Origin of the sequence: Sphingomonas hankyongi (assembly GCF_023516575.1) — a bacterium.
GTDB lineage: Bacteria > Pseudomonadota > Alphaproteobacteria > Sphingomonadales > Sphingomonadaceae > Sphingomicrobium > Sphingomicrobium hankyongi.
The window spans coordinates 506,582-563,029 of the sequence record NZ_JAMGBE010000003.1; the positions used below are offsets into that span (position 1 = coordinate 506,582).

A 56,448-nucleotide genomic window follows, 5' to 3' on the forward strand; every position below is an offset into this window, starting at 1 on the left:
AGCCGAGACAGAGGCGAACGCCGCGCGCATCCTCGCGCAGCTGAAGAACGGCGCGTCCTTCGCCGGCTATGCCCGGCAATATTCAGAGGCGTCGACTGCGGCAGTGGGCGGCGATCTCGGATGGGTCCGCCCCGAACAATTGCCCGCTCCGTTGGCCGCCGCGCTGCGACAGATGGGCCCTGGCACGATCAGCGAACCGATCCAGGTCCCGGGTGGCGTCTCGATCATCGCCGTTCAGGACACTCGCAAGATCCTTACTGCCGACCCGCGCGACGCCGTGCTCAGCCTGAAGCAGGTTTCAATCAGCTTTCCGAAAGGCACGGCAAGAGAGTCCGCCGAGCCGATTGTGGCCCGATTTGCAGAAGCGGCGCGCAACGTTGGCGGCTGCGGCGGCGCTGAGCGCATTGCAGCGGACTTCAAGGCCGAAGTGGTCCAAAGCGATCAGGTGAAGATGCGCGATCTTCCGCCGACCCTTCAGCAGATCATGCTGCCGATGCAGGTCGGTCAGGCGACCCAGCCGTTCGGCTCGATCGAGGAAGGTGTTAGAGTCCTGGTGATCTGCGGCCGCGACGAGGTCGACCCAACCGAACCGACCTTCGATCAGGTGTACAACCAGCTGAACGAAGAACGGATAAACATGCGGTCGCGGCGGTACCTGCGCGACCTGCGCCGCGATGCGATCATCGAATTCCGGTAATCTGGCAATTCCGATAAGGGCAGTTGGTGGCTAGCCCTCTCACGACACCCTTGGCCGTATCCCTGGGGGACCCGGCGGGCATAGGCCCGGAGGTCATCGCCAAATGCTGGGACAACCGATCGGCATTCAATCTTCCCGTGTTCGCTGCGATCGGCGACCCGCGGTCTGTCGCGGCAGTATGGGACGGACCGATCGAGCTCATTTCGGATCCACGCGAGGCCGATTCCGCCTTCGACCTGGGGCTGCCGCTGATCCAGCTCGCGTCCGCTGAAGCAGACACCCCGGGGCATCCCAGCGTTGCCGGCGCTCATTGCTCGCTTGACGCGCTCGAGCTTGCCGTCGGCCTCGCCCGCTCAAGTTCGGCCGCGGCGGTCGTCACTGGCCCGGTCGCCAAGGAGCAACTTTATGCGATCGGCTTCCAGCATCCCGGACAGACAGAGTTCGTAGCCGAACGCTGCGGGATATCTCCCGGTAATGTCGCGATGATGCTGGCCGGACCTACGCTTCGCACCGTTCCGGTAACGACCCATCTCAAGCTCACCGACATTTCGCAAAAGCTGACTAGCGCACTCATAGAATCGCGCGGCCGGGCCGCATTGCGCGGTCTGCAACGCAATTTCGGTATCCCCGAACCTCGACTGGCAGTCTCCGGGCTCAATCCACATGCCGGCGAGGGTGGAATGTTGGGCGCGGAAGAGCAGGAGATCATCGCTCCCGCGATTGCCGCGCTCGCCGCTGAAGGCTGGCGGGTAAGCGGACCGCATCCGGCCGACACGATGTTCCACGCGCGCGCTAGAGCCGCATATGACGCAGCGCTCTGCATGTACCACGATCAGGCGCTGATACCGGTCAAGGCGCTGCACTTCGAAGATTCCGTCAACGTGACTCTAGGATTGCCGATCGTCCGCACGGCGCCCGATCATGGCACCGCCTTCGATATAGCGGGCCAGGATCGTGCCGATCCGCGCCCAATGGCTGCCGCGATACGGATGGCAGCCGAAAACGCGGCCTATCGCGCGGATTCCGCTTGAGCGGGGCAGCCGAGCCGCTTCGGGAGGTCATTGCCCGGCACGGTCTCAGCGCAAGCAAAGCGCTCGGACAGAATTTTATTCTCGACCGACAGCTGCTCGCCCGGATTGCGGCCATTCCCGGGCCGCTGCAAAACCAGCGAGTCTATGAGGTTGGTCCGGGTCCAGGCGGACTGACGCGCGCGTTGCTCGACGCAGGCGCTTCCGTCGTGGCCGTGGAGCGCGACCGCCGCTGCATTCCTGCCCTGGCTGAGCTGATGGACGCCTTTCCGGAGCGCCTGGCGCTGGTTGAGGACGACGCTCTCGAGATCGACGAGCGAGCGCTCGCGGGCGAAGGCGCCCATGTCGTTGCCAACCTGCCCTACAATGTCGGCACGGCCTTGCTGCTGAGATGGCTCGGAGCTGATTGGCCGCCGTGGTGGCGTTCGCTGACCCTCATGTTCCAGAAGGAAGTCGCCGAAAGGATCGTCGCTGGCGCGGGGTCGCCCGCCTACGGACGGCTTTCCGTCGCGGCGCAATGGCGCTCAACGCCTCGAATCGCGCTGACGGTCAATCGCTCGGCTTTCGTACCGCCGCCGAAAGTAACCTCGGCAGTGGTGCACATCGTCCCGCGCGAACAGCCCGAGGGCGTCCACCCCGATGTCATGGAGCGGCTTACGCAGGCGGCCTTCGGGCAAAGGAGGAAGATGCTTCGCTCGACGCTAAAAGCGCTCCCCGGAGCGCTCGACGCACTCGAATATCTCAACCTTGACCCGCAGCGGCGCGCCGAGACCCTATCGGTCCACGATTTCGTCCGCCTCGCGCGATTGCTGAGTTAGTTGGTCTTCGGCGTTTCGGGTGTCTTCGCGGACGCGACAGTCGGTCCACGCGTAATGGCCGCGGAAAGTTGCGCCACTTGCGGGCAGCCCTGCCTGCAGATCGTCTGCAGCTTCTGCAGGTTCTGCTGAGCCCGTGCGACCGCGCCGAGCTCGACCATGGCTTCACCCTGGATCGCGATCGCGTCCGCATCGTTCGGCTCGAGCTGCAGCGCCTTGTTTGTCATCCGGATAGCCTTGCCGAACAGGTGCTGCTTTTCCGCAACACGGGCGAGGTCCACGAAAGCGCCACGATTGCGCGGGTCGACCGCGAGAGCAGTCTCGAAGAGGTCTTCCGCCTCCGTGAGCTTGCCGGCCGAATATAGCGCCCGCCCCTGCTTCTGCAGCTCGGCGGATTTCGGCAAGATCTGATCGTCGGAACGCTGTCCGGACACGGGCGCCGCAAGCGCCAGGCTGGCGAGGCCGATCAACAGGAAACGAGACGTAGCGCGCATCAAACTCTCCATTTCAACGCTCGACTAGCACGGTCGTGCCAGACGCGCGACGAAAAAGCCGTCGGTCCGATCGTGAGCTGGAGTGAGCAACCGCCCTGCTCCGTCCGTTCGACCGCCACCGATACCTGCGTCCTGTATCTGCCATGATGAACGGCTGCTGAGGAAGTCGGCAATTCGGCCTGACCCTTCGCGGGACAGGAGAGAGCAGACCGCATAGATCAGGCGACCGCCGGGCCGCACCAATTCGGCGCCAATGTCGAGAAGGCGCTCCTGTACCGCTGCCAGCCGGTCCAGCCGTTCCGGCGTCAGTCGCCAGCGCCCTTCTGGATTGCGACGCCAGGTGCCGCTGCCGGAGCAAGGCGCGTCGACCAGCACCACGTCGGCCACGCCACGCCAATCCTCGAGCTCCTCGATCTCCCGAGGAGGATTCAACAGTCGGGTTTCGATCTTCGCGCGCGCGCGATCCGCTCTTGGCCGGAGTTTCGACAATCTTGCGCGGTTAGAATCCGTGGCGAGGATAATGGCTTCCGACGCCGCGGCAGCAAGGGCGAGAGACTTCCCGCCGGCACCCGCGCAAAGATCGAGCAGCTTCTCGCCGTTTCGCGGCTCGCAAGCGAGGGCGATGAGCTGGCTCCCCTCGTCCTGGACTTCGATCAGCCCCTCCGCGAAGGCAGGATGATCGTCGATGCGGCTGTCCGGCGGCAGGCGCAGCCCCCAAGGACTGAGCTCCGTCGCCTCTGCACCAGGAAACTGATCTAAAACCACCTCTCGTGACGTGCGTGCTGCGTTGACACGAATGTCGACCAGCGCGCGCTCCAGTAATGCCGGCCATTCATCACGGGTGACCAAGGGCGACAGCTCGGCCATGAGCCATTCGGGAACAAGCGAAGCGGGCGCTCGCTGCTCGGAATCCCTGAGCAGCTCTGGACCACGAACTTCCCCGAACAATTCGAGCAAGGAAGGATCGTCGGCGGCAAGGCCGACAATAGCAGACCGCCCGCTTGCGGGTCGTTCCGCGCTGCGCCGTATCGCGCTGAAGACGAGCTCCCGCACGGCCCGCCGGTCTTTCGATCCGGCATAACGCCGCCGCTTGAAGTAGCGCGACACGATGACGTCAGCCGGCGGACCGTCCTGAACCGCGGCTTCGATAACCTCGTCGAGTATCTCGCTCGCTGCCTGCAGGCGCGCGGCGGGCGTCATTGCTCAGCGCGTCGGATAGTTGGGCGCCTCGCGGGTGATCGAGACATCGTGAACATGGCTTTCTGAAAGCCCCGCATTTGTGATGCGCACGAATTTCGCCCGCTTCTGCAAATCGTCGATCGTAGTGGAACCGGTGTAACCCATCGCCGCCTTAACGCCGCCCACAAGCTGGTGGATGATGTCGCGGACCGGGCCCTTGTACGGGACCTGGCCTTCGATGCCTTCCGGCACCAGCTTCAGGTGGTCGCGGATGTCCTGCTGGAAATAGCGGTCAGCGGACCCGCGGGCCATTGCCCCGACGGAGCCCATGCCCCGGTACGATTTGTAAGAGCGCCCCTGATAGAGGAAGATCTCCCCTGGAGCTTCCTCGGTGCCCGCGAGCAAGGACCCGACCATGACGGTTGACGCTCCGGCGGCCAGCGCCTTGGCGATATCGCCGCTAGTCCGGATTCCGCCGTCGGCGATCACCGGCACTCCGTTGGCAGCGCCTGCCGCTTCCATGATCGCAGTCAGCTGCGGGACTCCGACGCCCGCGACGATGCGCGTAGTGCAGATCGATCCCGGGCCGATGCCCACCTTGATCGCGTCTGCTCCGGCATCGACTAGCGCTTTCGCAGCGCTCGCCGTCGCAACGTTGCCGGCAACGACCTGGACAGAGTTGGACACGGTCTTCACGCGTTCGACGGCCCGCGCGACCTCCGTGTTGTGGCCATGGGCAGTGTCGATCACGATGCAATCGCACCCTGCTTCGATCAGTGCTTCCGAGCGCGCGAAGCCGGCATCGCCGACCGTAGTCGCCGCCGCGGCGCGCAGACGTCCCTCGGTGTCCTTCGTGGCCAGCGGCGCGGCCACTGCCTTCTCGATGTCCTTCACCGTGATCAGGCCGACGAGATGGTCGCGATTGTCGACGACGAGCAGCTTCTCGATGCGTCGCTGGTGAAGGATGCGGCGGGCGACATCCTCGCTTGTTCCAAGGCCGACGACCGCGAGATTTTCCCTCGTCATCAATTCGCTGACGGATTGGTTCGGATTTTCCGCGAAACGGACGTCGCGGTTGGTCAGGATGCCACATAGCTTGCCGGATTTCTCGACAATCGGGATGCCGCCGATCCTGTGCGTGCGCATCAGCTCAAGCGCCTCGGATAGCTTCTGATCCGGCGTCATCGTGATCGGATTCACCACCATACCGCTTTCGAAGCGCTTCACCGCGCGGACTGCCGCCGCCTGCTCTTCGACTCCCATGTTGCGGTGAAGGACGCCGATGCCGCCCAATTGCGCGAGCGCGATCGCCATGTCGGCTTCAGTCACCGTGTCCATCGCCGAGGACAGGATCGGAATATTGAGCGGGATTTCGCGGGTCAGCCGCGTCTTGGTGTCGGCCTGGCTGGGAAGGACGCTCGATTCCAGCGGCTGGAGAAGGACGTCGTCAAACGTCAGACCAAGGGGGATTTCGGCAGTTTTATTCGGTTGAGCCATATCGGCCCATGACAGGTGAAGCGCGATTCGCCAAGTGCGCCTAGGACTTGGCTCGCTCCAACACGCGTCTTGCAGCCTCGACGTGCATGCGCTCGATCATCTCGTCTTCAAATCGTTCGGCGCCCCCGTCGAAGGCGCCAATCAGTTTTCGCGCGCGCTCGATCTCGGTCTCCGATGGACCGAAGATGCGGTTGCAGGGGTCGATCTGGCTGGGATGGATGAGACTCTTTCCGTCGAAGCCTAGATTGCGTCCATCCTGGCATTCCGCTTCGAAGCCTTCCGCATCGCTCAGTCCATTGAAGACCCCGTCGAACACCGGGACGCCGGCTGCGCGGGCCGCAAGGACGATCATCTGTAGCGAAGCGCTGATAGGCTCGCGCGTCGCGGCAAGCGGTAGTCTGAGATCAGCGCGGAGATCGTTGGTTCCTGCGATCAGCCCAGCCGTCTCGGGCGCGATGCCGGCCGCAGCGAGCACGCCGGCGGCGGTCTCGATCATCGCCAAAGCGGGCTTGCCTGCGGCCTCCCGCGCTTCCCTGACAAGATGCGCCGAGCTGGCGCGGGGAATCACGAAGGCGCTCGCCGCCGATCCCGCGACGGCATCGAGGTCGAGGGAATGCCACTCGGTTCCCGCCCCGTTTACCCGAATGGCGACCGGCTGCCGCCATTCGGATGCGACAGCCTCGACAGCCGCGCTTCTCGCGGCGGACTTATCAGCCGGCTTAACCGCATCCTCCAGATCGAGCACCACCAGGTCGGCATCGAGCCCTCGCGCCTTCTCGATGGCCCGTGGATTGGACGCCGGCAGAAACAGCAGAGACCGTACGGCGAAAAGGTCGATGTCGCTTTTTCCTTCCGCTCCGCTCATCGCCGTCGCATCATGCCTCGAAAGCGCAATTTCGAGGAAGAGGCATGCTCACGACGTTCATGACCGCCATCGCGGTCCTCGTACTTCTGGTAGTGATGATGAGCGTCAAGATCGTCCACCAGGGATATCGCTACACGATCGAGCATTTCGGACGGTTCGTACGGGTCGCGCAGCCGGGTTTCAATTTCGTTCCTCCGTTTTTCTACCGCGTCGGCCGGAAGATCAACATGATGGAACAGGTGCTCGACATCCCGGGTCAGGAGATCATCACCAAGGACAATGCGATGGTGGCGGTCGATGGCGTCGTTTTCTTCCAGGTGCTCGACGCGGCCAAGGCGGCATATGAAGTCAGCGACCTCTACACAGCCATCATGGCCCTCTCGACCACCAACCTGCGCACGGTGATGGGCTCAATGGATCTCGACGAGACCCTTTCCAAGCGCGACGAGATCAACGCTCGCCTTCTCGCCGTGGTCGATCACGCCACCGAAGCCTGGGGCGTCAAGATTACACGGGTCGAGCTCAAGGATATTCGGCCGCCGTCGGACATCGTCAACGCCATGACCCGGCAGATGAAGGCCGAACGCGAGAAGCGCGCCGCAATCCTCGAATCCGAAGGTATGCGCGCTTCCGAGATCCTCCGCGCGGAAGGCGAGAAGCAAGCGAAGATCCTGCAAGCGGAAGGCCTGAAGGAAGCCGCGTTCCGCGAGGCCGAGGCGCGTGAACGCGCTGCCCAGGCCGAAGCCACCGCGACCAAATCGGTCAGCGACGCGATCGAAGGCGGAAGCACCCAGGCGATCAACTATTTCATCGCGCAAAAGTACGTTGAGGCGCTCGGTAAGTTCGCAACTTCGCCGAACGCGAAGACGATACTCTTCCCGGTAGAAGCCACCCAGCTGATCGGCACCCTTGGCGGCATCGGCGAGCTGGCGAAGGACGTCATGGCCGACAAAAACGTTCCGCAGATCAGGGGCAAGGCCGTGCCGAGCGTCCCCGACACGAAATGATCGAAGGCATAGATCCCGGATGGTTGTGGCTGATTGGCGGTGTCATTCTACTGATCGCCGAGGTCATCGCGCCCGGCTTCTTCCTCGTGTTCATCGGCGCCGCTGCAGTGGCGACCGGCCTGTTCACGATGCTGTTCGATCTCGGGACGGTCCCGCAACTCGCGCTGTTCGCGCTATATGCTTTGCTCGCCGTGCTGATTGGACGGCGGTTCTACGCCAACCGCAACGCCGACAGCAGTGACCCGTTATTGAACGATCGGGCGGGTCGGCTGATCGGCAAGGTTGTAACGGTCGTCGAGGCAGTGGACGAACATGGCGGCCGAGTGCGTGTCGGCGACAGCGAATGGAGCGCGCGCGGCGGTCCCGCCACGACTGGACAGCGAGTGCGCATCGTTAGCGTTGACGGGAACTGCCTGAACGTGGAAGTCGAGCGTACACTTCCTTCTGCGTAGCGGAGCTCCACGACTTGAACGCTTTTCAGCTTACCAGGCGGCAGGCGCTCGCCAGCCTCGGCGCGGCAACTGCCCTCCCTCTTATCCAGTCTCCGGCTTTCGGCCAGCCCGCGCCGGCATCTGAAGCCGAGGCGAATGCGCTCCTCGACTCCATCGCCGAGAATTTGCTTCGCTTGTCACCCGAGAGCGCGACGTCGCTCGGAATCGACAAAGGCGAGCGCGCCTATCTCCGCTCCCAACTCAGCGACCGTTCCGGGATTGGGACGCAGCGGGTCGCGCAGACCCTGCGTTCGGACCTTGCTCGCGCCAACGCCGTAGACGTCAGCAACCTATCGCATGCGACCCGCACGAGCATTGAGGTCGTGCGCAGCGCCTACGCAACTTCCCTCGAAGGGTTCATGCTGCCCTACGGCGATGTCGCCGTCGGCGGCTGGCGCAACACGCCTTATGTCGTGATCCAGAATGTCGGCGCCTACCTCGACGTGCCGCGCTTCCTCGATTCCGACCATCCGATCGACAATGCGGCCGACGCGGAAGCCTATCTCGCCCGGCTCGCTTCGTACCCGCAGCAGCTGGACAATGAGCTGGGGCGCGTCATCGCCTATCGTTACAAGGGTCTCATCCCGCCAGCCTTCCTGCTCGACAAGGCGCTCAACCAGCTAAAGCAATCGGCGAAGGGCGCGCGCGAGGGCGGAGGGCTCGTCGAATCGATCGAACGCCGGACGCGCGAGGAGAAGATTCCTGGCAATTGGGCCGACCGCGCCCGCGCCATCGCCCAGAAGGAAGTCGCGCCCGCGCTTGAGCGCCAGATCGCGGAGCTCACGCTCCAGCGCGGCATGGCCACCGGCGATGCCGGCATGTGGTCGAGGCCGAACGGCGATGAATATTACAGCTGGGCGCTAAAGGCCTCGACCACGACCATGATGACGCCGGACGAGGTCCACGCGATGGGCCTGTCCGAGCTCGAAGCCCTTCATGCGCGCATGGACGTGATCCTGCGCAAGCTCGGCTACACCCAGGGATCCGTCGGAGCGCGGATGACGGCGCTATCGGACGATCCCCGCTACAAATTCTCGGACGGCGACAAGGGCCGCGCGGAAATCATGGCCTTCATCCAGGAGAGGCTGAAGATCGTTCGGTCGAAGCTGCCGCATATGTTCAACACGCTGGTCCGCGGCAACCTGGAAGTGCGGCGACTTCCACCGGAAGAAGAGCCCGGAGCGCCTGGCGCTTATGGCGGAGCCGGCTCCATCGATGGCTCCATCCCAGGCAAGTTCTGGATCAACCTCCGCACCACCGATCTTCACAGGAGGTACGACCTGCCGGATCTCGCTCACCATGAAGCGATCCCCGGTCACGTGTGGCAGGGCGAATATGCGAACAAGATGCCGCTCATCCGCACCATGCTCGCCTTCAATGCTTATTCGGAAGGCTGGGCGCTCTATGCCGAGCAGCTCGCGGACGAATTCGGCGTCTACGACGATTTCGAGGTCGGCAAGCTCGGCTACCTCCAGTCGCTCGCATTCCGCGCCTGCCGCCTCGTCGTCGACACGGGGCTTCACGCAAAGCGCTGGAGCCGCGAACAGGGTGTTCGCTTCTTCGTCGAACGCAACGGCTCCAAGCCCGAAGAAGTCGCAAGCGAAGTCGACCGTTATTGCAGCTGGCCCGGCCAGGCATGCGGCTACAAGGTCGGCCACACCACCATCAACCGTGAGCGCGACAAGGCCAAAGCAGCGCTTGGGCCGCGGTTCGACATCAAGGCATTCGATGATGCGGTGGTGCTCGGCGGCAACGTCCCAATGGACGTGCTCGCCAAGAATGTGGACGACTACATCGCTCGCGCACGGAACGGTTGAGGCCTTCAGCCGTATTGCTGTGTTGGATTCGAGCGGCGTGGCAGCTCGCCTCAAGGAGAATGAATGGCTGATATCGATGAGGAGCGCGAGCTCCTGACCGAGGCCGGGCCTGTAAGTTCAGGCCTTCCGACCCTCGACTACATCCTTCGCGGCGGTTTCGCGGCAAACCGCATTCATCTGGTCGAAGGCGAACCAGGCGCCGGCAAGACGACACTCGGCCTGCAATTCCTTCTCGAAGGAAAGCGGAAGAAAGAGCGGTGCCTGTACATCACACTCACCGAAGGCCGCGACGAACTGATCAACGTCGCCCAGACTCACGGCTGGGATCTCAACGGGATCGACATCTTCGAGCTAGTCCCCCCCGAGCTGAGCCTCGATCCGGAACGAGAGCAATCGATCCTCTACGCTTCGGACCTCGAGCTCGGTGAAACGGTGAAGCTCGTGATGGCGGAAGTCGAACGGGTCGCGCCCGCGCGCATCGTCTTCGACAGCCTTTCGGAGATCCGCCTCCTGGCCCAGGGACCCCTGCGCTTCAGGCGCCAGGTTCTCGCGCTCAAGCACTTCTTCGCAGCGCGCAACTGCACCGTCCTGTTCCTCGACGACCTCACGCAGGGTCCGGACGACCTTAGCCTGCACAGCCTGGCTCACGGCGTGGTGAGGCTTGAGCAGATCGCCCTCACCTACGGTGCCGAGCGCCGCCGCCTGCGCGTCTACAAGATGCGCGGCCGGGCCTTCCATGGGGGCTTTCACGATTTCCTGATCCGGACGGGCGGGCTAGAGATCTTCCCGCGCCTCGTGGCCGGTTCACATCCGCAGCTCGAAGTCCCGCAAAATCAGGCGCGCAGCGGCATAGCCCAGCTCGACGAGCTGGTCGGGGGCGGGCTGGACTATGGAACCTCCACCTTGGTGGTTGGCCCTTCTGGCTCCGGCAAGTCGACCATCGCGATGCAATATGTCCGCTCGGCGCTCCAGCGCGGCGAGAAAACGTTGTTCGTCAGTTTCGACGAGACGGAGCGAATATTCGTTCAGCGCGCGCGGGGCCTCGGTTGGGACCCTGAGGTCGAAGCCAATCAAGGTCAGTTCCTTTTCCGCCAGGTGGATCCGGCGGAGCTCTCGCCTGGCGAACTTGCCGGAGCGGTCTCGAAAGCCGTCGACGATGGGGCCACGGTGGTCGTGCTAGACTCCCTGACCGGTTACCAGCACGCGATGCCGGAAGAGCAATTCATGCTCCTGCAGATGCACGAAATGCTGACTTACCTGAACCAGCAGGGCGTGCTCACTTTCGTCATCCTCACGCAGAGCGGGATGGTGGGTCAGATGCAGACACCCGTGGATATGACCTACCTCTCCGATGCAGTGCTGCTGCTGCGCTTCTTCGAAGCCGAAGGCGAAATCCGCCGCGCTATATCGGTGGTGAAGAAGCGGACCGGCCCTCACGAAAGCTCGATCCGCGAGATGCGCATCGACCAGGGCGGCGTCCAGGTCGGCGGCAAGCTGGACGGTTTTCGGGGCGTGCTGACCGGAACGCCGATTTACGAGGGACGGGAGAGGCTTCTCGAGGATCGGGGTGGATAAGCCGACTGATCCTAATTCCTTGCTGATCCTCGCGCCTGACGGCCGCGATGGGTCGGTACTATCGGCCTTGTTGGCGGATGCCGGGATAGGCGCGCAGATCGACGCCACCGGCGACGCACTCGTCTGCGCCCTTGAGAGCGGCGCTGCGGCCGGCGCCATCATTACCGACGAGGGCCTGACGCGAATTGGCGTCAACGAGCTGCGAAAAGCGACAGAGAGGCAGCCGACCTGGTCCGACTTCCCCTTCATCGTGCTTACGCGGCGGAGCGACCGCGGGCGCAGCAACCTGCTGGGGATCGAACAGACGCTCAACGCCACTTTGCTCGAAAGGCCGCTGCACCCTGCGTCGCTGGTCAGCGCGGCACGATCGGCGATCAGGAGTCGCGACCGTCAGCGCCTGGCGGCGCGCCATCTTGAACAGCTTGAAAGCGCTCGGGCAGAGCTGCGCGCCCTCGCCCAGTCGCTCGAGAGCAAGGTGCGTGAGCGTACGAGAGAGCTGGCAAGTGCCAACGACCGCCTGACCGCGGAAATCGCCGAGCGCGAAAGGGCCGAAGAACGCCTGGTGCAGGCACAGAAGATGGAGGCCCTGGGCCAGCTGACAGGCGGTATCGCCCACGATTTCAACAACCTGCTGACCGCAGTGATCGGATCGCTTGATCTGCTGATCAAGCGCTCGGATGACGAGCGCACATTGCGTCTGGCTCGGAATGCGCTCCATGCAGCCGAGCGAGGCGGCACCCTAACGGCGCAGTTGCTGGCCTTCTCGCGGAGGCAGCGCCTCTCGCCGGTAGCGATCGACGTCAATTACATCATCTCCAGCATGGGCGACCTGCTCGCTCGATCGCTGGGTCCGCGAATCCGGCTGGAGACCGTCCTCGACCCGGCATTGTGGCCGGCTCTCGCCGACCGAACGCAACTCGAGATGATGATCCTCAATCTCGCCATCAATGCTCGCGACGCGATGCCCTCGGGAGGTACGCTGCGGATTTCGACGAGCAACGCTTCCGCCGTGCCGGACGACTTGAGCAGCGAATTGAAGCCCGGCGAATATGTGTCGATTGCAGTAAGCGACTCCGGCGTCGGCATGAACCAATCGGTTCTGGCGAAAGCCTTCGAGCCCTTTTTTACGACCAAGGAAGCAGGCAAGGGCACGGGTCTTGGCCTGTCGCAGCTCTATGGCTTTGCTCAGCAGTCCGGCGGCACTGCCAAGATCGACAGCCAGGAAAACCAGGGCACTACCGTCCGGATCTACTTGCCCCGGACGATCGCAATGCCGCATCGAGCCGGAGAAACGTCGACTGCGCCGGACCAGATCCATCGGGCACGGATCTTGCTGGTGGACGACGATGACGACGTTCGCGGCGCTGCCGAAGCAATGATCGAGGAGCTGGGTTACCCAGTCTCGTCATTCGGCAGCGGCCAAGATGCCATCCGGGCCCTGGAACGGGGGCGTTTCGACCTGTTGATCACCGACATCATGATGCCTGGCATGAACGGGGCCGAAGTTGCGAGACTCGCGCGGAAAGGCGGATTGGACAAGGTGCTGTTCGCGAGTGGCTACGCCGACATCGAGGAGTTCGGCGAGGAGCTCGACAATGCACTGCTCGTCAGGAAACCGTTCCGAATGGCGGACCTTGCGGCGAGCATCCAGGCTGCCCTGAGCGGTGCTAAACCTGAGCGCGCCAAAGTCGTCGATCTCGCGGAAGCTCGGAGAGACCGGGGCGACTGACCCCCACCAGGCGCTAGCGGGAGGCCCATCCCCGCGGCTGCGCTCCGGGCGGAGGCGGGAATCCCGCAAGCACCGCGGACACCGTCGCATCGAGCTTGGAATAATCGATCTCGTCGGAGTAGGAATCTTTCTGCGCCACCCCGTGCCAGACCGGTTGGCGCGTCTTGGCGTCATATATGTCGATGACCAGGCTCCGCTCGGTCACTTGATAGGAATCGATATAGGGATAACCCCAACCGCCCCAGCCCGGACCCCAGCCCCAGCCGCCGCCCCAGCCGCCCCAGCCGTGCCAACCGCTTCCCCAGCCCCAGCCGCCCCAGCCGCCGTAACCGCCGTAGCTTTGCACCTCGGTGCGGTCTTGCTCACCAATGGTGAAAGCGATCGCGAAATCGCCAGGATTGGCCTGGGTGAATCCGCGAGTGTTCAGCTCGCGATCGATCGACGCCTGCACTCGCCGGAACATCAATGGATTCATGCCGCGCGGAACGTCGACGGGTATCCAGCTATAGGTTCGATAGCTCGCATAGTTCGCGGCCGGGTCGAAGTCTGTCCGGATCGTCGGCCCATAGGCGCAGGCCGACAACAGTAATGCGGCAGCCAAGGGAAAGACCCGCATGGTCGTTCTCCCTAATCTCTGAAGTCCATCTCTGCCCCGTACGGGCAGCTCGCCATCAGTAGAACCCCTTAGTCGTCACGGCAACGTACCGAGATCAGGTGGTACGAAGTTGCGGCGCGCCGCGACCGAGAAAAGGTGCTCACGAGAGTAGAAGCGCAAGGGCCAGTCGCGGCGCCCCATAGGCGAAAGCAGCAGGTCGTTGACGAGCTCGTGCAGCGGCGCGTCCGGATCGGCTTCCTCCAGGAAAAGGCGGACGCCGCGAAGGAACGCGCGGGTGATCGTCTCGTGGTATCCTTCCGTATCGCTGTTCACGCCGCCGATGCTTTCGTTGAAGCTGCGGATGATGGCCGGCAACTCCCTGTCCAAGTCGATGTCCGGCCGTCTGAGCAGCAGATAGGTTGTCGCGGCGAGATGCGCTTCATGGGTCCACTCCCCGCGCGCTAGCGTGCGCGAGAGGAGGCCTTCGCCGAGATGCGCGATCTCGGCATCGGAAGTGAAGAGTCGTGGGCTGTAATCGATCATGATCGGATCCTTGGAAGGGCCCGATCGGTGACCGGGCCTAAACTGAAGTGGCCTGCGGAGCTGGGGCCTGCGCCGATTGTTGCGCTTGCCCTTGCTTTGGACCCGATTGCCGCACGCCCTCATCCACGTGCGGGGCGAACTCGGCGAAATTCTGAACGAACAAGTCGACCAGCTTGGCGGCGGTGCGGTCATACTCCGCCGCATCTGCCCAGGTGCTGCGCGGATCCAGGATCGAGGTGTCGACGCCAGGCACCGAAACGGGTACCTCGAAGCCGAAATTCGGATCCTTCCGGAACTCGACGTTCTTCAGGCTGCCGTCGAGCGCCGCATTGAGAAGCGCCCGCGTTTCCTTGATCGGCATGCGCTTGCCGACCCCGTACTTGCCGCCCGTCCAACCCGTGTTGACCAGCCAGCAGTCCGCTCCGCCCCTGGCGATCCGCTCCTTCAGCAAATTGCCGTAAACAGTCGGGCGACGCGGCATGAAAGCAGCACCGAAGCAGGTCGAGAAAGTTGCTTCCGGTTCGGTGACGCCAATTTCGGTGCCGGCAACCTTAGCGGTGTAGCCCGACAGGAAGTGATACATCGCCTGGTCCGGCGTGAGCCGGGAGATCGGCGGAAGGACGCCGAACGCATCCGCCGTTAGGAAGATGATCGTCGACGGCGGGGGTCCAAGATTTTCCTTCGACGTATTTGGGATAAAGTCGATCGGATAGGCGCCGCGCGTATTCTCTGTCTTGCTGGCGTCGGTGAAGTCCAGCTCGCGCGTTTCCTCGTCCATCGCCACGTTCTCAAGGATCGTGCCGAACCTCTTGGTGGTCGCGTAGATTTCGGGCTCGCCTTCGGCCGAAAGGTTGATCATCTTTGCGTAGCAGCCGCCTTCGAAATTGAAGACAGCGGTGTCGGACCAACCATGCTCATCGTCGCCGATCAGCGTACGGCTAGCGTCTGCCGACAACGTCGTCTTGCCGGTACCGGACAGGCCGAAGAAGATCGCGCTCCTGCCGTCGGCGCCGATATTCGCCGAGCAGTGCATCGGCATTACGCCCTGTGCGGGCAGAAGGAAGTTCAGCAGGCCGAACACGCCCTTCTTCATCTCGCCCGAATATTCGGTGTTGCCGATAAGAATCATCTTCTCGGTGAAATTGACGGCGATCACCGTGTCGCTGCGGCATCCATGGCGCTCCGGATCGGCCTTGAAGCTGGGCAGGTTGATGATCGTATATTCCGGCTCGAATCCTGCGAGTTCGCCCGCATCCGGGCGCACCAGCAGCGTCCGAACGAATAGATTGTGCCAGGCCATCTGCGTGATCACGCGCACATTGACGCGATATTCGGGCTGGCTTCCGCCATAAAGGTCGGCAACGAATAGCTCGTCCTGTCCCTTCACCGCCTCGAGAAAGTCAGCCTTGAGGGTGGCCCAATGCTCAGGCGACATGGGCTGATTGATCTTGCCCCAGTTGATTGTTTCTTCGGTCGTTCCATCGCGAACGACGAACTTGTCCTTGACGCTGCGACCCGTGAACTTGCCGGTGTCAACTAGCAGGGGGCCGTTCTTCGCGAGCAGGCCCTCGCCGCGACGCACCGCATGCTCGACCAGCGGCGCCGTCGTGAGATTCCAGAAGATCTCGGCGTCCGTTGCGATACCCTGCGCATCAAGTCCCTTGCGTGGAGCGCGGTCCGTCACAGTCGATTCTACCCCTTTCCAAAATGCCAAAAGCGGCGGCGACCGGTCAGGCCTGCCGCCGCTTACTGTTAAGCGCCTATAAGCCGAATTCGGTTGCGCGGTCAAAATGGATAGGGCTGCTTGTCTCGCAATTGAGCGCTGGCTAAGCCCGCTTCGTCAGGGGCGGCCACGGAAACGCACAGCGGATGAACCAGGTAATCGCGCTGGTCGACGACGACCGCAACATCCTAACTTCGGTATCGATCGCCCTTCAGGCCGAAGGGTTCGTTACGCGCGTCTATTCGGACGGCGCGACTGCGCTGAAAGCATTTGCCGACAACCCTCCCGACCTGGGCGTCTTCGACATCAAGATGCCGGCTATGGACGGAATGGAGCTTCTTCGGCGCCTCCGCGAGTTCAGCCCCATGCCCGTGATCTTCCTTACGTCCAAGGACGATGAGCTGGATGAGGCGCTGGGGCTGGCAATGGGGGCGGACGATTATATCGCCAAGCCTTTCTCGCAACGGCTGCTGATTGCTCGGATTCGCGCAATCCTTAGACGGCAGGAATTGGCTCGCGGTGAGGCTACCGCGGTTCAGGATGAGGCGGACCAGCCTCTGCTGGAGCGCGGCAGGCTGATGATGGATCCCGCCCGTCACAAAGTGCGGTGGGACGGCAAGGAAGTAAGCCTCACGGTTACCGAATTCCTGATCCTGGAGGCCTTGGCGCAGCGGCCGGGGGTCGTCAAAAACCGCAATCAATTGCTCGATGTTGCCTATAATGACGATGTTTATGTCGACGACCGCACCATCGACAGTCATATCAAGCGCATCCGGCGCAAGTTCCGGGCTGCCGATTCCACCTTCGATGCAATCGAGACCCTCTATGGCGTCGGATATCGATTCGACGAGCAATGAGGATCCCGACCTCCAGCTGAGCTGGTCGGGTCAGTGGACGCTTGGCTACCGCATCCTTGCGGTCAATTTGCTCACGATCTTTCTTCTCGCAGCAAGCGTGCTTTACCTCGACGTTTTCAGAAATCGTCTGAGTAAGGAGCGCAGCAGGCAGGCGCGCGTCGAGGTGACGACGACCGCGCAGGCCCTGGCGTATACGCCCCAGGACAAGTGGCCCGCTTTGCTCGCCTCCGTGTCCAAGACAGGCGAAACCAGGATGCGGCTCTATGATTCGGGCGGCCGCATGGTGATCGACAGCTGGCGCCTCACCGGCCCGACCTACGAGTTGAAGGATCCGAACACGCAGAAGTGGACGAAGGACTTCGCGCGAGCGCTCGATCGTGGATTCAACGCGCTCGTCGGCGCTAAACCTCTCGACGATTATATCGATCCTTCCATCGATCGGCTTCAGGCCTGGCCCGAGGCCCGTCAGGCCGCGACGCGAGGCAAGGCGGTAAGCGCCGTCCGCAATGCCCCCGACATGACGCCGGTGCTCTCCGCCGCGGTCCCGGTCGCGGGGAATGTGCTCCTCCTGACCGACAACGATCGCGCCTTCACGAAGACGATCCGGCGGCAGCGTGCAGCCCTGGCGGTTACGATGGCGGCGCTGGTCACATTGTCGGTTCTGCTCTCATTGTTCCTGGCGAAGACCATTGTCCGCCCGCTTCGGCGACTGGCAATGGCCGCGCATCGGGTGCGGCTTGGACGATCCAGGGAGGTCCGCGTGCCGAGGCTGCCGACCCGAACGGACGAGATCGGTCTGCTCGCCCGCGCGGTCTCCGACATGAGCCAATCCCTCCGGCAACGTATTGATAATATCGAAGCTTTCGCCGCTGATGTGACCCATGAGCTCAAGAATCCGCTGGCGTCGCTTCGCTCTGCCATGGAGGGGCTGGAACGCGTCGACGATCCAGACCTCCGCGCCAAGCTCATCGGCATCGCGAGCGCCGACGTCATTCGCCTCGATCGCCTCATAAACGACATTAGCGAGGCTGCACGCACGGATGCCGAGCTCGCGCGCGCCGAGTTCGAGCGAGTGGACTTAGGGCCCCTGATCGAGCAACTCGTCTCGAGCTGGGAGACCCGTCGCGAAAAGGGCGACGCCAGGATCGCATTCGCCCGGCCACGAAAGGCGACCGCTGTCGTGATGGGCAAGCCGGACAGGCTTGTCCGGGCGATCAACAATATCATCGACAATGCGGTCAGCTTCTCGCCTCCGGGCGGCCTGGTGGAGGTCGCCGTTGCGAGGGTGGGCGATGAAGTGCGCATCCGCATCGATGACGAAGGGCCCGGCGTTCCTCCCGAAGCGCGTGAGGCGATCTTCAACCGGTTTCACTCCGTACGCCCGGACAATGAAAGCTTCGGCCGCCATTCCGGACTGGGGCTGGCGATCGCCGAAGCGATCGTCAAAGGCCACGACGGAGAGATCGACGTGCAGGACCGCGACGACGCGCCTTCAGGAGCGCGGTTCATCCTTCGGCTTCCAGCGGCGGACCGACCGTGAACGCCACCGTTCCGATGGCTGGCCCGCGCCTTTCAGCAGAAACCCTCCATGCCAGCACGGTGGCCATCGGGGGCCGCGCCGTCCTCATCAGCGGCCCATCGGGATCCGGCAAGTCCGACCTCGCGCTCAGGCTCCTCGACCGCGGCTTCGCTCTCGTTAGCGACGATCAGACCGTCGTAAAGCGGCGGGGGGACCTGCTCATCGCCTCGGCGCCGCCAAGCATCGCGGGCAAGATCGAAGTCCGCGGCATAGGCATCGTCGACATCGACCATATCGACGAAGTACCCCTCGCCCTCGTCGTGGAACTCACGAGCGAAATGGAGAGGCTTCCGGACGACAGCCGGCAACGGCTCCTTGTCGGGATTCACATTCCCGTCGTCACGATCGATGCGCTTACAGCCTCCGCGCCGTCGAAGGTCGCGCTCGCGCTCGACCGATTGGGCTTGAAGATCTGATGGAGAAGCGGCGGCAGCGCCGCCTGCCGCGGTTGGTGCTGGTCACCGGCATGTCGGGGGCGGGGAAGTCGACGGTCCTCGACGCGCTCGAGGACATGGGGTGGGACACGGTCGACAATCTGCCGACGGACCTTCTGCCGGACTTCGTCCGGGCGGGTGGTGAATGCCGGATCGTTCCGGCCGCCGTCGGCATGGACGTCCGCAGCAGGGGTTTCGAGCCCGAGGCCTTGCCCGAGCTCATCCGGTCAATCGAGGGAGTCGCACCGGAAATACTCTACCTTGACTGTGCCGGCCGCGAGCTGATGCGCCGCTATGACGAGACCAGGCGACTGCATCCCCTCGCCCCCGACCGGCCGGCGGAGGACGGAATCGCCCGTGAGCGCCGAGCCACGGCGCCGCTTCGCGCGGCAGCGGAAAGCATCATCGACACCACCGACCTCAGCCCGACCGAACTGCGCGAGGAGCTCAGGCGGCGCTACGGCGACGACCGGGACCAGCCTGTGCTGACCGTGTCGTCCTTCGCGTTCGCCCGCGGCATTTCCCGCACCGCGGACCTGGTATTCGACCTTCGGTTCCTTCCCAACCCGCATTGGATCGACGAACTGCGTCCCCTTACCGGAAAGGACGATGCCGTCCGCGCCTATCTTGCCGAAGACCCGTCCTGGGGTGAGACGGTCGCTCGTATCGAGACGCTTCTCATCGACTGGATTCCTCGTTACTGGGCAGCGGGCAAAAGCTACGTAACCGTCGCTTTCGGCTGTACAGGAGGGCGCCACCGTTCGGTGGCTGCGGCCGAAGAGATAGCGGACCGGTTGCGCAGCGCGGGGTTGCACCCGAATGTCCGTCACCGAGACCTGGCCTCGCCGCCGAGCGATACGATCGAGGCCGATCCGCGGGGAGAGGCTGAGGCAGGCGAGTGAACGAATGATTGGATTAGTGCTGGTGACACATGGCCGGCTGGCGGCCGAGTTCGTCACCGCAATGGAGCATGTGGTCGGTCCCCAGCAGGCTGTGGAAGCGATCTGCATCGGGCCGGACGACGACATGGAGGCGCGCCGGACCGACATTGCGGAAGCGATAGGCCGTGTCGAGCAGGGTCAGGGAGTGATCATCCTCACCGACCTGTTCGGAGGAACCCCGTCGAACCTCGCGATCAGCCTGATGAAGACCGAGAATATCGAGGTCATCGCGGGCGTGAACCTTCCGATGCTCATCCGCCTGGAAGGCGCGCGAAAAGTCATGCCCGTCCACGCTGCAGTCGCTGCCGCCCGCGAAGCAGGCCGCAAATATATCTCCGTCGCATCCGAGATCCTTGGGGAAGCAGCCGCTTGACGGCGTTGAGCCGCCACGTGGCAATCACCAACAAACGCGGGCTTCATGCGCGGGCCAGCGCGAAATTCGTCGCCGTGGCCAGCGACCTGGACGCGCAGATCGAGGTCGAGAAGGATGGCAATCGCGTCTGCGGCACGTCGATCATGGGCCTGATGATGCTCGGCGCCGCCATGGGCGACAGCATCGTAATCCACGTCGAAGGCAACAATGCCGAAGATGCGCTCCGGCAGCTCGTTACACTCGTCGAGGATCGTTTCGGCGAAGACTGACGTGCCGCGCCAGGTAACCGCCTTCTCAAACTCCACGGTCAAGCGGCTCCGCTCGCTCAGGGACAAGAAAGCCCGCCGCTTGGAGGGGATGTTCCTCGCAGAAGGCCTCCGCATCATCGCCGAGGCGCGGGATAGCGGCAGGCTTGCGGAGATCATCGCATTCTCACCTGAAGGCGCGAAACACCCGCTCGCGGCGGAGATCATTGCCGCCACCGAAGCTGCCGGCGGAGAAGCGATCGAGACGACCGCCGACATCCTGTCGAAGATGTCGGGCAAGGATAATCCGCAGATGCTGCTCGGCGCCTACCGGCAGCCGTCGACCTCACTGGACCAGATCGATCGGGCGAGTTCACCGCTTTGGATCGCCGCCCAGGCCCTTCGAGACCCGGGCAATATCGGCACGATCCTGCGGACGGGGGATGCCGTCGGAGCGGGCGGCCTGATCCTGATCGACGACTGCGCCGATCCGTTCTCGGTCGAGGCGGTCCGCGCGTCGATGGGTGCGTTATTCACGCAGCAGATCGCAACCTGTCGCTGGCCCGAATTCTTGAACTGGCTGAGGTCCGGACCGGGACAACTGGTGGGCACGAGCCTCAAGGCTTCCAAGGACTATCTCGAGGCTGACTATCAGCAGCCTTGCTTCCTCCTGATCGGCAACGAGCAGCAGGGGCTTCCGGCTGAGTACGAGGCGGAGTGCGACCTGCTGGTGAAGATCCCGATGGCCGGACGAGCCGACAGCCTCAACGCGGCCGTTGCTGCGGCGGTCATGGCTTTCCAGGTTCGCGCCAGCTGGCGCTGACGGAACCGCACCCTTCTCCCAAGGTTGTTCCGCGCATGAAAAGACTCCTTGCCATACCGCTGACCGTCCTCGCGACCGGGTGCCTCACCCCTCCGCCGCCGCCCGCCGCGCCTTATCGCGCCGTCGGGACCGAGCCGTTCTGGAACCTGCTCATCGATGAGCGTGACATCACATTCATCCAGCCCGATGCGCAGCCGATCCGGCAGCCCACGCCAAAGGTGATCGTCGGCATCGCCGGTGAAATCTACCAGACGCCACGGATCGGCGTGAACATCGTGCATGCCCCCGGCTGCAGCGACGGCATGAGCGACCGCGTCTATCCCGACAAGGTCCAGGTCACGGTGGACGGACGTCAGTTCAATGGGTGCGGCGGGCTTTAGACGGCTTTTCCCCGCCTTGGCGCTCCTGGGGAGCTGCACGAGCGTTCAACTCGGTCCGCAATCGCTTGCGGGCACCGAGTGGCGAGTGACCGAGATTGACTCCCGGCCGACTCCAGGCGGTCCCGACTTCGCCATGCAATTCCAAGCGACACAGTGGCATGGCGGCTTTGGCTGCAATGGCATGAGCGCGGAATATCGCCTCGCAGGCAACGTCCTGACCATCGGTCGAACGGATGGGCAGCAGTTCGTCCCCGGACGGATCATCGCGACGGAGCGCGATTGCTCCTCAACGCCAACCGGCCCGTTCGAGGGCGACGCAATCGCGATCCTCGTCAAGCCGATGACGGTGCGCTTCAGCAGCGCTCACCGCATGACATTGGCGAACGACGCAGGCTCGATTAAGCTGGAATTGCGGCGCTAAACGTCCGGCCTGTAAGTCACGAAGTTGACCATGCTCCGCGAATATCGGTGAGCGCGAGCGAGGGAAGACGACGTTCGGAAGTTGACCCAAATGTGACCTTTGCCAGAGCCTGGCAAATCTAGTCCTTTCGTTTTCAAAGAGCCGCCAAGCAGAGTCCGCCGACCTGCGCTCGCAAACGAAATCCTACATTGCAACGGCGCGATTATTCCGCGGCGATTTGCGGCGGCTCCTCGCCCGCTTCCTCACCAAGGCTAAGTTCCTCATCAGCGTAGCGCGGAAGCGCTTCCACCGGGGTCAGCACATCGATATCGCGGCGGCCAGGCTCGATATTCAGCTCACGGAACTTCCGGGCCGTCACCAATGAGCGCGTCTCAAAACTCGCAACGAAGCTGTTGTAATTGTTGACGGCAGTCGAGAGACCGCTGCCGACCTTGCGCAGATCGTCGGCAGCTTTTGCGAGGCGCTCGTAAAGCTCCTTCCCGAGCTCGCCGATTTGCCGCGCTTCCTTGGCCAGCTTTTCCTGGCGCCACACAGCCGCGACGGTGCGCGCGATGGCGATCAGGTTCGTCGGCGTCGCCAGCAGCACCTTCTTGTCGAAGGCATAATCCCACAAGGTGGAGTCCTGCTCGAGCGCGGCAGTCAGGAAATGCTCGCCGGGGATGAACATCACGACATAGTCGGGCGCATCCTCAAACTGCGACCAATAAGCCTTGGCGCCGAGCGTATTCACGTGAGCCCGAATTGCGGACGCATGCGCCGTAAGGTGCGAATCCCGCGCAGCCTCATCGATAGCGCCGAACGCATCCTGATATTCGTTCAGCGAGACTTTCGCGTCGATCACCAGCGATTGCCCGCCCGGCACCCGAACGACGACGTCGGGGCGGAGCCGGCCGCCCTCGCCGTCTTCCACGCTGACCTCGGTGGCGAAGTCGCAATGCTCAGACAGACCACAGGTCTCAAGCACGTTACGAAGCTGCTGCTCACCCCAGCGGCCTCGCGCTTTAGGAGCGTTCCGCAGGGCATTCACGAGCTTTGCGGCTTCGGCCGAAACGCGTTCCGTCCCCGTTCGCATCGCATCGATCTGGCCCGAAAGCAGACCGAAAGCGTCGCGGCGTTCCGCTTCCACCTTGGTAACGGTATCCTCATAGCGCTGCAGGCGCTCATGAACCGGCTGGAGCAACGCTTTGAGATTGGTTCCTGTAGTCTCTTCCGATTGGCGAAATCGCTGGTCCGCGCGCTTGAGGAAAGTCTCCTGCGCTTCGGCAAGCAATTTGTTGCTGATCTCCGAGAATTGGGCCGACAGCTGCTCCTTGGCTTCGACCAGCTCCCTGATGCGAACCTCGAAACCCTTCTCGCGCTCCAGCTGCGACGCTTCGAGCGCCGCCAGCCTGGTCACCGCGTCGCGATTAGAGTCGCGCTCCTTTGTCACTTCGTTGAGCTGGAGGCGCAGGCTGTCGACCGTATTCTTCGCGCCCGCCGCCTCGCGGCTAGCGAACAGCCAGCCAACGAGCGCGCCGAGGGCCAGCGCAATCACGCCAATTATGATAGTGACGGCATCCACCGGATCGCGCCCTCCCCAGAACAGAAGGCGAACTTTTACGGCGATTTGTCTTTGATCACAATAGGAACCGCCCTGCGTCGCAGCGGTTCTCCACAGAAATCCAGGAGCCTTTCATGTCCATCCGCAAGATGATCGCCCTGCACCCCGACGTTCATGGGCACGTCAACCAGCCGCTCGGTGATGCAGCACATCATCTGATGTACTGCGCGCGCATGTGCCTCAGCTGCGCCGACGCATGCGCGGCCGAGAAGATGGACATGCGGGAATGCATCCGCACCTGCCTCGATTGCGCGGACGTTTGCGAGGCGACAGGGAAGCTGGCCGTACGGCGCACGGGATCCAACGAGCAGGTGCTCCGCGAGATGCTGGAGCTATGCGCAAGGGTGTGTGACGCCTGCGCGGCCGAGTGCGAAAAGCACGACCACGAGCATTGCAAGCTTTGCGCGCAAATGTGCCGGGAATGTGCGGAGGACTGCCGCAACGCGGCGGCATCGATCGGGGGCTAGAAGTCCGACCTTCCGAAGCGGGCAACGCCCTGGTTGTGCCCTGGCGGGTCGAGAACGCTGACGTCGAGATCAACCGGCTCGCCGATCCAATCCGCCAGGCTGGTATGATCGGCGAGATCGTCATCGGTCAGCGGGTGCACCAACGCGCGAAGGCCGGACTCTTCAATAGCAACGACAACATCAGGTCGCGTGCCTTCGAGGAAATGGACTTCGAACTGCGGAATCGGATGCGGACCGACGCCGCGGTCCATCATGCGGCCGACGAAGAGGATTGCGGGCTGCATGGCGATGAAGCGATTGCGAAGCGCCTCGGCCGCCACACGTTCGTCATCGGAGAAGTAGATGTGGGCGTGATACGGCGTGCCAGCCTTCACGCCGCCTTGAGCCCCTGCTCTTTCCGCTGCTTGTCGAGCTTCTTGAGGATCATCTGGCGCTTCAGGCGGGACAGGTGATCGATGAACAGGATGCCGTTGAGATGATCCATCTCATGCTGAAGGCAGACCGCGAGCAGCCCGGTGATCTCTTCGTCCCGCTGCTTGCCGTCGATATCCAGCCACCGCGCCCGGATGCGATCCGGCCGGTCCACCTCTGCGAACTGGTCGGGCACCGACAGGCAGCCTTCGGTGTAGGGCACTTCCTGGTCCGAGCAGTCCAGAATTTCGGGGTTGATGAACACGCGCGGGTCCCTGATGGGCTCCCCGCCCTCTTCCTCCGGCTCCTGCAGGTCGATGACCAGGATACGCTTTGGCACGCCGACCTGGATTGCGGCCAGCCCGATTCCAGGCGCGTCATACATCGTCTCGAACATGTCGGAGACGAGCGCGCGCACTTCATCGTCGACCGTGTCGACGGGCTTGGAGATCTCTCGCAGGCGAGGATCCGGTACTTCTACGATCGGGCGAATGGCCATGAGGCTGATCTAATCTTTCGTGAGAGCGGCTTCAAGCAACCGGCCGGCGCGCCCGAAGTGCCTGCGCAAGCGTGCCTTCGTCCAGATAATCGAGCTCACCTCCAACCGGAAGGCCGTGCGCCAACTGACTGAGGCGAACAGGAAATCCTTCCAGTCGCTCGGCGAGATAATGGGCCGTCGTCTGGCCTTCCAATGTTGCGTTCATCGCCAGGACTACCTCGTCGATGCCGCCCGCCGATACCCGGCGCACAAGCTTGTCGATGGTCAGGTCCTCGGGCCGCACACCTTCCAGCGCGGAGAGCCGTCCACCAAGCACATGGTAACGCCCCGGGAAAAGTCGCGAACGGTCGAGCGCCCAAAGGTCCGCGACCTCCTCGACCACGCACAGCATTTTCTCGTCGCGGCGCGGATCCCGGCAGATCGAGCATGGGTCCGACGTGTCGACATTGCCGCAGGTTGAGCAGGTCGAAAGCTTGTCGGCCACCGTCTGCAGCGCTGAGAGAAGCGGCTCCAGCGCCGCCTGCCGGCGCTTCATCAGGTGCAGCACCGCGCGTCGAGCCGAGCGCGGCCCCAATCCGGGCAACCGCGCCAGCGCCTGGCTCAATGCTTCGATTTCCTGACTTGCCACTCTGCCTGCGGAGGTAGGCAATTCCGCGCGCTTTCGCCATAGGCGCAGCAATGCGGGTCATCTTCATGGGATCGCCGGACTTCGCGGTGCCGAGCCTCAATGCGCTCGTCGAGGCAGGCCACGAGGTCATCGCGGCTTACGCCCAGCCCCCGCGCCCCGCCGGGCGGGGCAAGGCGGACCGTAAGACGGCGGTGCATGGGCGGGCGGAGCAGCTCGGGATCGCCGTGAGAACGCCACGGACTCTCCGCGATCCGGACGAGCAGGATCGGTTTCGACGGCTCGATGCGGATGTCGCAATCGTGGCGGCCTATGGGCTTATCCTGCCCAAACCGATCCTCGACGCGCCTAAAAAGGGCTGCATCAACGTACATGCTTCGCTCCTTCCACGCTGGCGTGGCGCGGCGCCGATCCAGCGGGCGATCCTCGCCGGGGACGAGATCAGCGGCGTCACCATCATGCAGATGGAGGAAGGGCTCGACACCGGCCCGATGCTGAACAAAGTCATACTGGACATTCGTGGAAAGAATGCTGGGCAAGTCACTGAAGAATTGTCTGTTCTTGGGGCACGAGCGTTGCTCGACTGGTTCGCCGATCCGACTCCTGCCGAGGCGCAGCCCGAGGACGGGGTCACCTATGCGAGCAAGATCGACAAGGTGGAGGCGCGGATCGACTGGACGCAGCCTGCCCATAAAATCGAGCTTCAGGTCCGCGCCTTCGCGCCGACACCGGGGGCGTGGTTCGAAGCAAACGGCGAACGGATCAAGCTGCTGGATGGCAAAGCCGCGACGGATGCTTCGGGCGGAGCAGGCGAAGTTCTGGACGACTGCCTCAGCATCGCCGCCGGCGACGGCTACATCCGCCCGCTAAAGGTCCAGCGGGCGGGCCGGGCGCCGATGGCCCCGGGCGAGCTGCTTCGCGGCTTCGCAATCCCCAAAGGCACGATCCTGAAGTGACGCGCTGGCGACTTACCATCGAGTTCGACGGCGGCCCATTCATGGGCTGGCAGCGCCAGGACCACGGGCCATCGGTCCAGCAAACGCTCGAGGAAGCCGTCGAGCGGATGGTCCACGAGCGCGCAGTTTTCACCGCAGCCGGCCGAACCGACGCTGGCGTGCACGCCTTGGCGATGACGGCACATGTCGACATCGAGCGTGATCTAACGCCGCACCGCCTCCGCGAGGGCCTGAACGCGCTGGTCCGCCCGCAACCGATCTCGGTGCTGGAGGTGCAGGAAGCGCCTGACGACTGGCACGCGCGCTTCTCGTGCATCCAGCGCCGCTACCTCTACCGCATCCTCAACCGCAGGGCCCCGCCTGCACTCGAAGCCGGGAAGCTCTGGCATGTACCCGTCGCCCTGGACGTCGAGGCGATGCAGGAGGGTGCCTCGATGCTGATCGGACGCCATGACTTCACGACCTTCCGATCGGTGCACTGCCAGTCCGACAGTCCGGTGAAGACGCTTGACCGGCTGGACGTCACGCGGAACGGCGAAGAGATCCATATCCAGGCGGCGGCGAGAAGCTTCCTGCACCACCAGGTGCGCTCGATGGTCGGCTGCCTGGGCCTGGTGGGCCGCGGGCAGTGGCGACCGGAGGACATGGGCAAGGCCCTGGAGGCGCGTGACCGGGCCTCGCTCGGCCTCAACGCTCCGCCACACGGACTTTACTTTGTCGAGGCGGTCTACCCTTAGACGAGGATCTCGCGAGCGGAGGGCCGGCTCTCCCAGCCCTGCGGGCTTGCCGTAAGCGCATAGGCGCCTGCTGCGAAGATCGCGATGACGTCACCCGGCTCCGCACGCGGCAATTCCACCTGATCGCCGAACACGTCATGGGGCGTCGCGAGGCAGCCGGTGACGGTGACGACTTCTTCTGCCGCATCTTCGTAGCGGCCCGCGATGGCGATCGGATAGTTGCCGCGGCCGCGCTCCAGCAGGCAGCCTGTCGCCCTGAGCAGATGATGGCCGCCGCCATCTGTCGTCAGGAAAGTCTCTCCGCAGCTTTCGGTGCGGTCGAGAATGCGGGTCAGATAGACCCCTGCCTCGCCCACCAACCATCGCCCGAGCTCCAGTGACAGGCGGGTGGTCGCGAGCAGTTCCGGGCCATGGCACAGGGTGTCGTGAAGCGCCTCGGCCATACGATAGATGTCGAGTGGCTCATCCCCGTGGAGGCAAGGGACGTCAAAGCCGCCCCCGAGGTTCAGCTCCGGCAGCGGCAGTCCCAATTTGTCGGCGATGTCGCCGGCGCAGTGGATGATCGCCTTGTGCGCCTGGATCAGCGCATCGGTGTCCAGGCATTGAGCAGCCGCAAAGATATGGACGCCCCGCCAATCCACCCCGGCCTCGATCAGCCCCTGGACAACCGACGCCGCGCGTCCGGCGTCGATTCCGAACGGGCTCGCACAGGCGCCGAGCGTCAGCTTGCCGGCCTCGATCGAGAAAGGAGGGTTCACGCGGACCGCGAGCTTCGGCTGAATGCCGAGACGTTCGGCAGCGAGGATCGCGCGGCGAGCCTCTCCTTCGCTTTCGACGCTGATCGTTGCGCCGGCGCTTATGCCCGCCTCAAGCTCGTCGTCGCGCTTTCCGGGACCCGCGAAAGTAATCGGAATTCCGGCAAGCTTGGCGGCCTTCAGCCGCTCCAGCTCGCCGCGAGAAACAATCCGGAAGCCGTCCACATACCTGCCAAGGAAATGCAGCAGATCCTCATAAGGGTTTGCCGAGACGGTATAATAGATCGCCAGCCCGTCTGGCATCGCGGCCTTCAGGCGGGCGAATTGACCGCCGATGATATTGTTGTCGTAGACGAAGAGCGGCGTGCCGCCAGCTTCGTCGATAATCTCGTCGGCGCGAATGCCGCTGATCATCAGCTGCCCGTCGGTATCGGCGGCGAAATAGGGTGGGATCGGGCCACTCGGCTTCATCCTGTCCCTCCCCTGTCCCGCTCGCCTTATTCCGCGGCCAGCGCTTCGAATTCCATCGACGCGAGGAATTTCTCAGCGTCGAGGGCGGCCATGCACCCCGTTCCGGCCGCCGTGACGGCCTGGCGGTAAATCTTGTCCATCACGTCGCCGCACGCAAAAACGCCCGCTACGTTCGTTCGCGTCGTGCCGAGCTCGACCTTGATGTAGCCGTCCTCATCGAGCTCAAGCTGGCTGGCGAACAGCTCGGTCGCCGGCTTGTGGCCGATGGCGACGAACGCGCCATCGACGGGAACCCGCGTGATCTCTCCCGTGAGCTTGTTGAGCACATCAAGGCCGACCAGAGCTTCGGGCTCGCCGCCGCCCACGAACTCGACGACTTCGGAATCCCACATCAGCTTGATGTTCGGATGCGCAAAAAGCCGGTCCTGAAGGATCTTCTCGGCGCGGAGCGAATCGCGGCGGTGGATCAGGGTGACGTCATGGCTGTGGTTGGTGAGGTAAAGCGCCTCCTCAACCGCGGTATTGCCGCCGCCGATCACCGCCACCCGCTTGCCGCGGTAGAAAAAGCCGTCGCAGGTTGCGCAGGCGGAGGCGCCCCTGCCCTTCATATGTTCTTCCGAAGGAAGGCCGAGCCACTTGGCCTGGGCGCCCGTCGCAATCACCAGCGTGTCCGCGAAATAATGCGTGCCGCCGTCCCCGCTCAGCCGGAATGGTCGCCGCGATAGGTCCACTTCGGCAATGTGGTCCCACACGATCTTGGTGCCGACATGCTCAGCCTGGGCCTGCATCTCTTCCATCAGCCAGGGCCCCTGGATGACGTCGCGGAAGCCGGGATAGTTCTCGACATCGGTCGTAGTGGTCAGCTGGCCGCCCGGCTGAATGCCCTGGATGACGATCGGCGCGAGGCCGGCGCGCGCCGCGTAGATGGCGGCGGTCAGCCCTGCGGGGCCGGAACCGAGGATCGCAACGCGGGTGGAAATGCTGTTCGTCATGGGTCCGATTTAGTGCTCAATGGAAATTAAACCAGCCGATCTTGCTGTGTAACCTGCCCCCGGCAGGTCACACGAGCCTCGATTGCTTCAGCGCAGCTTCGATGAAGCCCGCAAAGAGCGGGTGCGGCTCGAAGGGCCGGCTCTTGAGCTCCGGATGGAACTGGACGCCGATGAACCAGGGATGGTCAGGCCGCTCGACAATCTCCGGCAGCTGATCGTCCGGCGACATACCGGAGAAAATCAGCCCAGCGCCCTCGAGCGCATCGCGGTAGTGGACGTTGACCTCGTAGCGATGGCGGTGTCGCTCGCTGATCTCGTCGCTGCCGTAGATAGAGCGGACGACACTATTCCCGTCCAGCTTGGCGGGATAGGCGCCGAGCCGCATCGTTCCCCCGAGATCGCCGCCGGCCGCCCGTTTCTGCAGACCCTCCTCGCTCATCCATTCGGTGATCATGCCGACCACCGGCTCAGGCGTCTCGCCGAACTCAGTCGTCGAAGCCTCTTCGATCCCGGCCTGGTTCCGCGCCGCCTCGATGCAAGCCATCTGCATACCGAGGCAAATTCCGAAAAACGGTATTTCGCGCTCGCGAGCGAATTTCACGCTGGCGATCTTCCCCTCGCTGCCGCGCTCGCCGAACCCGCCGGGGACGAGTATCCCATGCAAGGGCTCCAGCCCGGCGACGATGTCGGCCTCCGGATGCTCGAACAGTTCGGCATCGATCCACTCGATATTGACCTTCGCTCGATTGGCGATGCCGCCGTGGACAAGAGCCTCGCGAAGGCTTTTGTAGGCATCGGGAAGGCCTACGTACTTCCCAACGACACCGATCGTGACCTCGCTGTCGTAATGATCGATGCGGTCCATGATGTCGTTCCAGACCGCGAGCTCGGGTTCAGTCGCGTCGACGATGCCGAATGCGCGCAGCACTTCGTCGTCGAGACCGCCGGCATGATAGGAAAGCGGCACATCGTAGATATTGCGGGCGTCGAGCGCCTCAATGACCGCCGACTTCGGCACGTTGCAGAAAAGCGCGATCTTCTCACGCTCGCTGTCGGGGATTTCCTTCTCGGTCCGGCAGAGAAGCACGTCCGGCTGGACACCCAGGCTGGAAAGCTCTCGGACGCTATGCTGCGTCGGCTTGGTCTTGAGCTCGCCGGCCGCCTTGATCCACGGGACAAGGGTCGTGTGGACACTGACGGAATTGCCGCGGCCGAGGTCGTTGCGAAGCTGCCGGATCGCTTCGATGAACGGCAGGCTTTCGATATCTCCGACGGTCCCGCCAATCTCGCAGATGACGAAGTCGACATCGTCGGTGTCCGCGACCGCGAAATCCTTGATGGCGTTGGTGACATGGGGGACGACCTGGACGGTCGCGCCGAGATAGTCGCCGCGACGCTCCTTCGCGATGATGTCCCGATAGATGCGCCCGGTCGTGATGTTGTCGGACTGCTTTGAAGAGACCCCAGTGAATCGCTCATAGTGGCCGAGATCGAGATCGGTCTCGGCTCCGTCGTCCGTCACATAGACCTCGCCGTGCTGATACGGGCTCATCGTGCCCGGATCGACGTTCAGATAAGGATCGAACTTGCGGATGCGGACCTTGAATCCGCGCGCCTGGAGGAGAGCCCCCAAGGAGGCTGAAAGGAGACCTTTACCAAGCGAGGAGACCACGCCGCCGGTAACGAAAATGAACCGCGCCATGGGATTCGAGGCTTAAGTCGCTTCCGCCGACTTCCGCAAGCCGGGGAGCGAAAAATTATTGTGAATGATGAAGATTATTGGGCCAGCGGAACCGCGGGCGCAGCGTCATTCTGCTGAGGCTGCGCGCCCGGAAGCGGAGCCGCAGGCGTCTGAGCCGGCTGGCTGTTCTGCGCCGGGCGCTTGCTCGCAAGCGAGGTATCGATCTTCGGCGTTTCGTGAGTCACGCCGGCGATTGCGGCCATCAGGATCGACAGGACGATGAAAATTCCCCCAAGGATCGACGTCGACCGCGTGAGGAAATCGGCGGCGCCGCGCGCCGTCATGAAACCGGAGGAGCTGCCGCCCACGCCAAGTCCGCCACCCTCAGAACGCTGCATCAAAATCACGCCGATCAGCGCGATTGCGATAACTGACTGAACGATCAGGAGAAAAGCGAACATGATGGACTTTCTTGGAAGCTTGAGCGAGGCGATCTAGGCGCCTTCGGCCTAGGCTTCAACCTTCTCAGCGGCAGCCGCGACGATCGGGATGAAATCCGCCTGCTTGAGGCTTGCTCCGCCAACGAGTGCGCCGTCGACGTCCGGCACCGCAAAGATCTCCGAGGCATTCGACGCCTTTACCGACCCGCCGTAAAGGATACGCACGTCGGCGCCGTCGGCGCCGTAGGCCTCCTGCAGTTGTCGCCTAAGCGCCGCATGCATTTCGGCAATTTCGGCCATGGTCGGGATCTTGCCCGTGCCGATCGCCCAGATCGGCTCATAGGCGATCGCCAAGCGGTTCGGGTCAGCCTGTCGCGGGAGAGAGGCCGCAAGCTGAGCACATACAATCTCAACCGCTGAGCCCGCCTCGCGGACAGCAAGGCTTTCTCCAATGCATAAAATAACGTCCAGTCCGCAGGCCAGCGCGGCCTCGGCCTTGGCCTTCACTTCCTCGTCGCTCTCACGCTGCGCGTCGCGACGCTCGGAATGACCAACGATCGTGAGCTTTGCGCCGGCGTCCCGCAGCATCTTCGCCGAGATGCAGCCCGTGTGCGCACCCTGCTCGGCAAAATGGACATCCTGCCCGCCTATCGGAAGATCGACGGCACGAGCGGCACGTTCGATAAGGATCGCAGGCACGCAAAGGGCCACGTCTACTTGCGGATAATCGCGCGCGGTGCGCGCAATTGCCTCGATCTCCGCAATGTCGCCGGACATTCCGTGCATCTTCCAATTGCCGGCGACGAGCTTCTTGAGTGCCATTCAATCCCCCTTCAGCGGACGTGCCCCTAGCCTCCCGAGCCCGCAAGCGGAAGCCGCGCCTTGATGCGGTTCGGCAGCGCCTCTAAAGCCGCACGACTTTCACTGCCCACGGACCTCCATGCTCACCTCCTTCCGCCGCCTTTCCAAGTCAAAAGTCGGAACGGCGATCATCGCCACATTCTTCGTCCTGATCCTGATCGGGTTCGCGATGAGCGATATCCGCAACTTCGGTTCGGGCGACATCGGTTTCGGCTTGAGCAGCTCAACGATCGCCAAGGTCGGCGACCAGCGCATCTCGGATCGGGAGCTTAACGACGCGGTGCAGCGGCGGCTGCAGCAGGAGCGGCAGCAAAACCCTGACGCCGACTACAATACTGTTGCCCGCGACTTCGATCGCATCCTTGCCGCGCTGATCGACCAGAACGCGTTGATCGCATTCGCAAGCAAGCATGGGTTCCCCCTTTCCAAGCGGCTCGTCGACGCTGAAATCGCACAAATCCCGGAGACACGGGGCTTCAACGGGCAATTCAGCGAGCAGGCCTATCAGGGTTTCCTGTCGCGCCAGCGCTTGACGGACCGCCAAGTTCGCCAGCTGATCACTGGCGGGCTCATCCAGCGCTTGCTCCTTGGGCCTGTCGCGGTGAACCCGCGAGTCTCCGTTGGGATGGCCACGCCATATGCATCGATGCTGCTGGAGGCACGCGAAGGCGAAGCTGCAATCATACCTATCGACATGTTCAAGGCGGGTCTCAATCCCACCGACCCGGACCTGCAGCGTTATTATGCGGCCAACCGCGCTCGCTACGTGATACCGGAGCAAAGGGTCGTGCGGTTCGCGCGTATCGGCTCTGAGCAGGTCGCGAACGTCGCTGCCAGCGATCAGGAGATCGCTGCTTATTACAATTCGAACCAGGCAACCTACGGCGCCAAGCAGACGCGCGTGCTGAGCCAGGTCGTCGTGCCCGACCAGAATGCGGCAAACGCCATCGCCGCCCGCGCCAAGGGGGGCGCGAGCCTGAGCGCGGCTGCTGCCCCGGCCGGAGCCAATGCGGCGGTAAGCGCACTCGGACCTCAAACGCGAGAGGCCTATGCCTCCGTCGCGGGCAACAACGTCGCCGCGGCCGTCTTCGGTGCTGCCTCGGGCGCAGTTGTCGGGCCCCTCAAGTCCGATTTCGGATGGGTCGTCGTGAAGGTCGATGCGATCAAGACCGAGGGCGGGAAGAGCCTTGAGCAAGCCAAGAGTGAGATTGCCGCGAAAGTCACGGCAGACAAGCGCAAGCAGGCGATCGAAGCGATCGTCGACCGGCTCCAGAACGCCGTGGATGACGGAAGCAATTTCAGCGAGGCGGCAGCGCAGTCGAAGCTCGAAGTGATCACGACGCCTGCGGTGATCGCGAACGGCACCTCCCGGGCGGATCCCGCCTATCGCCTTCCGCCGGATCTGGCTCCCGCGCTCAAGGGCGCGTTCGAGATGGCGCCTAACGATCCCCCCGAAATTGTCAGCCTGGGCGAAGACAAGGGATATGCCCTGGTTGCTCCGGGCGACGTAACCAGCGCAGCTCCCGCGCCGCTCGCGTCCATTCGTGACAAGGTGCTCGCCGACTGGACCGAGGCAGAAGCAGCGACGCGCGCTCGCGCGGCGGCCAATGCGATCGCGGCCAAGGCATCGAAGGGCACACCTCTTGGCAAGGCAGCCGAGGAGACTCGCGCTGGATTGCCGGCGGTCCGTCCACTCGCCGCGCGGCGTATCCAGATCGCGACGTCCAACGAACCGGTGCCGCCTCCGATGCAGGCTCTTTTCAGCCTGGAGCAGGGCAAGAGCCGGATGGTCGCCGACCAGAAGTCGCGGGTCTTCTTCGTCGTGAAAGTGAACAAGGTCGTTCCCGGCAACGCCCTCCTCCAGCCCGGGCTGATCAGCAGGATGCAGAACGAGCTCCGCGAAGCGCTTTCGAACGACTATGCGACGCAGTTCCTTGCGGCCATCCGGGCCGACGCTGAGGTGCGCCGGAACGAAAGCGCCATCGTGGCGGCCAAGCAAAGGCTGACGGCAAGCGGAAGCTGACACCCAGCGGCACTTGACGCGCCAGCCTTTGTTGCCTAGACGTTCCCTATTCGTTCTGAGGGGGTCGGTCGATGCTGACGGCAAAGCAGCGTGAATTGCTCCTGTTTATCGATGAGCGCCTGAAGGCTGGCGGCATATCGCCAAGCTTCGATGAAATGCGGGAGGCGCTCGACCTTCGTTCCAAATCGGGAGTTCACCGTCTTATCTCCGCGCTCGAGGAGCGAGGATTCATTCGGCGGCTGCCAAATCGAGCGCGTGCCCTGGAAGTCGTGAAGCTGCCGGAGACGGCTCCCGCTGCACGGCCGATGCAGGCCGTGCCAGCCCCCGCCAATGACACGCTCGATCTTCCGCTTCATGGCCGGATCGCTGCCGGCACGCCGATCGAGGCACTTCAGGGAACGGAGACTTTCCCGGTCCCGGCGGCTCTCCTCGGTCCCGGCGAACATTATGCGCTCGAGGTGTCCGGCGATTCGATGGTCGACGAAGGCATTCTCGACGGCGATTTTGCGCTTATCCGCAAGGTCGACACCGCGCGGGACGGCGAGATCGTGGTCGCGCTGATCGATAATGAGGAGGCGACGCTGAAGACCTATCGCCGCGAAGGGCGGATGATCCGGCTCGACCCGGCGAATTCGCGCTACGAACCGCAGCGGTACGACGGAGGACGAGTGATCATCCAGGGGCGGCTGGCAGGGCTGATCCGGCGTTACTGAGCGGCCGACGAGGAGCGTAGGAAATGGCGCGCATCGATTATGTCGAGCTCCCAAGCGCGACGGCGCATGAGCTCACGCGGGCCTTCTACAATAAGGCTTTCGGCTGGGCGTTCACCGACTATGGGCCGACCTATTCGGCCACCGAAAGCGGCACGACCGACCTCGGCCTGCAAGGCGATCCGTCCGGAGCGCTTGCCGCGCCGCTGCCCGTCATCCGGGTCGACGACCTCGAAGCAGCATTCGACATGGTCTCGAGGGCCGGCGGAACGATCGCCAAGCCGATCTTCAGCTTCCCGGGGGGTCGCAGATTCCACTTCATCGATCCGGGCGGCAACGAGCTTGCCGTCTGGCAATCTGCCAGCGAATAGCGAAGTCGATTACTCGGCAGTCGTCGGGTCGATGATGCTCCGGACCTGCGAGATCTTGTTGGCGGGGAAACCGCCGCGCTCCGCATGCTCTCGGATCATGTCTTCATTGTCCGCACGGTAGACGCAGTAGATCTTGTTGTCCGTCACGTAGGAGTGGACCCACTGAATCTGGGGACCGAGGTCGCGAAGGACCGAGCAACTTGTCTGCGAAGCGCCCTTCAATTCTTCCGGTCCGAGCTGTCCAACGCCCGGCATGTCCCGTTCAATCACATATTGCGGCATGCCCATCTCCTGTGCGCAACGACTCAGGCATCCATACGACGATCTATTGGAACCGTCACATGGCCCAGGGATGCGCTCCAACGCGCGCACTGACGGTGTCGATCTGTGCCGCATCGAGATAGACCGCGGCTCCCCCGGTCTTGGCCAACGTGGACCGGTCGAGCTTCAGCCATCGCGGCGTACATCCTCGCGGGAGGCGACGGTCCGAGACCGCGATGTCGGCGTCGGCGCAGGCGACCGTCAGGCTGGCCCAGTCCAGGCGAGTCGGCGAGCGGGTTGCAAGGATCTGCCATCGGCCCCCTTCGGACATCAGGCGGGCGACGCAGGCATCGCGGGAGCAGGCGGCATAGGGACGCGCCTCCAATGCTTGGGGAGCTCCATCGAAGCCACTGGCTTCCGAAAGCAGTGACTGCATGTAATCGCCGGTGCGATCACGCAGGATGTAGGGGGTTCCGTCGGCGTCGACGACGGCAAGGTGCCGACCGTCGCCACTGACCAACAGATCGGGGGTCGGGGCAGTCATCCCCGCGAAAGCGCCAGCGGCGATGGGAAGGATCGCTAGCGCGCGCATTCTGCTGGCCCAGAGGCAGAGCCACAGCCCGCCTCCCACCATCAGTGCGAAGGCCGATGCCGGCATGGAAGGCACCATAGCCACGGCGCCTTTGGCGGAAGCGACCAGATGAGCCATGCCGACGAGCGCGTCGATCGCCTGGCCGCACATGGCCCACAAAAGCCCGCCCAGAGGCGTCCGGTCGAGCAGCAACGCCGCGACCTCGATCGGCATGATGATGAAGGTTGTCAGCGGGATAGCGACGATATTCGCCACAACCCCATAAAGGCCTGCCTTGTGGAAATGGAACAGCGCCAGCGGAATTAGCGCAAGCTCTACCGCCAGCCCCGTTGCAACCATCGCAAGCAAGGCTCGAGCAAGGCGAGCGATCGGTCCCTCGTCGCGCCTTTGGAAGAGCCGCCGCGCAAACGCGGTGGAATGGAGGGCGACGATCGCCGTGACCGCGGCGAAGCTCATCTGAAAGCTCGCCCCTGCCACGGCTTCGGGCCGGAACATGAGAATCAACAGCGCTCCAACGGCAATCAGCCGGATGCTGATTGCCTCCCGTCCAAGTGCGATGCCGCCGAGCACCAACAACGCGGCGACGCAGCTTCTAACGGTCGGAACCTGTGCGCCGGTGAGCAAGGTATAACCGACGCCGGCAGCGGCCGCGAAGCCGGCCGAGATCAGCACGAGGTTGAACCGGAGCGCCAGATACTCGCTAAGGGCGAGCAAACGGAGGCTCAGGAACATTGCCGCGGCGATGACAGCAGCGATGTGGAGGCCACTGACCGACAGGAGATGAGTCAGGCCGCTCCGCCGCATGGCCTCCGCGTCCTGCTCGACCACCGCATTCTGGTCGCCGGTCGCGAGCGCAATGGCGATCCCAGCCTCCTGCGCTGAGAGGCCGTTCGCGATCTGCCTCCGCAACCTGTCGCGGAGGTTTTGCAAACCCTGTGTTTCCACCGGCGTCACGATGGTCAGCCGTCCCAGCGCCTTGCCGACCGCGCCGATCTGCTTGAACCAGGCATCGCGCGCGAAGTCGTAGGTGCCCGGGAGGGCCATGGGCGGCGGTGGAGCAAGGCGTGCCCTGACGCGGATGAGCGCGCCTGGCGCCACGTCGGGCGGCGCCCGTTCCTCATCGACCGAGACCCGCACTCGCGGAGGAAGTGCCGGCGTCTGAGGGGCGACCAAAAGGCGGATGCTGCTCTTTGCGGCAAGATAGTCGACGGCTTCGACCGTCCCCAGCAATTCGACGACCATTGGGGCGGCCAGTCGTGGCGCCGCAAGGCTTTCCGCCCTTATCCAAACGATCGCGCAGCCGACTGCGGCAGCGAGCGAAAACCACCCCAAGGCGCGACCCGATCGCCCGCTCGCGAAAACCAATCCAACTAGGGCAATGCCGGCTGCCAAACACAGGAAGGCAGTCCACTGGCGATTCGTGTCCAAGGCGAACCACGCCGCGATGCCGCTTCCGAAGCCCACGGCGAGCCACGGCGGAAGCTGGGCGCGCTCAATCTCGAGCAGCTTCTCCAGCTCCTCGTGAAGCGCGGAAATCCGCGTCTTCCAATAGCTCCGAGCACGCTGTGGAAGAGGCGCTTCCCCTATGTTAGGGGCGCTCGTCCATTGCATTGCAAAACGGAAAAGAGAGGAAAGCGCGCTTGAGCGCAAGTCGTTCGTCGCAACCTGTAGTTACGCGTTTCGCACCGTCGCCAACCGGATTCCTTCATATCGGCGGCGCGCGGACCGCGCTCTTCAACTGGCTCTTCGCCCGTCATCACGGCGGCAAGTTCCTGCTGCGCATCGAAGATACCGACAAGGTGCGCTCCACCAAGGAAGCGATCGACGCGATCCTCGACGGCATGCACTGGCTCGGCCTCGATTGGGACGGGCACGAATATTACCAGTCCCAATTCTGGGCGAGGCACGCGGAGGTCGCGCACAAGCTGCTCGAACGCGGCCACGCCTATCGGTGCTACATGACAAGCGAAGAGCTCGCCCAGCAGCGGGAGAAGGCACAGGCCGAGCGGCGGCCCTTTCGAATCAACAGCCCGTGGCGCGACGCCACCGATCCGCAAGGCGACAAGCCGTTCGTGATCCGACTCAAGGCCCCGCGCGACGGGGAGACGGTCATCGAGGACCGCGTCCAGGGCCGGGTAACGGTCCAGAATGCCGAGCTCGACGACTTCATCCTGCTGAGATCGGATGGCTCGCCTACCTATATGCTGGCGGTTGTCGTGGATGATCACGACATGGGCGTCACGCACGTCATTCGCGGCGACGACCACCTTAACAATGCCTTCCGCCAGCTTGCGATTATTCGCGCGATGGGTTGGCCCGAGCCGGTCTACGCGCACGTTCCGCTAATCCACGGACCGGACGGCGCAAAACTGTCGAAGCGGCACGGCGCGCTTGGCGTCGATGCTTATCGCGACGAGCTTGGAATGCTTCCGGAAGCCGTCGACAACTACCTGCTCCGTCTTGGTTGGGGCCATGGCGATGACGAGATCATCAGCCGCGAACAGGCGATCGAATGGTTCGACCTCGACCATGTCGGCAAGTCACCGTCGCGATTCGACTTCAAAAAGCTGGAAAATCTCAATGGTCACTACATTCGCGAAGCCGACGACGGCCGCCTCGCAGATCTCATCGCGCCGCAGCTGGGCTTAGCCGACGAGCAGAAAGAATTGCTGGTGCGCGCGATGCCCGAGCTCAAGGCCCGCGCGCACACCCTCCACCAACTCGGCGAGGGCGCCGGGTTCCTCTTCGCAAGCCGTCCGCTCGACCTCGACGAGGCAGCGTCCGGCCTCTTGACCGAAGATGCGAGGAGCCTGCTTGCCGCTGCCCACCAGGCGCTCGCCAATGTCGATGACTGGTCCCACGGTGGAACCGAACAGGCCATTCGCGCGGTTGCCGACCAAGCGGGTTTGAAGCTCGGAAAGCTTGCTCAGCCCCTTCGCGCTGCGCTGACTGGCCGAACGACGTCGCCTGGCATTTTTGACGTGCTTGTTTTGCTGGGTAAGGGCGAGAGCCTGGCCCGCATAGAAGATCAGATACTGGAGCCCACCGAATGACCGACAGGAACGTGACCCTCAGCACCGAGGGCAAGGACTTCAACTACCCCATCTTGGAGGGGTCAGTGGGTCCCGAGGTCTTCGACGTGCGGAAGCTATACGGTCAAACCGGGATGTTCACCTACGACCCGGGCTTCACCTCGACGGCCAGCTGCCAAAGCGCGATCACCTATATCGATGGCGAAAAAGGCGTGCTGCTCCACCGGGGATATCCGATTGACCAGCTCGCCGAGAATTCGACGTTCATGGAGGTCGCTTATCTCCTCCTCCACGGGGAGCTGCCTAAGGGCAGCGAACTCCACGACTTCACCTACACCATCAGCCGCCACACCATGCTCCATGAGCAGCTCGCGACCTTCTACCGCGGGTTCCGGCGGGACGCGCATCCGATGGCGATCATGTGCGGCGTCGTCGGCGCCCTGTCGGCATTTTATCACGACAGCACGGACATCACCGATCCCGAGCAGCGGATGATCGCTTCGCACCGGCTGATCGCGAAGATGCCCACGATCGCGGCGATGGCTTACAAATATTCGGTCGGCCAGCCCTTCCTCTATCCGGACAACAGCCTGAGCTACACCGGAAACTTCCTTCGAATGACCTTCGGCGTGCCCGCCGAGCCTTACGCGGTAAACCCGGTTGTCGAGCGTGCGATGCGCCGAATTTTCATCCTCCATGCCGACCATGAGCAGAACGCATCGACATCGACGGTGCGCCTGGCCGGGTCGTCGGGGGCGAACCCCTTTGCATGCATCGCTGCCGGCATCGCCTGCCTGTGGGGCCCGGCGCATGGCGGCGCGAACGAAGCAGCGCTCAACATGCTGCGCGAGATCGGCGACGTTAAGCGAATTCCCGAATATATCGCCCGCGCCAAGGACAAGGACGATCCATTCCGGCTGATGGGCTTCGGCCACCGCGTCTACAAGAACTTCGACCCGCGCGCGAAAGTGATGAAGGCGACGGCGGACGAGGTCCTGAAGGAGCTCGGCAAGTCCGACCCCGTTCTCGACGTCGCCAAGGAGCTCGAGCAGATCGCTCTCAGCGACGACTATTTCATCGAGAAAAAGCTCTACCCGAACGTCGATTTCTACTCAGGCGTGATCTTGAACGCGATCGGTTTCCCGACCGACATGTTCACGGCCCTGTTCGCGCTTGCCCGAACCGTTGGCTGGGTCGCGCAGTGGAATGAGATGATCTCCGACCCCGAACAGAAGATCGGCAGGCCGCGGCAGCTGTACGTCGGCCAGCCGCAGCGAGACTACGTTCCGGTCGACAAGCGCTAGGGGCTGGGCAGCGTAAGTGTGAACTTGGCGCCGATTCCAGGCGCGCTTTCCAGAGTCACGTCGCCTCCCATGGTTCGTGCGAGCCGCCGGGAAATCGCAAGGCCGAGACCGGTGCCCCCTTCTCGCGGATTGGCACGCTCGAATCGCTCGAAGATCCGTTGCTGATCAGCCGGATCGATGCCCGAACCCTCGTCTGTGACGGTCACCGAAACAGTCCCGGGCGTCTTGGCGAAGGTGAGCCGAACCGTGCTGCTGTCCGGCGAATGGCGGACGGCATTGCCGATCAGATTGACCAGGATCTGGATAACGGCGCGCTCCTCGCCGTTCGCCGGCAGCGCCTCATCCGCCTCCAGCAAGATCGTGATGCTTTTCTCCTCGGCGACCGATTCCAGCAGGACGACCGCCTCCGCGGCAAGAGCGGCGAGGTCGATCGTCTGATGCGCCTGGATCGATCCCTCGTTCATCGCCCGCACGACCGACAGCAGATGCCTGGCGGCAGCGGCGATGTCGCCGCCGTAATTGGCGTAGTCGCTGCGTAGCGGGCCGTCCGCACGCTCCACGATCCGCTCCGCGCTCTCGATGATCCGATCCAGTGGAGAGCGAAGGGCCTCGTCCAGGGCATGGTCGAATGCAGCGCTGCGCACCGGAGTCTGATTTGACTCGCCGGACGCTTGCTCGACCTCGACAGTGCCGCGGAATCCAGCAAACGCGCCGTCCGCGCTCGTGACGACCTCGCCGTTGAGGACCAGACTTTGCCCCTCGTCCGATCGGCTTCGCGCGCGCTGTCCTGTAAAGCTGCGGCGGGCGGCCAGAGCGCTAATCAGTGGCATCTCGCCAGCTTCGTCCTCTTCGAGCCGAAGAACGCGCGTGAGGGCCTGTCCGGCCGTCTCGGCAACGTCCACGCCCAGGAACTCGGCCAGCTCGCTAGATAGCGAGATCAGGCGAAGTTCCTCGTCTGCAGCCCATTCGAGTTGTGGCGTCGCGGCCTCCGACTCGCCGGAGCCGCCCAGGAGCGATCCCAGGCGGGGCCCGGCCGGAGCGCGCGGCTGCCAACCTTCAATTGTCAGGGCCACGCCCTCGCTATCCGGCGTTGCGCGGACCCAAAGCTCCAGATCGTGGTCCGTTGCCGCAGCGGTCGCCGGCCTGGAAACCGAAATGCCGAGCTTCCGGGCAAGCTGCGCCACGGCTGCGAGCTGTGGGAGCGCAAGCGTCTGTCCGAGGCCCGATCCGGCCTCGCGCTGCAGTGCCTCCAGCTCCGGGTCGGCTGATACGAGGCGTCCAGCCTTGTCCAGGCGCCCACGGACGATATTCGGTTCAGACGGTGCGCTTGCCATGCCCAAAGCCCAAAGCCGTAACCGCATCGCGGTAGGTCTGATCGGTGGTCAGCCAGGTACGGGCGCTTTCGATTTCCGCGTCCGTCAGGGCGTCGAAGACATCTATGGCCTTACCAGGGTTCGCCATTCCGAGAAGATCGCCGATACCTGCCAGCAGGCTTGCAGCGACTTGTCGCGACAATTTCGCGGTGCGAAGCACGGCCATCGATCGCCGCTCGTCCGCTGAAAGCAACTCATCGAACACCACATCGGCCGGGATTCCCGAACGCCGGGAGACCGCCTCGGCGACAAACGTCATTTCGCCTTCCATGGCGGCGGCGACGATGGCCTCCTCACCGAGGTCTTCTTCTTCGTCGAGCATCCTCGCCAGCGTTGCCGTCAAGGCCTCGATCCCGCTGCCGGGGTCATGACTGGCAAGGACTTGCCTCGCCGCTTCCGACAGCTGGCGGTCCGCCGCAGCGGAGCCAACGATACCTCCGAGCTCAGGGCGAAGAGCAGCGCAAATAGAGTGCACCAGGCTCCCTGCCTCCGCGGTGGGAAGATCGTCAAAATGAAGCAGGCACTGACCGAATCGATCGCGACGCTTCCCGCGTCCCAGGATCAGGGCCATTGCGGCGGCAGCGACAGCGCCATCTGCGTGGCTGACCAATCCCTGGAGCACCCGGGACTCCCGGCGACCGCTCCGTGCGGCGGCGGCGGTGGCGATCCGCTCCTCATCGGCGCGACGCAGCAGCAAGCTGACCAAGGCGGGCCGATCCAGCAGCCGGCGCGAAACCAGCACCTCGACTAGCCGCAAATTGCCGTCGTCGTTCGCGGCGGAAAGACCGCTGGGCAGAGCGGCCCGCAACTCATCGGCAATGTCGCCGACAAGGCAATGGAGCATGGCCGTCATCAGCGCGCGCTCCTGCTCCGTCAGTCGCTCTTCGGGGTGCAGGAAGAAGTCCGTCCGGACCGTGGACAGACGGTCGCGGCCCGCGAGGCGCGCGGGCGCGTTCTGGTCGGCTGCAGGCGCAGCAATCGGCCACTCTTCGGGCAGCATCGACTGCCGTGTAGCCGAATTCGGTTAAATTCGCGTCAACTCGGTCGCAGGTGCCGCGCGTGCTGGATGTAGAAGAAGGAAAGCGCCGCATAGGCGAGTAGCGCAACCAGGCACCCGGTCCAGGCGCCGAATATCGCGAAGGGAATCGCGGCGAAGATTCCGGCGCGCCGTGAAAACAGCCACTCGTGCCCGGGGATTGGCAACGCGCCTTTCTCAATCCGCGCAGCCTCGGCGAATGCCGCCACGCAGGCGGCGGCGAGAAACGCCCCCCAGCTGCTTGCGTGCCGGGCGTCCCACCAGCCCAATGCCAACAGCGCAGCTCCCGAGGCGGGCCAGAGCGCAGTTCGGGAAAGCAGCCGCGTCGGCAGGGGACGAAGTCGCAAGGTCGCGAGGCGGGCCCCGATGATATCCAGCGGACTTGAAACCACGAGGAAGACGAGAGCAAGCACCGGCCAGCCTTCGAGAAACGCCACGGCGGCCCCCAGCGTCAGCGCAAGGGCAATCCACACCAGCCAGATCGGGCGGACATTGCTGTCCATCAGCTGTTCCGTCGCCAGTTCCTCGAGCGGCGGAAGAAGGTAGCGGCTGACCCAGTCGGTCCGCGGCGCACGCGACGACGAAATCATCAGCCGCTGGAAATCCTGCAGCTGCTCCGCCCGGTCGACGAGCAGAGGCTCGCCCTCCCCGTCGCCGATCGGAACCCGCAACGCTCCGTCCTGAAGGGTGCGTCGCAAAAGCGTCGATTGGAGGTCCCAATCCCCCAGCATGGCGGCAGTCGACCCGAGAAGTCCTGCCTCGACGAGAGCGACGCCCGCCCAGCGAACTTCGGCGTCGATACGTTCATAGGCCTCGTGCGCATCGTCATCGCGCAAGGTCGCGACGACCGGCTCCGATTCTTCCGCCATTCGGGCGATCAGCTCCACGGGCGGGACAATCCCGTCACCGATGAGGAGGATCATCGATCCCGCCTCGAATCGGCTCACCGCCTCGTGGACGTCACTGACGGGGAAAACGCCGATGCCGTCTAGCCGAAGGCGCTCGAAAGCGTCCTGCAAGGCCTGCGGGACTCGCTCGACCACCACGACGATCGGAGCTGCTCCAACCGACGAGGCGCAGCGAACCTGATATTCGAGCAGCGTCCGGCCGGCGAGCGGAAGGAGTGCCCGCAGACCCCCGGAATCGTCTTCCTGATAAGCGCCGATGAGCGCCCCAGGCGCCATTGAGCCTCCCCCTCTCGTGCCGCTCAGCGAACCCTCTCTAATCGCTTTCGCGCGCGAGCAAAGATGATAAACTGCTTTGGCCATGAACCCGTTCGCAAAGCGCGCCGAACCCCTGTCACCGGCAGTGGAAGAGACAGAAATCCTCGAGCTTGGAGGCGATCCGGTCGCGATCGAGCCCGGCTTCGACGAGAATCACTGGCGCGAAAGCCGAGCCGAGGCCCATGGAGCCGGCGGGCGCCAGGTACTTGGCATCGCGCTGTCGGTCGTCGCCGCGCTCTGGCTGGCGTTCACCGCCTGGTCCGCGGGACGCGCGCTCGCGGCACAGCCGATTTCATCGCCACTCTTCGCGCAATGGGTGGCAGTCGCGGCCGGTCCGTTGGCTTTGCTCGGCCTTGCATGGCTGATCTTCGGACGCACCCGGCGCAAGGAAGCGGAAAAATTCACGCGGTCGGTCGTCGCCATGCGGTCCGAAGCGCAATCGCTCGAGGCGTTGCTCGAGGTCTTGTCGCAACGGATCGGTGACAGCCAGGCCGAGCTTACGATGATGTCGCAGCACCTCATGCAACTCGGCGACGAGGCAACCGGCAAGCTCGGCGGCATTACCCGCGAAATGGACTCCAGCAGCGAGAGGCTGCTTCGCCACGGCGAGGCTCTCGATCGTGCGGCCGAGTCCGCAAGAAACGATATTGCGGTGCTTCTGGACGACTTGCCGCGTGCCGAAGAAGCGGCGCGCGCCGCAGCCGAGCAGATCAGGCAGGTCGGAAGCGAATCCTCGGGCCGGACCGGACAGCTGACCGAGCAGGTCGCGGGTCTCACCGAACGCGTCCGCGAGGCGGATCGACTCGTCGGCGAAGCAACGGATCGGTTCACCCAGCGCCTGGCGGAAATCGAACAGGCGGGACCGGCCGCCACGGCGAGGATCAACGAAGCCGAATCCAGCCTATCCGCCGCCGTCGACACATTGCTCGAGCGGACGGCCGCAAGTCTCGAGGAAATTCGCTCCGGTATCGACGCACAATCGACCGCCGTATCCGCGTTGGTGTTCCAGGCCTCGGCCGGAATCGGCAAGGCGGGAGCTGAAGCCTCAGAGGCGCTGGCGTCGAATGTGGATCATGCCAACACCACACTGGAAGGCCTCTCCGCGCGGGTCGCCGAGCAGGAACGAGCATCGCAGCGGATGATCAGCGAGATCGACCGCGGCCTTGCACTCATTGACGAGCGCTTCACCCAGCTCGCCGCCCGCGGCGACGAGCGCGCGAACCGTTTCGTTGAATCCCTCACACGCGCTCGCACCGAGCTGGACACTATCGGCGCGCAGGCCTCGGGCCATGACAATGCATTGGGTGCGCTTGCCGATCGAACAGCGGCCCTTCGCGAACAGATTGACGGGCTGGTCGGTGAAATCCGCGAAGGCGTCAGCGCTGCGATCGGAGAAGCCCAGGGAGCCGCGGACCAATTGGGAGCTTCGACCGCGAGCGTGAAGCCCGAGGTGCAATGGGTGCGCGAAGCGGCCATGGAGGCGAGCGACCGGCTCGCCGGGACCGTCACTCAGGTGGCCGATCAGCAAGACCGGCTCGCGGCCCTATTGGCGAGCGTCGATGATGGTGTCGGCCAGGCCCAGTCGCGACTCTCCGATCTCTCGTTGGCGCTGGGAAGCGCGCAGGCCGAGGCAGCGAACCTGAGCGCCGAAACCGCTCCCGCGCTTGTCGCGGCGCTCGTCCAAGTACGCGAAGCCGCTGCTCACGCGGCCGAGCGCGCTCGAGAAGCAATCGGAAGCGTCATTCCGGAAAGCGCCGGCAAATTGTCCGAACAGACGCGCGGCGCACTTGAGCGCGTCATTCGCGAGAGCATCGACGAGAAGCTGCGGGAAGTTGAGCAGACTGCCGCCAGGGCCGTCGAGTCCGCGCGGGCGGCTTCAGACCGCCTGACCCAGCAGATGCTAACGCTCGGCCAGAGCGCGGCCGCGCTGGAGCAGCATATCGAGGAAACCAGCAAGACCCAGCGCGAGAAGGATAGTGAAGCCTTCGCTCGCCGGGTTTCCCTGCTCATCGACTCGATGCACTCCGCGGCGATCGACGTCGGCAAGATCCTGTCGGACGAGATCGACGACAAGTCCTGGGATTCCTACCTGAAGGGCAATCGAGGCGTATTCACGCGACGCGCCGTCCGCCTGATGGGCGGAAGCGAGACGCGCGCGATTGCCGCCCACTTCGAAAGCGACATGGAGTTCCAGCGCTCGGTCAACCGCTACGTTCACGACTTCGAATCGATGCTGCGTCGAGTCCTCGCCGAACGCGACGGCGGGATAATCGCCGTGACATTGATGTCTTCCGACATGGGCAAGCTCTACGCGGCGCTTGCCGGAGCCGTTGAGAAGCGCCGCTAGCTCTTGATCCGACTGTAGATGTCGAGGTCGTCCGGAGTGACCCACCCGTACGCCCAGTTCGCATAATAGAGCGCGAACAGCAGTGCGCCCAGGATCGCGGCTTTCAGGAGGTGGCGGCCGACGTGAAAGCGGTGCGGCGCGCTGTCGGCCTGACCCGGAATGCATTCTCCCCCGACCTCTTCCGTGGTTCGAACGCCAAACGGGAGCAGGACGAATGCGCTCGCGCAGAAGAAGAGGAAGTAGATCGCAAGGATCGACGTAAACCTCATCGCCGGATCAGGCCGCTATCTCGAGGAGCATTACTTCAACCAGCGGCTTCTTTCCGGTCCACAGCGTGGCACATCGCCGAACGGCCAGGCGAACCGCCTCTTTCATTCGATCCTCGGCCTCCCCCGGCGTGAATGCGCGCGTCGCCGCGTCGGTGGCGTCCGCGATGAAGTCGTCCCGGTCTTCCTCTACCGGAACGCCGAAGGGCCGAATGAGCGGGGTACCGGCAAGCTTTCCGTCGCCACCCACCGGCAAAGCGACGGTGATCAGGCCACCGTAGCCGATGCGCCGCCGCTCATTCACGGTTGCGCCGTTCGCGGGCAGGATGACATCTCCGTCGAGGACAAGCTGGCCGACTCGGACCTCATCGACCTTCTTGGGATCTCCCGGCGCGAGGCGGATCACATCGCCGTTCTTCTGGACGACGGCGCTCGGCACACCATGACTCGTCGCAAGTCGCGCATGCTCGGCGAGATGGCGCGCCTCGCCATGTACCGGCACCACGATCTGGGGGCGCACCCATTCGTACATTTGCGTGAGCTCGGGCCGGCCGGGATGCCCCGACACGTGAACATGCGCCTGGCGTTCGGTGACTATGCGCGCGCCTATGTCCGAGAGCTGGTTCATGATGCGTCCGATCGCCACCTCATTTCCGGGAATGATGCGAGACGAGAAGATCAAGGTGTCGCCCTCGGCGAGCTTCAGATCGTGATTGCCGGAGGCGATGCGACCGAGGGCCGCCCGCGGCTCACCCTGGCCACCTGTTGCGATGATCAGCAGCTCGCGCTTCGGCAGCCGCATTGCTTCGTCGAAGCTGACTGGGGGCGGAAAGTCCTTCAGGTAACCCGTTGCCTGAGCCACGCGAAGGATCCGCTCCAGCGATCGGCCCGCGATACACACCCGGCGTCCGGTCTCCACGGCCACCCTGCCGATCGTCTGGAGCCGGGCGGCGTTTGACGCGAAAGTCGTGACGAGCGCCCGTCCCTGGGCCTTCTCGACTTGGTCACGCAGACCCGCGTGGACGCTTTCCTCAGACCCCGAGGGCTTGTCCTGGAAGACGTTTGTCGAATCGCAGACGAGAGCCAGCACTCCCTGGTCGCCGATCCGCGTGAGCGCCTCGGTACTCGGCGCCTCGCCGATCACCGGGGTCTCGTCGATTTTCCAGTCACCCGTGTGGAAGATATTGCCGAAAGGCGTTTCGATCAGCAGCCCATTGCCTTCGGGAATGGAGTGCGAAAGCGCCACGAAGCTCACGCGGAACGGTCCGAGCTCGATGCTACCGCCGCGCTCGACAATGTTGAGCTTTACGGCGCCCGTGAGGCCCTCTTCCTCAAGTTTCCCTGCGATAAGGCCCGCTGTGAAAGGCGTTGCGAACAGCGGGACCTTAAGCTCTTCGGCAAGATAGGGCAGCGCGCCGATGTGATCCTCGTGCCCGTGGGTCAGCACGATCCCGGCCAGCCGCTCTTGCTGGCTTTCTATGAATTCAAGATCGGGAAGGATGAGCTCGATACCCGGATAGCTCGGATCGGCGAATGTGAGCCCGAGGTCGACCATGATCCATTGACCGCGGCAGCCGTAGAGATTGACGTTCATGCCAATCTCGCCGGATCCCCCGAGCGCGCAGAACAAAAGCTCTTCGCCGGGAATCATCTTGTACTCGTCATCTGGAGCCGCGTGTCGCCATGTCGTGCAACAGGCTCAAACCCTGGATCGTCAGATCGGGTTCAATTGCATTGAAAACATCGGTGTGCTCGTCGAACAGGTCCGCGAGCCCGCCGGTTGCGACGACAGTCACCGGCCCGCCGATCTCCCGCTTCATGCGCTCTACCAAGCCTTCGATCATCGCGACATATCCCCAGTAGATGCCGATAAGCATCTGCCCGCTTGTCGTGCGACCGATGACACCGAGGTCCTTCTTGGGCGCTTCGATCGCGATCCGCGGGAGCTTGGCCGCGGCATTGACCAGCGCATCAAGCGAGAGGTTGATCCCCGGAGCGATGATACCGCCCCTGTAGGCGCCCGACCCATCGACATAGTCGAAGGTCGTCGCCGTCCCGAAATCGACGACGATCAGGTCGCCCGGATGCTTCGCGTGGGCCGCGATGGCGTTCAGGGCGCGGTCGGCCCCGACGTTGTGCGGTTCGTCGACGTCGAGCTTCAGCGGCCAGGCGGTGCCGCCCTGCCCGGCAACCATTGGCTCAACATGGAAATACTTGGCGGCGAGGACTTCGAGGTTGTGCAATGCACGCGGGACGACCGTACCTATGATCACCGCGCTGACGTCTGCGCGCGAATATCCTTCGAGCTCCAGAAGCTGGTGAAGCCAGACCGAATATTGGTCAGCGGTGCGCCGAGGGTCAGTGGCAATGCGCCAGCGCGCCTTGATCTCGCCGCCGTCGACCAGCGCGAAAACCAAGTTCGTATTGCCGGCATCGATCGCTAGCAGCATGGGCGCGCCCTAACGCTCGCCGCTATTGTTCACAACAATACGTCGCCCGCGTGCACGACGGATATCGAACCGTCGCCCAGCGCAAGGCGCAGCGCACCGTCGGCCTCCAGGCCGTCGAAGCGGCCGGAAAGGCTCTCGCCGGCGCTCGCGTGAACCGTCAGACGTGTCCCGAGTGGGTGCGCACGCGCGAGCCAAGCCTGCGCGAGCAGGCATGGCTGACTTTGACGCCACAGCTGGAGCAGCCGCGCAAAGCTGCCAGCGAGCAAAGGCGCGAAGGCCTGCGGCTCGACCTGTGCATTCAGGGCGGCAACCATTCGACCAGGCACTTGCGGAGCGCTCGCAAGGTTCACGCCGAAGCCGACTGCCACGCGATCCCCGCTCCGTTCAAGCAGTATGCCGGCCACCTTCTTTCCGAGCATCAGCACGTCGTTCGGCCATTTCAGCATTAATCCCTGGTCCGGCACCGCGACATCGATTGCCTCGATCAGCGCGAGCCCCGCAGCCAGGGACAATGATGGAGCGGGTGGGTCTTCGAACTTCAGCTCGACCAGTGTGCTGCCGTAAAAATTGCCCGCGCCCTGCGCCCATTTACGGCCTTGCCGGCCCCTTCCCTCCTCCTGTCTGAGAGCGACGAGCCAATCGCCTTCCGCCGCCTTCTCATTTTGAAGGATGTCGCTGTTGGTCGACCCGGTGCGCTCGACGATGTGGATTCGGTTCAGAAGAGGGCCCCGGCTGCGCGGTCTGTGAGCGCTCCGAGCGGCCCGATCAGCAGATAGCCCAGCGGCGAGACGATAACCGCGGCGAGGAGGATGAGGAAACCCTGGATCGGCTCGCGCGCGCGCTCAAAGGGCTCGACCGGATCGTCCATGTACATGACCTTGACGATCTTCAGGTAGTAATAAGCACCAACGACGGTCCCAACGATGCCTGCGACCGCGAGCGCGACGTAGCCGCTTGCCACCGCGGCATTGAAGACGAGCAGCTTGGGCCAGAATCCGAACAGCGGCGGAATACCGGCAAGGCTGAACATGAAGATAGCGATCGCTGCCGCGAAGGCGGGCCTGGTCTGAGAGAGGCCGGAAAGGCTAGCGATGGTCTCGACCGGTTCGCCGTCCGGTCGGCGCATCCACAGCACGCAAAGGAACGCACCCAGCGTCATCACGATGTACACGGCCATGTAGAACAGCACCGACGAGGCGCCTTGGGGGCCCGCAGCAGCAAGTCCGATCAGCGCAAAGCCGACATTGTTGATCGACGAATAGGCCAGCAGTCGCTTGATGTTGGTCTGACCGAACGCGCCAACTGCCCCGAGGAAGATCGATGCGAGCGCCGCGAAGATCACGATCTGCCTCCACGCCTCCGTCGCCGGTCCGAGAGCCTCGATGCAGACACGTGTCGCGAGAAGGACAGCCGCCACCTTTGGCGCCGAGGCGAAGAATGCCGTCACCGGGGTCGGTGCGCCTTCGTAAACGTCCGGCGTCCACATGTGGAACGGAACGACGCTGGCCTTGAACGCCAGTCCCGCGAGCAGGAACACCAGTCCGAACAACAGCCCGAGACTGGGAGCACCGCGGCCGAACGCCGATGCGAGGCCGGTGAAGTTCATCGTCCCGGTGAAGCCGTAAAGCAGGGAGATGCCATAGAGGAGAATCCCGCTGGCGAGCGCGCCGAGCACGAAATATTTGAGGCCCGCCTCAGCAGAACGCTCATCAGAGCGGCGGTAGGAGGCAAGCACATAGGCTGCGAGGCTCTGCAACTCGAGGCCGACGTAAAGCGACACCAGGCTGGTCGCCGATACCATGACGCTCATGCCCACCGCGCTGAACACGATCAGCACCGCATATTCGCTGCTATGCTCGTGGTCGTGCTCGAACCAGCCGTGCGCCGCAATTATCGCAATGGCGGCGGCCGGAAACATGATGGCCTTGCCGAAGCTGGCGAACAGGTCCGCGGCGATGAGGCCGTCGAAGACGGGACCCGCATGTGACGGCGCACCCATCAGCGCGAACGTCGCGGCGATGAGCAATGCCACCGACAGCCAGCTGGTGAGGCCCGACCCACGCCGTCCGGTGAATGCCGCGACGAGCATCAGGATCGTGCCGCCGATGCTGAGGATCAGCTCGGGAAGAAGTGGCGCGAAGCGGCCCATCAGTGCGCCTCTCCATGCTGGCCCTCGGCGTCGATCACCTTGAGCTTGGGCTTGCCGGGAGTCGGCTGGGAGTCGCCGGCAGGCGCAACGCGTTCCAGACGGACCAGCAGACGACCGACATCGTTGCGGATCGGCCGAACGAAGCTTTCCGGATAGATACCCATCCAGAAGACCGCGGCGGCGATGGGCGCAAGCAGCCACCATTCGCGCGCGCTAAGGTCCTTCATCGCAGCGGCTTCCTTCGTGCGTGCGGTACCAAATGCGATGCGCCAGTAGAGCCAAAGCATGTAGGCTGCGCCCAGGATGATGCCGGTCGTGGCGACGATCGCGGCCCAGGTGGATGCGTGGTAAGTCCCGACAAGGCTGAGGAACTCGCCCACGAAGCCGCTCGTGCCGGGAAGCCCGACGCTGGCCATCGTGAACACCATGAACAGCAGCGCATAGCCCGGCATGTTGTTGGACAGGCCGCCATATTTCTCGATCTCGCGGCTGTGCAGCCGATCGTAGACAACGCCGACGCAGAGGAAGAGTGCGCCCGAGACGAGGCCATGGCTGAGCATGACGACCATGGCGCCTTCGATGCCCTGACGGTTCATCGCGAAGAGCCCGAACGTCACGAAGGCCATATGGGCGACGGAGGAATAAGCGATCAACTTCTTCATGTCGCGCTGCACCAAGGCGACAAGGCTCGTGTACACGACTGCAATCCCGGAGAGGGCAAAGACCAAGGGGATGAACTGCAGCGAGCCTTCCGGGAACATCGGCAGCGAGAAGCGGATGAATCCGTATCCGCCCATCTTCAGCAGCACGCCGGCCAGAATCACCGAACCCGCGGTCGGCGCCTGGACGTGAGCATCGGGCAACCAGGTGTGGACCGGCCACATCGGCATCTTGACGGCGAAGCTCGCGAAGAAGGCGAGCCACAGCCACGTCTGGGCATGGACCGGGAAGTCGTACGCCATCAGGTCAGGGATGAACGTCGTCTTGGCTGTGATCACCATGTACAGCATGGCGATCAGCATCAGGACCGAGCCGAACAAGGTGTAGAGGAAGAACTTGTAGCTGGCCTTGATACGCTCCGCGCCGCCCCACACGCCGATGATCAGGTACATCGGAATGAGGCCACCTTCGAAGAAGATGTAGAACAGGAACAGGTCCTGCGCCGCGAAGACGCCGAGCATCAACGCTTCCATGAGGAGGAAGTAGGCCATGTACTCAGGCACGCGCTTCTCGATCGCTCGCCAGCTGGCCCCGATGCAGATCGGCATCAGGAAGACGCTGAGCATGATCAACACCAGAGCGATGCCGTCGATTCCAAGCGCCCAGTTGATGCCGCCGCCGAGCGTGACGAACTCGACGAACTGCCACTGCGGGCCGCTCGGGTCGTAAAGCGCCCAAAGATAAGAGCCGAGCGCAAGATCGAGCAATGTCGCGATGAGCGCGATCCAGCGCGCGGCTTCCGCGCGTACGAATAGGCAGAGCACGGCCCCAAGGAGCGGAATGCCGACCAGGATGGAGAGCAGCGGCAACTGACTCACTGAGCCCACCAAATCGCCCAGCTCGCCGCGCCGATCAGGCCGAGCAGCATCACCAGCGCATAAGAGTAGAGGTAACCGTTCTGGATACGCGCCGCGACCCTGTTGCCAGCCGCCACAGCGTAAGCGGCTCCGTGCGGGCCGAAGCGGTCGATCGTTCCTTCGTCACCGCCCTTCCAGAACAAGCGTCCCAGCCAAAGCGACGGCCGGACGAAGATCAGGTCGTAAAGCTCGTCAAAGTACCATTTGTTGAGCACGAAGCGGTGCACTGCGGGGAATTGCCGGACGAATGCGCCGGCCGCGCCCGGATTGCGGATATAGTTGTTCCAGGCGATCCATAGCCCAAGCAGCATCGCGATGGTCGCGCTCAGTTTTACGAAAAGCGGCACCTCATGCATGGCGTGAGCGAGGTGCGTGTTGAACGAGATGCTGTGCCTCCAGAACTCCGGCGCGCGATCGGCGCCAATGAAGATGTCGTGGAACAGCTGGCCGGCGAATAGCGCGCCGACGGCGAGCAACCCGATCGGGATCAGCATGGTCAGTGGGCTCTCATGCGGATGGTAGCCGCCCGTTCCTTCGGCCGGCATGTGCTTGTCATGCGAGCTGTCGCCATGCTCTTCGTCGGGCGCTTCATGATGGCCATGGACAGCGTGCTGGATATGCTCGGAGGCTGCCCAGCGCGGCTTGCCGCAGAAGGTCAGGAACACGAGCCGCCAGCTGTAGAAGCTCGTCAGCAGGGCAGCGATCGACCCCAACCAGAAGGCGATGGTTCCGGGCACATTGTTCGCCGCCCAGGCGCTCTCGAGGATGGCGTCCTTGGACCAGAAGCCGGCAAAGCCCAGCACGCCGACCACTCCGACGCCCGTGATCGCGAGCGTGCCAATCATCATTACCCAGAAGGTGAAGGGAATCTCCTTCCTCAGCGAGCCGTAGAAGCGCATGTCCTGCTCGTGGTGCATGGCGTGGATGACGCTGCCCGCTCCGAGGAACAGGAGCGCCTTGAAGAAGGCGTGGGTGAACAGGTGGAACATCGCCGCGCCGTAAGCGCCGACGCCCGCCGCAAAGAACATGTAGCCCAGCTGAGAACAGGTCGAATAAGCGATCACACGCTTGATGTCGTTTTGCGCGGTGCCGACCGTTGCGGCGAAGAAAGCGGTCGCTGCTCCTACATAGGTGACCACGTGCATCGCCGTCTGCGACGTCTCGAACATCGGCGACAGGCGGCAAACCATGAACACGCCTGCTGTCACCATCGTCGCGGCATGGATGAGCGCGCTCACTGGCGTCGGGCCTTCCATGGCGTCCGGCAACCAGGTGTGGAGACCCAGCTGTGCGGACTTGCCACAGGCGCCCACGAACAAAAGCAGGCAGAGAAGGGTCATCGTGTCGACGCGCATTCCCGCGAAGCCGATCGTCGACCCGGCCATGCCGGGCGCTGCTGCCAGGATTGCCGGAAGAGATACGGTTCCGAACACCAGGAACGTTCCGAAAATGCCGAGCGAGAAGCCGAAGTCGCCGACCCGGTTGACCACGAACGCCTTGAGCGCGGCCGCATTGGCCGACGGCTTGTGATACCAGAAGCCGATCAAAAGGTAGGATGCGAGGCCGACGCCTTCCCAGCCGAAGAACATCTGCACCAGATTGTCGGCGGTCACGAGCATCAGCATCGCGAAGCTGAACAGCGACAAATAAGCGAAGAAGCGGGGCTGGCCCGGGTCTTCTTCCATGTACCCCCAGCTGTAGAGGTGCACGAGCGCCGAGACAGTGGTCACCACGACCAACATCACTGCGGTCAGTGCATCAAGCCGGAGCGCCCAGTCCACGCTGAGATCGCCGGAACGGATCCACGTAAGCACCGGGACCACCGTGTCCTGCGCCGATCCGCTGATGTACTGGAAGAAGATCGGCCAGCTGAGGAACGCGCCGACGAACAATGCGCCGGTCGTCACGACCTTTGCCGGGACCTTGCCGATCCAGCGCCCGCCGAGGCCAGCAATGATCGCGGCGATAAGCGGAAGGAAGACGATGAAGATCAGCGGATGCATCAGCCGTGCATCCTCGTTGCGTCGTCCACCGCGATTGAGCCGCGGCGGCGGAAAAAGATGACCAGGATGGCGAGGCCGATCGCGGCTTCGGCGGCGGCGACCGTCAACACGAACATCGCGAGCACCTGCCCCGTCAGGTCACCGAGGTAGGCGGAGAATGCGACCAGGTTGATGTTCACGGCAAGCAGGATGAGCTCGATCGCCATCAACATGAGGATCACGTTGCGCCGATTGAGGAAGATGCCGAGCACGCCGATCGTGAACAGGATCGCCGCGACGGTGAGATAGTGCGCGAGCCCGATCACAATTTCATTCCTTCACCAACGCCCGGATCGAGCACCTTGACCGCCTCGTCAGGACGGCGAGCGACCTGCTTCCATACCTTCTGCGGACGTGTGTCATGCCTGCGGCGATGGGTCAGCACGATCGCCCCGACCATCGCCACGAGCAGGATCAGGCCCGCAATCTCGAACGGGAACAGGTAGCGGCTGTAGAGCAGCTGACCGAGCGCTACGATGTTCGGCTGTGTAGTCGCCGCGACATTGTGACCGCTCAGCGCCGGACCGGCTTGCCAGGCGCTCACCGCGATGATGATCTCGGCAAGCAACACGAGCGCAATGATGATCCCGAACGGAAGGTTCCTGGTGAAGCCCGATCGCAGCGACGCGAAGTCGATGTCGAGCATCATGACCACGAACAGGAACAGGACCGCGACCGCGCCGACGTAGACGATGACCACAAGCATCGCGATGAACTCTGCCCCGAGAAGCAACATGAGGCCGGCCGAATTGAAGAAAGCCACGATCAACCACAGCACGCTGTGGACCGGGTTGCGCGCGAAAATGACCGCCAGCGCCGGAGCGATGGTCAGCGTCGCGAACAGATAAAAGGCGATGGAAGCGATCAAGCTGGGGACCCTGTTGCGGCGCGCTTATCGGTAGGGCGCATCGGCGGCAAGATTGGCGGCAATAGCCTGCTCCCACTTGTCGCCGTTCGCGAGGAGCTTCGCCTTATCGTAGAGCAATTCCTCCCGCGTCTCGGTTGCGAATTCGAGGTTCGGCCCCTCAACGATGGCATCGACCGGACAGGCCTCCTGGCACAGGCCGCAATAGATGCATTTGACCATGT

Annotated in this window: 57 protein-coding genes (2 of these 57 only partly in view); 26 read left to right on the forward strand and 31 right to left on the reverse strand. The window is 63.6% G+C overall.

The genetic code is table 11. From position 1 onward, the window contains the following. The 3 genes in view from LZ538_RS11025 to rsmA are tightly spaced (at most 26 nt apart) and all read left to right on the forward strand, a layout consistent with a single transcriptional unit that may run on beyond the window. Positions 1-697 carry the 3' portion of a peptidylprolyl isomerase gene (locus LZ538_RS11025; protein ID WP_430741979.1) on the forward strand. Its footprint begins 677 nt before the window's first position, so 697 of the gene's 1,374 nt are visible here — the last part of the coding sequence; its start codon lies beyond the left edge, outside the window; the stop codon is at positions 695-697. Positions 698-723: 26 nt separating this feature from the next. Continuing rightward, the gene (gene pdxA / locus LZ538_RS11030; protein WP_249832057.1) at positions 724-1,728 is read left to right on the forward strand and encodes a 4-hydroxythreonine-4-phosphate dehydrogenase PdxA; all 1,005 of its coding nucleotides are present in this window, start codon (positions 724-726) and stop codon (positions 1,726-1,728) included. Further along, the gene (gene rsmA / locus LZ538_RS11035; protein WP_249832058.1) at positions 1,725-2,543 is read left to right on the forward strand and encodes a 16S rRNA (adenine(1518)-N(6)/adenine(1519)-N(6))-dimethyltransferase RsmA; all 819 of its coding nucleotides are present in this window, start codon (positions 1,725-1,727) and stop codon (positions 2,541-2,543) included. Before pdxA ends, rsmA begins: the two co-directional genes overlap by 4 nt. On the opposite strand, the gene LZ538_RS11040 is transcribed toward rsmA, so the two are convergent. Genes LZ538_RS11040 through LZ538_RS11055 form a run of 4 tightly spaced genes read right to left on the reverse strand, consistent with a single transcriptional unit; the run spans position 2,540 to position 6,575 of the window. After that, positions 2,540-3,034 carry a tetratricopeptide repeat protein gene (locus LZ538_RS11040; RefSeq protein WP_249832059.1) on the reverse strand — a complete coding sequence of 165 codons (495 nt, stop codon included), beginning with the start codon at positions 3,032-3,034 and terminating at the stop codon, positions 2,540-2,542. The genes rsmA and LZ538_RS11040 overlap by 4 nt on opposite strands. A 24-nt stretch (positions 3,035-3,058) precedes the next feature. After that, positions 3,059-4,234: an RsmB/NOP family class I SAM-dependent RNA methyltransferase gene (locus LZ538_RS11045; protein ID WP_249832060.1), complete on the reverse strand. Its 1,176-nt coding sequence runs from the start codon at positions 4,232-4,234 to the stop codon at positions 3,059-3,061. 3 nt (positions 4,235-4,237) lie between these two features. Beyond that, the gene (guaB, locus tag LZ538_RS11050; RefSeq protein ID WP_249832061.1) at positions 4,238-5,710 is read right to left on the reverse strand and encodes an IMP dehydrogenase; all 1,473 of its coding nucleotides are present in this window, start codon (positions 5,708-5,710) and stop codon (positions 4,238-4,240) included. 40 nt (positions 5,711-5,750) lie between these two features. Beyond that, positions 5,751-6,575: an HpcH/HpaI aldolase/citrate lyase family protein gene (locus LZ538_RS11055; protein ID WP_249832062.1), complete on the reverse strand. Its 825-nt coding sequence runs from the start codon at positions 6,573-6,575 to the stop codon at positions 5,751-5,753. A gap of 44 nt (positions 6,576-6,619) precedes the next feature. Between LZ538_RS11055 and LZ538_RS11060 the strand changes: the two genes are divergently transcribed. The 5 genes from LZ538_RS11060 (at position 6,620) to LZ538_RS11080 (ending at position 13,194) form a co-directional block, all read left to right on the forward strand. Then, positions 6,620-7,582, forward strand: coding sequence for an SPFH domain-containing protein (locus LZ538_RS11060; protein ID WP_249832063.1), 963 nt, complete (start codon positions 6,620-6,622; stop codon positions 7,580-7,582). Then, complete coding sequence (locus tag LZ538_RS11065; RefSeq protein ID WP_249832064.1) at positions 7,579-8,034, forward strand: NfeD family protein; 456 nt, start codon at positions 7,579-7,581, stop codon at positions 8,032-8,034. Before LZ538_RS11060 ends, LZ538_RS11065 begins: the two co-directional genes overlap by 4 nt. A gap of 14 nt (positions 8,035-8,048) precedes the next feature. Next, positions 8,049-9,890, forward strand: a complete 1,842-nt coding sequence (locus LZ538_RS11070) for a DUF885 domain-containing protein (RefSeq protein ID WP_249832065.1) — start codon at positions 8,049-8,051, stop codon at positions 9,888-9,890. Positions 9,891-9,953: 63 nt separating this feature from the next. Then, the gene (locus LZ538_RS11075) at positions 9,954-11,465 is read left to right on the forward strand and encodes an ATPase domain-containing protein (protein ID WP_249832066.1); all 1,512 of its coding nucleotides are present in this window, start codon (positions 9,954-9,956) and stop codon (positions 11,463-11,465) included. Then, entirely contained in the window at positions 11,458-13,194 is a 1,737-nt protein-coding gene (locus LZ538_RS11080) for an ATP-binding protein (protein ID WP_249832067.1), read from the forward strand. Before LZ538_RS11075 ends, LZ538_RS11080 begins: the two co-directional genes overlap by 8 nt. Before the next feature lie 13 nt (positions 13,195-13,207). On the opposite strand, the gene LZ538_RS11085 is transcribed toward LZ538_RS11080, so the two are convergent. The 3 genes from LZ538_RS11085 to LZ538_RS11095 all read right to left on the reverse strand — a co-directional run bounded on the left by LZ538_RS11085 (position 13,208) and on the right by LZ538_RS11095 (position 16,016). After that, positions 13,208-13,810, reverse strand: a complete 603-nt coding sequence (locus tag LZ538_RS11085; protein ID WP_249832068.1) for a DUF4136 domain-containing protein — start codon at positions 13,808-13,810, stop codon at positions 13,208-13,210. 75 nt (positions 13,811-13,885) lie between these two features. After that, the gene (locus LZ538_RS11090; RefSeq protein WP_249832069.1) at positions 13,886-14,332 is read right to left on the reverse strand and encodes a hypothetical protein; all 447 of its coding nucleotides are present in this window, start codon (positions 14,330-14,332) and stop codon (positions 13,886-13,888) included. Positions 14,333-14,369: 37 nt separating this feature from the next. Next, positions 14,370-16,016, reverse strand: a complete 1,647-nt coding sequence (locus LZ538_RS11095; protein WP_249832070.1) for a phosphoenolpyruvate carboxykinase — start codon at positions 16,014-16,016, stop codon at positions 14,370-14,372. Positions 16,017-16,201: 185 nt separating this feature from the next. Between LZ538_RS11095 and LZ538_RS11100 the strand changes: the two genes are divergently transcribed. Genes LZ538_RS11100 through LZ538_RS11140 form a run of 9 tightly spaced genes read left to right on the forward strand, consistent with a single transcriptional unit; the run spans position 16,202 to position 22,108 of the window. Beyond that, positions 16,202-16,912: a response regulator transcription factor gene (locus LZ538_RS11100; protein WP_249832071.1), complete on the forward strand. Its 711-nt coding sequence runs from the start codon at positions 16,202-16,204 to the stop codon at positions 16,910-16,912. Beyond that, entirely contained in the window at positions 16,881-18,452 is a 1,572-nt protein-coding gene (locus tag LZ538_RS11105; RefSeq protein WP_249832072.1) for a sensor histidine kinase, read from the forward strand. Before LZ538_RS11100 ends, LZ538_RS11105 begins: the two co-directional genes overlap by 32 nt. A gap of 14 nt (positions 18,453-18,466) precedes the next feature. Further along, the gene (locus LZ538_RS11110; RefSeq protein ID WP_249832218.1) at positions 18,467-18,907 is read left to right on the forward strand and encodes an HPr kinase/phosphorylase; all 441 of its coding nucleotides are present in this window, start codon (positions 18,467-18,469) and stop codon (positions 18,905-18,907) included. Continuing rightward, positions 18,907-19,827, forward strand: a complete 921-nt coding sequence (gene rapZ / locus LZ538_RS11115) for an RNase adapter RapZ (protein WP_249832073.1) — start codon at positions 18,907-18,909, stop codon at positions 19,825-19,827. The genes LZ538_RS11110 and rapZ overlap by 1 nt, the downstream gene beginning before the upstream one ends. A 4-nt stretch (positions 19,828-19,831) precedes the next feature. Next, positions 19,832-20,239 (forward strand): PTS sugar transporter subunit IIA, encoded by a 408-nt coding sequence (locus LZ538_RS11120; protein ID WP_249832074.1) that lies wholly within the window; start codon positions 19,832-19,834, stop codon positions 20,237-20,239. Then, positions 20,236-20,508, forward strand: coding sequence for an HPr family phosphocarrier protein (locus tag LZ538_RS11125; RefSeq protein WP_249832075.1), 273 nt, complete (start codon positions 20,236-20,238; stop codon positions 20,506-20,508). The genes LZ538_RS11120 and LZ538_RS11125 overlap by 4 nt, the downstream gene beginning before the upstream one ends. Before the next feature lies 1 nt (position 20,509). Continuing rightward, the gene (locus tag LZ538_RS11130) at positions 20,510-21,307 is read left to right on the forward strand and encodes a TrmH family RNA methyltransferase (protein WP_249832076.1); all 798 of its coding nucleotides are present in this window, start codon (positions 20,510-20,512) and stop codon (positions 21,305-21,307) included. A gap of 35 nt (positions 21,308-21,342) precedes the next feature. Beyond that, positions 21,343-21,687: a COG3650 family protein gene (locus LZ538_RS11135; protein WP_249832077.1), complete on the forward strand. Its 345-nt coding sequence runs from the start codon at positions 21,343-21,345 to the stop codon at positions 21,685-21,687. Further along, entirely contained in the window at positions 21,668-22,108 is a 441-nt protein-coding gene (locus tag LZ538_RS11140; protein ID WP_283937759.1) for an META domain-containing protein, read from the forward strand. Before LZ538_RS11135 ends, LZ538_RS11140 begins: the two co-directional genes overlap by 20 nt. Positions 22,109-22,310: 202 nt before the next feature. Here the strand turns inward: LZ538_RS11140 and LZ538_RS11145 are convergent, their stop codons facing one another. Continuing rightward, complete coding sequence (locus tag LZ538_RS11145) at positions 22,311-23,669, reverse strand: DNA recombination protein RmuC (protein ID WP_249832079.1); 1,359 nt, start codon at positions 23,667-23,669, stop codon at positions 22,311-22,313. Between the two features lie 113 nt (positions 23,670-23,782). Between LZ538_RS11145 and LZ538_RS11150 the strand changes: the two genes are divergently transcribed. Continuing rightward, a complete protein-coding gene (locus LZ538_RS11150; protein WP_249832080.1) occupies positions 23,783-24,175 on the forward strand; it encodes a four-helix bundle copper-binding protein in 393 nt (130 codons plus the stop codon). On the opposite strand, the gene LZ538_RS11155 is transcribed toward LZ538_RS11150, so the two are convergent. Genes LZ538_RS11155 through recR form a run of 3 tightly spaced genes read right to left on the reverse strand, consistent with a single transcriptional unit; the run spans position 24,172 to position 25,713 of the window. Next, positions 24,172-24,549: a DOPA 4,5-dioxygenase family protein gene (locus LZ538_RS11155; protein ID WP_249832081.1), complete on the reverse strand. Its 378-nt coding sequence runs from the start codon at positions 24,547-24,549 to the stop codon at positions 24,172-24,174. The genes LZ538_RS11150 and LZ538_RS11155 overlap by 4 nt on opposite strands. Then, the gene (gene def / locus LZ538_RS11160; RefSeq protein WP_249832082.1) at positions 24,546-25,085 is read right to left on the reverse strand and encodes a peptide deformylase; all 540 of its coding nucleotides are present in this window, start codon (positions 25,083-25,085) and stop codon (positions 24,546-24,548) included. The genes LZ538_RS11155 and def overlap by 4 nt, the downstream gene beginning before the upstream one ends. A 31-nt stretch (positions 25,086-25,116) precedes the next feature. Further along, entirely contained in the window at positions 25,117-25,713 is a 597-nt protein-coding gene (gene recR / locus LZ538_RS11165) for a recombination mediator RecR (protein WP_249832083.1), read from the reverse strand. A gap of 50 nt (positions 25,714-25,763) precedes the next feature. Here recR and fmt point away from each other — a divergent pair, with 50 nt between their 5' ends. Together fmt and truA are read left to right on the forward strand one after the other, a co-directional pair. After that, the gene (fmt, locus tag LZ538_RS11170; protein ID WP_249832084.1) at positions 25,764-26,666 is read left to right on the forward strand and encodes a methionyl-tRNA formyltransferase; all 903 of its coding nucleotides are present in this window, start codon (positions 25,764-25,766) and stop codon (positions 26,664-26,666) included. Further along, positions 26,663-27,403, forward strand: a complete 741-nt coding sequence (gene truA / locus LZ538_RS11175) for a tRNA pseudouridine(38-40) synthase TruA (protein ID WP_249832085.1) — start codon at positions 26,663-26,665, stop codon at positions 27,401-27,403. The genes fmt and truA overlap by 4 nt, the downstream gene beginning before the upstream one ends. On the opposite strand, the gene LZ538_RS11180 is transcribed toward truA, so the two are convergent. From LZ538_RS11180 to tpiA, 5 genes are all read right to left on the reverse strand, one after another. Further along, positions 27,400-28,629 carry a type III PLP-dependent enzyme domain-containing protein gene (locus LZ538_RS11180; protein WP_249832086.1) on the reverse strand — a complete coding sequence of 410 codons (1,230 nt, stop codon included), beginning with the start codon at positions 28,627-28,629 and terminating at the stop codon, positions 27,400-27,402. The two genes, truA and LZ538_RS11180, sit on opposite strands and share 4 nt — an antisense overlap. Positions 28,630-28,655: 26 nt before the next feature. After that, positions 28,656-29,621, reverse strand: coding sequence for a thioredoxin-disulfide reductase (gene trxB, locus LZ538_RS11185; RefSeq protein ID WP_249832087.1), 966 nt, complete (start codon positions 29,619-29,621; stop codon positions 28,656-28,658). 67 nt (positions 29,622-29,688) lie between these two features. Next, positions 29,689-31,323, reverse strand: a complete 1,635-nt coding sequence (gene pyrG / locus LZ538_RS11190; protein ID WP_249832088.1) for a CTP synthase — start codon at positions 31,321-31,323, stop codon at positions 29,689-29,691. Positions 31,324-31,397: 74 nt separating this feature from the next. Continuing rightward, positions 31,398-31,763 (reverse strand): preprotein translocase subunit SecG, encoded by a 366-nt coding sequence (gene secG / locus LZ538_RS11195; RefSeq protein ID WP_249832089.1) that lies wholly within the window; start codon positions 31,761-31,763, stop codon positions 31,398-31,400. A gap of 48 nt (positions 31,764-31,811) precedes the next feature. Then, positions 31,812-32,564, reverse strand: a complete 753-nt coding sequence (gene tpiA, locus LZ538_RS11200) for a triose-phosphate isomerase (RefSeq protein WP_249832090.1) — start codon at positions 32,562-32,564, stop codon at positions 31,812-31,814. Positions 32,565-32,682: 118 nt separating this feature from the next. On the opposite strand from tpiA, the gene LZ538_RS11205 reads away from it, so the two are divergent. From LZ538_RS11205 to LZ538_RS11215, 3 genes are all read left to right on the forward strand, one after another. Then, positions 32,683-34,626, forward strand: coding sequence for a peptidylprolyl isomerase (locus LZ538_RS11205; RefSeq protein WP_249832091.1), 1,944 nt, complete (start codon positions 32,683-32,685; stop codon positions 34,624-34,626). Positions 34,627-34,697: 71 nt separating this feature from the next. Continuing rightward, positions 34,698-35,339 carry a transcriptional repressor LexA gene (gene lexA / locus LZ538_RS11210; protein ID WP_249832092.1) on the forward strand — a complete coding sequence of 214 codons (642 nt, stop codon included), beginning with the start codon at positions 34,698-34,700 and terminating at the stop codon, positions 35,337-35,339. Positions 35,340-35,362: 23 nt separating this feature from the next. Further along, a complete protein-coding gene (locus LZ538_RS11215) occupies positions 35,363-35,707 on the forward strand; it encodes a VOC family protein (protein WP_249832093.1) in 345 nt (114 codons plus the stop codon). Positions 35,708-35,716: 9 nt separating this feature from the next. Here the strand turns inward: LZ538_RS11215 and LZ538_RS11220 are convergent, their stop codons facing one another. Then, positions 35,717-35,989: a DUF4242 domain-containing protein gene (locus tag LZ538_RS11220; RefSeq protein ID WP_249832094.1), complete on the reverse strand. Its 273-nt coding sequence runs from the start codon at positions 35,987-35,989 to the stop codon at positions 35,717-35,719. Positions 35,990-36,044: 55 nt separating this feature from the next. After that, positions 36,045-38,171, reverse strand: coding sequence for a ComEC/Rec2 family competence protein (locus tag LZ538_RS11225; RefSeq protein ID WP_249832095.1), 2,127 nt, complete (start codon positions 38,169-38,171; stop codon positions 36,045-36,047). A 29-nt stretch (positions 38,172-38,200) separates the two neighbouring features. Between LZ538_RS11225 and gltX the strand changes: the two genes are divergently transcribed. Together gltX and LZ538_RS11235 are read left to right on the forward strand one after the other, a co-directional pair. Continuing rightward, positions 38,201-39,613, forward strand: coding sequence for a glutamate--tRNA ligase (gene gltX, locus LZ538_RS11230; RefSeq protein ID WP_249832096.1), 1,413 nt, complete (start codon positions 38,201-38,203; stop codon positions 39,611-39,613). Then, the gene (locus tag LZ538_RS11235; protein ID WP_249832097.1) at positions 39,610-40,896 is read left to right on the forward strand and encodes a citrate synthase; all 1,287 of its coding nucleotides are present in this window, start codon (positions 39,610-39,612) and stop codon (positions 40,894-40,896) included. The genes gltX and LZ538_RS11235 overlap by 4 nt, the downstream gene beginning before the upstream one ends. Here the strand turns inward: LZ538_RS11235 and LZ538_RS11240 are convergent. Genes LZ538_RS11240 through LZ538_RS11250 form a run of 3 tightly spaced genes read right to left on the reverse strand, consistent with a single transcriptional unit; the run spans position 40,893 to position 44,489 of the window. Beyond that, a complete protein-coding gene (locus LZ538_RS11240; RefSeq protein WP_249832098.1) occupies positions 40,893-42,230 on the reverse strand; it encodes a sensor histidine kinase in 1,338 nt (445 codons plus the stop codon). The two genes, LZ538_RS11235 and LZ538_RS11240, sit on opposite strands and share 4 nt — an antisense overlap. Next, positions 42,211-43,269, reverse strand: coding sequence for a DUF2336 domain-containing protein (locus tag LZ538_RS11245; protein ID WP_249832099.1), 1,059 nt, complete (start codon positions 43,267-43,269; stop codon positions 42,211-42,213). Before LZ538_RS11245 ends, LZ538_RS11240 begins: the two co-directional genes overlap by 20 nt. Positions 43,270-43,304: 35 nt before the next feature. Next, complete coding sequence (locus LZ538_RS11250; protein WP_249832100.1) at positions 43,305-44,489, reverse strand: NTP transferase domain-containing protein; 1,185 nt, start codon at positions 44,487-44,489, stop codon at positions 43,305-43,307. Between the two features lie 82 nt (positions 44,490-44,571). On the opposite strand from LZ538_RS11250, the gene LZ538_RS11255 reads away from it, so the two are divergent. After that, the gene (locus LZ538_RS11255) at positions 44,572-46,875 is read left to right on the forward strand and encodes a coiled-coil domain-containing protein (RefSeq protein WP_249832101.1); all 2,304 of its coding nucleotides are present in this window, start codon (positions 44,572-44,574) and stop codon (positions 46,873-46,875) included. On the opposite strand, the gene LZ538_RS11260 is transcribed toward LZ538_RS11255, so the two are convergent. The 10 genes in view from LZ538_RS11260 to nuoI are tightly spaced (at most 29 nt apart) and all read right to left on the reverse strand, a layout consistent with a single transcriptional unit that may run on beyond the window. Next, entirely contained in the window at positions 46,872-47,144 is a 273-nt protein-coding gene (locus tag LZ538_RS11260; RefSeq protein ID WP_249832102.1) for a DUF1467 family protein, read from the reverse strand. The two genes, LZ538_RS11255 and LZ538_RS11260, sit on opposite strands and share 4 nt — an antisense overlap. Before the next feature lie 7 nt (positions 47,145-47,151). Next, positions 47,152-48,792 carry a ribonuclease J gene (locus LZ538_RS11265; protein ID WP_249832103.1) on the reverse strand — a complete coding sequence of 547 codons (1,641 nt, stop codon included), beginning with the start codon at positions 48,790-48,792 and terminating at the stop codon, positions 47,152-47,154. 10 nt (positions 48,793-48,802) lie between these two features. Continuing rightward, on the reverse strand, positions 48,803-49,591 hold the full coding sequence (locus tag LZ538_RS11270; protein WP_249832104.1) for a type III pantothenate kinase: 789 nt from the start codon (positions 49,589-49,591) through the stop codon (positions 48,803-48,805). A 29-nt stretch (positions 49,592-49,620) separates the two neighbouring features. Continuing rightward, a complete protein-coding gene (locus tag LZ538_RS11275) occupies positions 49,621-50,310 on the reverse strand; it encodes a biotin--[acetyl-CoA-carboxylase] ligase (protein WP_283937810.1) in 690 nt (229 codons plus the stop codon). Next, positions 50,307-51,740, reverse strand: coding sequence for an NADH-quinone oxidoreductase subunit NuoN (gene nuoN, locus LZ538_RS11280; protein ID WP_249832105.1), 1,434 nt, complete (start codon positions 51,738-51,740; stop codon positions 50,307-50,309). The genes LZ538_RS11275 and nuoN overlap by 4 nt, the downstream gene beginning before the upstream one ends. Continuing rightward, the gene (locus tag LZ538_RS11285) at positions 51,740-53,278 is read right to left on the reverse strand and encodes an NADH-quinone oxidoreductase subunit M (RefSeq protein WP_249832106.1); all 1,539 of its coding nucleotides are present in this window, start codon (positions 53,276-53,278) and stop codon (positions 51,740-51,742) included. The genes nuoN and LZ538_RS11285 overlap by 1 nt, the downstream gene beginning before the upstream one ends. After that, positions 53,275-55,320, reverse strand: coding sequence for an NADH-quinone oxidoreductase subunit L (gene nuoL, locus LZ538_RS11290; protein ID WP_249832107.1), 2,046 nt, complete (start codon positions 55,318-55,320; stop codon positions 53,275-53,277). Before nuoL ends, LZ538_RS11285 begins: the two co-directional genes overlap by 4 nt. Then, a complete protein-coding gene (gene nuoK / locus LZ538_RS11295) occupies positions 55,320-55,625 on the reverse strand; it encodes an NADH-quinone oxidoreductase subunit NuoK (RefSeq protein ID WP_249832108.1) in 306 nt (101 codons plus the stop codon). The genes nuoL and nuoK overlap by 1 nt, the downstream gene beginning before the upstream one ends. Then, complete coding sequence (locus LZ538_RS11300; protein ID WP_249832109.1) at positions 55,622-56,227, reverse strand: NADH-quinone oxidoreductase subunit J; 606 nt, start codon at positions 56,225-56,227, stop codon at positions 55,622-55,624. The genes nuoK and LZ538_RS11300 overlap by 4 nt, the downstream gene beginning before the upstream one ends. Before the next feature lie 24 nt (positions 56,228-56,251). After that, positions 56,252-56,448: the 3' portion of an NADH-quinone oxidoreductase subunit NuoI gene (gene nuoI, locus LZ538_RS11305; RefSeq protein WP_249832110.1), read on the reverse strand. It continues 286 nt past the right edge of the window; only the last 197 of its 483 coding nucleotides appear in the window; its start codon lies off the right edge, out of view — the gene reads right to left on this strand; it ends in the stop codon at positions 56,252-56,254.

Bases quoted from the DNA above. Each gene is read 5' to 3' on its own strand.
- LZ538_RS11040 (WP_249832059.1), bottom strand. From the start codon at position 3,034: ATGCGCGCTACGTCTCGTTTCCTGTTGATCGGCCTCGCCAGCCTGGCG.
- LZ538_RS11045 (WP_249832060.1), bottom strand. From the start codon at position 4,234: ATGACGCCCGCCGCGCGCCTGCAGGCAGCGAGCGAGATACTCGACGAG.
- guaB (WP_249832061.1), bottom strand. From the start codon at position 5,710: ATGGCTCAACCGAATAAAACTGCCGAAATCCCCCTTGGTCTGACGTTT.
- LZ538_RS11055 (WP_249832062.1), bottom strand. From the start codon at position 6,575: ATGAGCGGAGCGGAAGGAAAAAGCGACATCGACCTTTTCGCCGTACGG.
- LZ538_RS11060 (WP_249832063.1), top strand. From the start codon at position 6,620: ATGCTCACGACGTTCATGACCGCCATCGCGGTCCTCGTACTTCTGGTA.
- LZ538_RS11065 (WP_249832064.1), top strand. From the start codon at position 7,579: ATGATCGAAGGCATAGATCCCGGATGGTTGTGGCTGATTGGCGGTGTC.
- LZ538_RS11075 (WP_249832066.1), top strand. From the start codon at position 9,954: ATGGCTGATATCGATGAGGAGCGCGAGCTCCTGACCGAGGCCGGGCCT.
- LZ538_RS11085 (WP_249832068.1), bottom strand. From the start codon at position 13,810: ATGCGGGTCTTTCCCTTGGCTGCCGCATTACTGTTGTCGGCCTGCGCC.
- LZ538_RS11090 (WP_249832069.1), bottom strand. From the start codon at position 14,332: ATGATCGATTACAGCCCACGACTCTTCACTTCCGATGCCGAGATCGCG.
- LZ538_RS11100 (WP_249832071.1), top strand. From the start codon at position 16,202: ATGAACCAGGTAATCGCGCTGGTCGACGACGACCGCAACATCCTAACT.
- LZ538_RS11105 (WP_249832072.1), top strand. From the start codon at position 16,881: ATGGCGTCGGATATCGATTCGACGAGCAATGAGGATCCCGACCTCCAG.
- LZ538_RS11110 (WP_249832218.1), top strand. From the start codon at position 18,467: ATGGCTGGCCCGCGCCTTTCAGCAGAAACCCTCCATGCCAGCACGGTG.
- rapZ (WP_249832073.1), top strand. From the start codon at position 18,907: ATGGAGAAGCGGCGGCAGCGCCGCCTGCCGCGGTTGGTGCTGGTCACC.
- LZ538_RS11120 (WP_249832074.1), top strand. From the start codon at position 19,832: ATGATTGGATTAGTGCTGGTGACACATGGCCGGCTGGCGGCCGAGTTC.
- LZ538_RS11135 (WP_249832077.1), top strand. From the start codon at position 21,343: ATGAAAAGACTCCTTGCCATACCGCTGACCGTCCTCGCGACCGGGTGC.
- LZ538_RS11140 (WP_283937759.1), top strand. From the start codon at position 21,668: ATGGGTGCGGCGGGCTTTAGACGGCTTTTCCCCGCCTTGGCGCTCCTG.
- LZ538_RS11150 (WP_249832080.1), top strand. From the start codon at position 23,783: ATGTCCATCCGCAAGATGATCGCCCTGCACCCCGACGTTCATGGGCAC.
- def (WP_249832082.1), bottom strand. From the start codon at position 25,085: ATGGCCATTCGCCCGATCGTAGAAGTACCGGATCCTCGCCTGCGAGAG.
- fmt (WP_249832084.1), top strand. From the start codon at position 25,764: ATGCGGGTCATCTTCATGGGATCGCCGGACTTCGCGGTGCCGAGCCTC.
- LZ538_RS11180 (WP_249832086.1), bottom strand. From the start codon at position 28,629: ATGAAGCCGAGTGGCCCGATCCCACCCTATTTCGCCGCCGATACCGAC.
- trxB (WP_249832087.1), bottom strand. From the start codon at position 29,621: ATGACGAACAGCATTTCCACCCGCGTTGCGATCCTCGGTTCCGGCCCC.
- pyrG (WP_249832088.1), bottom strand. From the start codon at position 31,323: ATGGCGCGGTTCATTTTCGTTACCGGCGGCGTGGTCTCCTCGCTTGGT.
- secG (WP_249832089.1), bottom strand. From the start codon at position 31,763: ATGTTCGCTTTTCTCCTGATCGTTCAGTCAGTTATCGCAATCGCGCTG.
- tpiA (WP_249832090.1), bottom strand. From the start codon at position 32,564: ATGGCACTCAAGAAGCTCGTCGCCGGCAATTGGAAGATGCACGGAATG.
- LZ538_RS11205 (WP_249832091.1), top strand. From the start codon at position 32,683: ATGCTCACCTCCTTCCGCCGCCTTTCCAAGTCAAAAGTCGGAACGGCG.
- lexA (WP_249832092.1), top strand. From the start codon at position 34,698: ATGCTGACGGCAAAGCAGCGTGAATTGCTCCTGTTTATCGATGAGCGC.
- LZ538_RS11215 (WP_249832093.1), top strand. From the start codon at position 35,363: ATGGCGCGCATCGATTATGTCGAGCTCCCAAGCGCGACGGCGCATGAG.
- LZ538_RS11220 (WP_249832094.1), bottom strand. From the start codon at position 35,989: ATGCCGCAATATGTGATTGAACGGGACATGCCGGGCGTTGGACAGCTC.
- LZ538_RS11225 (WP_249832095.1), bottom strand. From the start codon at position 38,171: ATGCAATGGACGAGCGCCCCTAACATAGGGGAAGCGCCTCTTCCACAG.
- LZ538_RS11235 (WP_249832097.1), top strand. From the start codon at position 39,610: ATGACCGACAGGAACGTGACCCTCAGCACCGAGGGCAAGGACTTCAAC.
- LZ538_RS11240 (WP_249832098.1), bottom strand. From the start codon at position 42,230: ATGGCAAGCGCACCGTCTGAACCGAATATCGTCCGTGGGCGCCTGGAC.
- LZ538_RS11245 (WP_249832099.1), bottom strand. From the start codon at position 43,269: ATGCTGCCCGAAGAGTGGCCGATTGCTGCGCCTGCAGCCGACCAGAAC.
- LZ538_RS11250 (WP_249832100.1), bottom strand. From the start codon at position 44,489: ATGGCGCCTGGGGCGCTCATCGGCGCTTATCAGGAAGACGATTCCGGG.
- LZ538_RS11255 (WP_249832101.1), top strand. From the start codon at position 44,572: ATGAACCCGTTCGCAAAGCGCGCCGAACCCCTGTCACCGGCAGTGGAA.
- LZ538_RS11260 (WP_249832102.1), bottom strand. From the start codon at position 47,144: ATGAGGTTTACGTCGATCCTTGCGATCTACTTCCTCTTCTTCTGCGCG.
- LZ538_RS11265 (WP_249832103.1), bottom strand. From the start codon at position 48,792: ATGATTCCCGGCGAAGAGCTTTTGTTCTGCGCGCTCGGGGGATCCGGC.
- LZ538_RS11270 (WP_249832104.1), bottom strand. From the start codon at position 49,591: ATGCTGCTAGCGATCGATGCCGGCAATACGAACTTGGTTTTCGCGCTG.
- nuoN (WP_249832105.1), bottom strand. From the start codon at position 51,740: ATGGGCCGCTTCGCGCCACTTCTTCCCGAGCTGATCCTCAGCATCGGC.
- nuoL (WP_249832107.1), bottom strand. From the start codon at position 55,320: ATGCATCCGCTGATCTTCATCGTCTTCCTTCCGCTTATCGCCGCGATC.